This is a genomic window from Clostridium sp. LIBA-8841 (genome assembly GCF_057782475.1).
In genome coordinates, this window is the sequence record NZ_CM173488.1 from 242,844 (window position 1) to 300,514 (window position 57,671).

General features: G+C 29.2%; 53 protein-coding genes, 1 riboswitch and 1 other annotated feature (2 of these 55 cut by a window edge). Of the genes, 43 read left to right on the forward strand and 10 right to left on the reverse strand.

Annotation, left to right across the window (positions count from 1 at the left end; translation table 11 throughout):
- The 12 genes from AC2A4K_RS01065 to AC2A4K_RS01120 all read left to right on the forward strand — a co-directional run.
- On the forward strand, nucleotides 1-207 hold the 3' end of the coding sequence (locus tag AC2A4K_RS01065; protein ID WP_322505227.1) for a YbhB/YbcL family Raf kinase inhibitor-like protein. 294 nt of this gene lie to the left of the window's left edge; the window shows 207 of its 501 coding nt (coding positions 295-501); the start codon falls outside the window, past its left edge; the stop codon is at nucleotides 205-207.
- 78 nt (nucleotides 208-285) lie between these two features.
- Entirely contained in the window at nucleotides 286-744 is a 459-nt protein-coding gene (locus AC2A4K_RS01070) for a DIP1984 family protein (protein ID WP_322505228.1), read from the forward strand.
- Nucleotides 745-1,217: 473 nt separating this feature from the next.
- Nucleotides 1,218-1,673: a hypothetical protein gene (locus tag AC2A4K_RS01075; RefSeq protein WP_322505229.1), complete on the forward strand. Its 456-nt coding sequence runs from the start codon at nucleotides 1,218-1,220 to the stop codon at nucleotides 1,671-1,673.
- A 455-nt stretch (nucleotides 1,674-2,128) separates the two neighbouring features.
- A complete protein-coding gene (locus AC2A4K_RS01080; protein WP_322505230.1) occupies nucleotides 2,129-2,911 on the forward strand; it encodes a helix-turn-helix domain-containing protein in 783 nt (260 codons plus the stop codon).
- Between the two features lie 48 nt (nucleotides 2,912-2,959).
- Nucleotides 2,960-3,100 carry a DUF6019 family protein gene (locus AC2A4K_RS01085; protein ID WP_322505231.1) on the forward strand — a complete coding sequence of 47 codons (141 nt, stop codon included), beginning with the start codon at nucleotides 2,960-2,962 and terminating at the stop codon, nucleotides 3,098-3,100.
- Between the two features lie 627 nt (nucleotides 3,101-3,727).
- Nucleotides 3,728-4,969, forward strand: a complete 1,242-nt coding sequence (gene arcA, locus AC2A4K_RS01090; RefSeq protein ID WP_322505232.1) for an arginine deiminase — start codon at nucleotides 3,728-3,730, stop codon at nucleotides 4,967-4,969.
- Nucleotides 4,970-5,076: 107 nt separating this feature from the next.
- Nucleotides 5,077-6,072 carry an ornithine carbamoyltransferase gene (argF, locus tag AC2A4K_RS01095; protein WP_322505233.1) on the forward strand — a complete coding sequence of 332 codons (996 nt, stop codon included), beginning with the start codon at nucleotides 5,077-5,079 and terminating at the stop codon, nucleotides 6,070-6,072.
- A 145-nt stretch (nucleotides 6,073-6,217) separates the two neighbouring features.
- The gene (arcD, locus tag AC2A4K_RS01100; protein WP_322505234.1) at nucleotides 6,218-7,651 is read left to right on the forward strand and encodes an arginine-ornithine antiporter; all 1,434 of its coding nucleotides are present in this window, start codon (nucleotides 6,218-6,220) and stop codon (nucleotides 7,649-7,651) included.
- Nucleotides 7,652-7,781: 130 nt separating this feature from the next.
- Complete coding sequence (arcC, locus tag AC2A4K_RS01105; RefSeq protein ID WP_322505235.1) at nucleotides 7,782-8,726, forward strand: carbamate kinase; 945 nt, start codon at nucleotides 7,782-7,784, stop codon at nucleotides 8,724-8,726.
- Between the two features lie 72 nt (nucleotides 8,727-8,798).
- Nucleotides 8,799-9,254 (forward strand): arginine repressor, encoded by a 456-nt coding sequence (locus AC2A4K_RS01110; RefSeq protein ID WP_322505236.1) that lies wholly within the window; start codon nucleotides 8,799-8,801, stop codon nucleotides 9,252-9,254.
- A gap of 360 nt (nucleotides 9,255-9,614) precedes the next feature.
- Nucleotides 9,615-9,800 (forward strand): hypothetical protein, encoded by a 186-nt coding sequence (locus AC2A4K_RS01115; RefSeq protein WP_322505237.1) that lies wholly within the window; start codon nucleotides 9,615-9,617, stop codon nucleotides 9,798-9,800.
- Between the two features lie 178 nt (nucleotides 9,801-9,978).
- Nucleotides 9,979-10,533: a metallophosphoesterase gene (locus AC2A4K_RS01120; protein WP_322505238.1), complete on the forward strand. Its 555-nt coding sequence runs from the start codon at nucleotides 9,979-9,981 to the stop codon at nucleotides 10,531-10,533.
- 47 nt (nucleotides 10,534-10,580) lie between these two features.
- Here AC2A4K_RS01120 and AC2A4K_RS01125 read toward each other — a convergent pair whose 3' ends face one another.
- From AC2A4K_RS01125 to mscL, 3 genes are all read right to left on the reverse strand, one after another.
- Nucleotides 10,581-12,650: a beta-galactosidase gene (locus AC2A4K_RS01125; RefSeq protein ID WP_322505239.1), complete on the reverse strand. Its 2,070-nt coding sequence runs from the start codon at nucleotides 12,648-12,650 to the stop codon at nucleotides 10,581-10,583.
- 154 nt (nucleotides 12,651-12,804) lie between these two features.
- On the reverse strand, nucleotides 12,805-14,295 hold the full coding sequence (locus AC2A4K_RS01130; RefSeq protein ID WP_322505240.1) for an amino acid permease: 1,491 nt from the start codon (nucleotides 14,293-14,295) through the stop codon (nucleotides 12,805-12,807).
- A gap of 584 nt (nucleotides 14,296-14,879) precedes the next feature.
- Entirely contained in the window at nucleotides 14,880-15,338 is a 459-nt protein-coding gene (gene mscL / locus AC2A4K_RS01135; protein WP_322505241.1) for a large conductance mechanosensitive channel protein MscL, read from the reverse strand.
- A 436-nt stretch (nucleotides 15,339-15,774) separates the two neighbouring features.
- Nucleotides 15,775-16,016: a binding site (T-box leader), on the forward strand.
- Between the two features lie 56 nt (nucleotides 16,017-16,072).
- Here mscL and AC2A4K_RS01140 point away from each other — a divergent pair.
- The 5 genes from AC2A4K_RS01140 (at nucleotide 16,073) to AC2A4K_RS01160 (ending at nucleotide 21,029) form a co-directional block, all read left to right on the forward strand.
- The gene (locus tag AC2A4K_RS01140) at nucleotides 16,073-16,696 is read left to right on the forward strand and encodes a class I SAM-dependent methyltransferase (RefSeq protein WP_322505242.1); all 624 of its coding nucleotides are present in this window, start codon (nucleotides 16,073-16,075) and stop codon (nucleotides 16,694-16,696) included.
- A 100-nt stretch (nucleotides 16,697-16,796) separates the two neighbouring features.
- Nucleotides 16,797-17,951 (forward strand): trans-sulfuration enzyme family protein, encoded by a 1,155-nt coding sequence (locus AC2A4K_RS01145; RefSeq protein ID WP_322505243.1) that lies wholly within the window; start codon nucleotides 16,797-16,799, stop codon nucleotides 17,949-17,951.
- Nucleotides 17,938-18,846 carry a PLP-dependent cysteine synthase family protein gene (locus AC2A4K_RS01150; protein ID WP_322505244.1) on the forward strand — a complete coding sequence of 303 codons (909 nt, stop codon included), beginning with the start codon at nucleotides 17,938-17,940 and terminating at the stop codon, nucleotides 18,844-18,846. Before AC2A4K_RS01145 ends, AC2A4K_RS01150 begins: the two co-directional genes overlap by 14 nt.
- A gap of 55 nt (nucleotides 18,847-18,901) precedes the next feature.
- Nucleotides 18,902-19,357 (forward strand): S-ribosylhomocysteine lyase, encoded by a 456-nt coding sequence (locus AC2A4K_RS01155; protein WP_322505245.1) that lies wholly within the window; start codon nucleotides 18,902-18,904, stop codon nucleotides 19,355-19,357.
- 703 nt (nucleotides 19,358-20,060) lie between these two features.
- Complete coding sequence (locus AC2A4K_RS01160) at nucleotides 20,061-21,029, forward strand: alpha/beta hydrolase (protein WP_322505246.1); 969 nt, start codon at nucleotides 20,061-20,063, stop codon at nucleotides 21,027-21,029.
- A 212-nt stretch (nucleotides 21,030-21,241) separates the two neighbouring features.
- Here the strand turns inward: AC2A4K_RS01160 and AC2A4K_RS01165 are convergent, their stop codons facing one another.
- From AC2A4K_RS01165 to AC2A4K_RS01175, 3 genes are read right to left on the reverse strand one after another with little or no spacing between them, the layout of a single operon-like run.
- Nucleotides 21,242-22,033, reverse strand: coding sequence for an ABC transporter permease (locus AC2A4K_RS01165; RefSeq protein ID WP_322505247.1), 792 nt, complete (start codon nucleotides 22,031-22,033; stop codon nucleotides 21,242-21,244).
- 4 nt (nucleotides 22,034-22,037) lie between these two features.
- Nucleotides 22,038-22,856: an ABC transporter permease gene (locus AC2A4K_RS01170; protein WP_322505248.1), complete on the reverse strand. Its 819-nt coding sequence runs from the start codon at nucleotides 22,854-22,856 to the stop codon at nucleotides 22,038-22,040.
- Between the two features lie 2 nt (nucleotides 22,857-22,858).
- Nucleotides 22,859-23,884, reverse strand: a complete 1,026-nt coding sequence (locus AC2A4K_RS01175; RefSeq protein ID WP_322505249.1) for an ABC transporter ATP-binding protein — start codon at nucleotides 23,882-23,884, stop codon at nucleotides 22,859-22,861.
- 298 nt (nucleotides 23,885-24,182) lie between these two features.
- Here AC2A4K_RS01175 and AC2A4K_RS01180 point away from each other — a divergent pair, with 298 nt between their 5' ends.
- From AC2A4K_RS01180 to AC2A4K_RS01215, 8 genes are all read left to right on the forward strand, one after another.
- A complete protein-coding gene (locus AC2A4K_RS01180; protein ID WP_322505250.1) occupies nucleotides 24,183-24,563 on the forward strand; it encodes an SHOCT domain-containing protein in 381 nt (126 codons plus the stop codon).
- A 252-nt stretch (nucleotides 24,564-24,815) separates the two neighbouring features.
- Nucleotides 24,816-25,481, forward strand: a complete 666-nt coding sequence (locus AC2A4K_RS01185; RefSeq protein ID WP_322505251.1) for an N-acetylmannosamine-6-phosphate 2-epimerase — start codon at nucleotides 24,816-24,818, stop codon at nucleotides 25,479-25,481.
- A gap of 36 nt (nucleotides 25,482-25,517) precedes the next feature.
- Nucleotides 25,518-26,384 carry an N-acetylneuraminate lyase gene (locus AC2A4K_RS01190; RefSeq protein WP_322505252.1) on the forward strand — a complete coding sequence of 289 codons (867 nt, stop codon included), beginning with the start codon at nucleotides 25,518-25,520 and terminating at the stop codon, nucleotides 26,382-26,384.
- Between the two features lie 67 nt (nucleotides 26,385-26,451).
- Entirely contained in the window at nucleotides 26,452-27,969 is a 1,518-nt protein-coding gene (locus AC2A4K_RS01195) for a sodium:solute symporter family protein (RefSeq protein WP_322505253.1), read from the forward strand.
- A gap of 144 nt (nucleotides 27,970-28,113) precedes the next feature.
- Nucleotides 28,114-28,911 carry a sialate O-acetylesterase gene (locus AC2A4K_RS01200; protein WP_322505254.1) on the forward strand — a complete coding sequence of 266 codons (798 nt, stop codon included), beginning with the start codon at nucleotides 28,114-28,116 and terminating at the stop codon, nucleotides 28,909-28,911.
- A 93-nt stretch (nucleotides 28,912-29,004) separates the two neighbouring features.
- Nucleotides 29,005-29,457 carry a NanQ anomerase/TabA/YiaL family protein gene (locus tag AC2A4K_RS01205; protein WP_322505255.1) on the forward strand — a complete coding sequence of 151 codons (453 nt, stop codon included), beginning with the start codon at nucleotides 29,005-29,007 and terminating at the stop codon, nucleotides 29,455-29,457.
- A gap of 172 nt (nucleotides 29,458-29,629) precedes the next feature.
- Entirely contained in the window at nucleotides 29,630-30,514 is an 885-nt protein-coding gene (locus AC2A4K_RS01210; RefSeq protein ID WP_322505256.1) for an ROK family protein, read from the forward strand.
- A gap of 164 nt (nucleotides 30,515-30,678) precedes the next feature.
- Nucleotides 30,679-31,530: a MurR/RpiR family transcriptional regulator gene (locus tag AC2A4K_RS01215; protein WP_322505257.1), complete on the forward strand. Its 852-nt coding sequence runs from the start codon at nucleotides 30,679-30,681 to the stop codon at nucleotides 31,528-31,530.
- Nucleotides 31,531-31,615: 85 nt separating this feature from the next.
- Here AC2A4K_RS01215 and AC2A4K_RS01220 read toward each other — a convergent pair whose 3' ends face one another.
- The gene (locus AC2A4K_RS01220; protein WP_322505258.1) at nucleotides 31,616-32,005 is read right to left on the reverse strand and encodes a hypothetical protein; all 390 of its coding nucleotides are present in this window, start codon (nucleotides 32,003-32,005) and stop codon (nucleotides 31,616-31,618) included.
- Between the two features lie 271 nt (nucleotides 32,006-32,276).
- On the opposite strand from AC2A4K_RS01220, the gene AC2A4K_RS01225 reads away from it, so the two are divergent.
- The 7 genes from AC2A4K_RS01225 to AC2A4K_RS01255 all read left to right on the forward strand — a co-directional run bounded on the left by AC2A4K_RS01225 (nucleotide 32,277) and on the right by AC2A4K_RS01255 (nucleotide 41,675).
- Complete coding sequence (locus AC2A4K_RS01225) at nucleotides 32,277-32,726, forward strand: LytTR family DNA-binding domain-containing protein (RefSeq protein WP_322505259.1); 450 nt, start codon at nucleotides 32,277-32,279, stop codon at nucleotides 32,724-32,726.
- Between the two features lies 1 nt (nucleotide 32,727).
- Complete coding sequence (locus tag AC2A4K_RS01230; RefSeq protein ID WP_322505260.1) at nucleotides 32,728-33,144, forward strand: DUF3021 family protein; 417 nt, start codon at nucleotides 32,728-32,730, stop codon at nucleotides 33,142-33,144.
- Nucleotides 33,145-33,363: 219 nt separating this feature from the next.
- Nucleotides 33,364-38,247, forward strand: a complete 4,884-nt coding sequence (gene nagH / locus AC2A4K_RS01235) for a hyaluronoglucosaminidase (RefSeq protein WP_322505261.1) — start codon at nucleotides 33,364-33,366, stop codon at nucleotides 38,245-38,247.
- A 258-nt stretch (nucleotides 38,248-38,505) separates the two neighbouring features.
- Nucleotides 38,506-38,707, forward strand: a riboswitch (cobalamin riboswitch).
- A 287-nt stretch (nucleotides 38,708-38,994) separates the two neighbouring features.
- The gene (locus AC2A4K_RS01240) at nucleotides 38,995-39,738 is read left to right on the forward strand and encodes an energy-coupling factor ABC transporter permease (RefSeq protein WP_322505262.1); all 744 of its coding nucleotides are present in this window, start codon (nucleotides 38,995-38,997) and stop codon (nucleotides 39,736-39,738) included.
- A complete protein-coding gene (locus AC2A4K_RS01245; protein ID WP_322505263.1) occupies nucleotides 39,738-40,046 on the forward strand; it encodes an energy-coupling factor ABC transporter substrate-binding protein in 309 nt (102 codons plus the stop codon). Before AC2A4K_RS01240 ends, AC2A4K_RS01245 begins: the two co-directional genes overlap by 1 nt.
- Nucleotides 40,033-40,803, forward strand: coding sequence for a cobalt ECF transporter T component CbiQ (gene cbiQ, locus AC2A4K_RS01250; protein WP_322505264.1), 771 nt, complete (start codon nucleotides 40,033-40,035; stop codon nucleotides 40,801-40,803). Before AC2A4K_RS01245 ends, cbiQ begins: the two co-directional genes overlap by 14 nt.
- A gap of 14 nt (nucleotides 40,804-40,817) precedes the next feature.
- Nucleotides 40,818-41,675 carry an ATP-binding cassette domain-containing protein gene (locus AC2A4K_RS01255; RefSeq protein ID WP_322505265.1) on the forward strand — a complete coding sequence of 286 codons (858 nt, stop codon included), beginning with the start codon at nucleotides 40,818-40,820 and terminating at the stop codon, nucleotides 41,673-41,675.
- A gap of 215 nt (nucleotides 41,676-41,890) precedes the next feature.
- On the opposite strand, the gene AC2A4K_RS01260 is transcribed toward AC2A4K_RS01255, so the two are convergent.
- On the reverse strand, nucleotides 41,891-42,160 hold the full coding sequence (locus AC2A4K_RS01260) for a SemiSWEET transporter (protein WP_322505266.1): 270 nt from the start codon (nucleotides 42,158-42,160) through the stop codon (nucleotides 41,891-41,893).
- Nucleotides 42,161-42,490: 330 nt separating this feature from the next.
- On the opposite strand from AC2A4K_RS01260, the gene AC2A4K_RS01265 reads away from it, so the two are divergent.
- From AC2A4K_RS01265 to AC2A4K_RS01310, 10 genes are all read left to right on the forward strand, one after another.
- A complete protein-coding gene (locus AC2A4K_RS01265; RefSeq protein WP_322505267.1) occupies nucleotides 42,491-44,074 on the forward strand; it encodes an alpha-glucoside-specific PTS transporter subunit IIBC in 1,584 nt (527 codons plus the stop codon).
- A 383-nt stretch (nucleotides 44,075-44,457) separates the two neighbouring features.
- Nucleotides 44,458-45,228: a MurR/RpiR family transcriptional regulator gene (locus AC2A4K_RS01270; protein WP_322505268.1), complete on the forward strand. Its 771-nt coding sequence runs from the start codon at nucleotides 44,458-44,460 to the stop codon at nucleotides 45,226-45,228.
- Between the two features lie 499 nt (nucleotides 45,229-45,727).
- Nucleotides 45,728-47,299, forward strand: coding sequence for an alpha-glucoside-specific PTS transporter subunit IIBC (locus AC2A4K_RS01275; RefSeq protein ID WP_322505269.1), 1,572 nt, complete (start codon nucleotides 45,728-45,730; stop codon nucleotides 47,297-47,299).
- 94 nt (nucleotides 47,300-47,393) lie between these two features.
- A complete protein-coding gene (locus AC2A4K_RS01280; protein WP_322505270.1) occupies nucleotides 47,394-47,894 on the forward strand; it encodes an SIS domain-containing protein in 501 nt (166 codons plus the stop codon).
- Nucleotides 47,895-48,155: 261 nt separating this feature from the next.
- Nucleotides 48,156-49,481, forward strand: a complete 1,326-nt coding sequence (locus tag AC2A4K_RS01285) for a 6-phospho-alpha-glucosidase (protein ID WP_322505271.1) — start codon at nucleotides 48,156-48,158, stop codon at nucleotides 49,479-49,481.
- A 190-nt stretch (nucleotides 49,482-49,671) separates the two neighbouring features.
- Nucleotides 49,672-50,202 carry a hypothetical protein gene (locus tag AC2A4K_RS01290; RefSeq protein WP_322505272.1) on the forward strand — a complete coding sequence of 177 codons (531 nt, stop codon included), beginning with the start codon at nucleotides 49,672-49,674 and terminating at the stop codon, nucleotides 50,200-50,202.
- Nucleotides 50,203-50,291: 89 nt separating this feature from the next.
- Complete coding sequence (locus AC2A4K_RS01295; protein WP_322505273.1) at nucleotides 50,292-51,044, forward strand: MurR/RpiR family transcriptional regulator; 753 nt, start codon at nucleotides 50,292-50,294, stop codon at nucleotides 51,042-51,044.
- 109 nt (nucleotides 51,045-51,153) lie between these two features.
- A complete protein-coding gene (locus AC2A4K_RS01300) occupies nucleotides 51,154-52,596 on the forward strand; it encodes a glycoside hydrolase family 1 protein (RefSeq protein ID WP_322505274.1) in 1,443 nt (480 codons plus the stop codon).
- Nucleotides 52,597-53,028: 432 nt separating this feature from the next.
- The gene (locus tag AC2A4K_RS01305; RefSeq protein ID WP_322505275.1) at nucleotides 53,029-53,946 is read left to right on the forward strand and encodes an aldo/keto reductase; all 918 of its coding nucleotides are present in this window, start codon (nucleotides 53,029-53,031) and stop codon (nucleotides 53,944-53,946) included.
- 663 nt (nucleotides 53,947-54,609) lie between these two features.
- Entirely contained in the window at nucleotides 54,610-54,801 is a 192-nt protein-coding gene (locus AC2A4K_RS01310) for a hypothetical protein (RefSeq protein ID WP_322505276.1), read from the forward strand.
- A gap of 246 nt (nucleotides 54,802-55,047) precedes the next feature.
- On the opposite strand, the gene AC2A4K_RS01315 is transcribed toward AC2A4K_RS01310, so the two are convergent.
- Complete coding sequence (locus AC2A4K_RS01315; protein WP_322505277.1) at nucleotides 55,048-55,911, reverse strand: 5'-nucleotidase, lipoprotein e(P4) family; 864 nt, start codon at nucleotides 55,909-55,911, stop codon at nucleotides 55,048-55,050.
- A gap of 235 nt (nucleotides 55,912-56,146) precedes the next feature.
- Between AC2A4K_RS01315 and galU the strand changes: the two genes are divergently transcribed.
- Nucleotides 56,147-57,022 (forward strand): UTP--glucose-1-phosphate uridylyltransferase GalU, encoded by an 876-nt coding sequence (galU, locus tag AC2A4K_RS01320; protein ID WP_322505278.1) that lies wholly within the window; start codon nucleotides 56,147-56,149, stop codon nucleotides 57,020-57,022.
- A 94-nt stretch (nucleotides 57,023-57,116) separates the two neighbouring features.
- Here the strand turns inward: galU and AC2A4K_RS01325 are convergent, their stop codons facing one another.
- Nucleotides 57,117-57,671: the final stretch of a murein hydrolase activator EnvC family protein gene (locus tag AC2A4K_RS01325; RefSeq protein WP_322505279.1), read on the reverse strand. The gene runs 675 nt beyond the window's last position; the window shows 555 of its 1,230 coding nt (coding positions 676-1,230); its start codon lies beyond the right edge, outside the window; its stop codon occupies nucleotides 57,117-57,119.

Genomic DNA, 57,671 nt, shown 5'->3' on the forward strand with positions numbered 1-57,671 from the left:
ATTCAAGGAGGACAAAAACCAAAAGAAGCATGTATGTACTATGGGGGAATGGCACCACCAGATAAGGCTCATATTTATGAAATTCATGTATATGCATTAGATTGTATGGTGGATTTAGAGAATGGCTTCTATGCAAATGAATTATTTAGGAAAATGGATGGACATATATTAGACGAATACACATTAAAAGGAATTTATGAAGCTTAATATTAGGCTTTATTTTAGTTGAGTGTTGCTTTAAAACAGAGACTAATATTAACAGGCTTTTTTATTGGAGGAATTAAGATGAAGTTAGCTGAGGCATTAATTTTAAGAGCAGACTTACAAAAGCAATTAATGAACTTAAAAAACAGAATAAATCAGAATCTATTAGTTCAAGAAGGAGAAGAAACATCAGAAAATCCCTATATTTTATATGATGAAATATTTTTGAAATTAAATGAATTGGAAGATTTAATATTAAGGATTAACAAGACTAATAGTGACTATATTACAAGTAGTAATGAAAGTATTTCAGACTTAATTGTTAAAAGAGATATGATTGGAAAGAAAATAAATATTTTAAAAGAAATAGCGGAAGAGGCTACAGTAAAGGTCAATAGATATTCTCAAACTGAAATAAAAATATTTTCCACAATGAAAGTTGATGAGATACAAAGAGAGATTAATAAATACTCTAAGGAGTATAGAGAACTTGATACAAAGTTACAAGGATTAAATTGGACAATAGACTTAATAGAGTAAGTTTTAAATAATACAAGTATTTTTAGTTGGTAGCTTTTATTAAAGAGGTCATAAATCCTAACCTAGGAAAAAGGTAATTAAATGTACATATGTATCTAGGAGCAGATACTCTTTTTATAATTTATGCTCAAACAATTTACATGAGTACGATTTACAACTTACAATTTACAACCATATGACTGTTAATAATAAGTGAGGATGGGTAAGGGGATTAGAGTAAAGTTAGGCTAATATTCTATATTTATATAGAATATTGGTCTTTTTTTTTAGGCTATGCTTTAGATAAGTGTTGATTTTTACCTAGCCTGTTAAAATTAATGGTTTATTAAGATGGTCTTACAGTTATATCTAAAAAGCAATACTAATTTAAAAAGATCATTTTTTATAATAATTATTAAATTAAAGTTTGTTTGTATAATATTATGTAAGTGGGTATAATTAATAGATATAAATGGGAGAAAATGGAGGGAAATATGGTTCATGTAGTTTATTGTGATGATAAAGAAAAGGTGTTAGAAAAGATAATTGAGGGTACAAAAACAATGATCATTAGAGGAGCCGCAGGCAGAAAAATTCCTCATAGTAGGGTATTTAAAGGTGAAGACTTATATTTTATGAAAAAAGGATCTAAAAAAATTTGTGCCAAAGCAAGTATAATTAATGTAAAAAATTACGTCAAACTTTCTCAGGATGATTCTTTAAATGTTATTCAAGAAAATCAAGATAAATTAAATCTATCTGAAAAGCAAATGAAAAGATGGAATAAAAAATGTTTGTGTTTAGTGGAGTTTAATAACTTAGAGAAAATAGAGCCTTTAGATTTTGAACATCAAAACAATATGGATGATTGGCTTATAGTAGAGAAAATTGAAGATGTGCTTCTTGGAAGTAGTGTGGATTATAATTATGAAAGTACTAAATTAAAATAGAATATATTTATATGGTAAAGGAGAGGATATATTCCTCTTCTTTTTATTTAAGCAACAATAAAAATGGTTAAGTAGTAATTAAAAAAAATCCTATATAAATAATTAAGCTATATGAATATTAATTTAGAATCAAGTTTTTTTAAACTTTTATTGAAATTAATAAGTTATAAGGTAAAAAATGTTAAAATCTATAAAACAGTATTTTTGCTAAATATAAAAAGTTTAATATATTAATACCAATAGGCAAAAAAAGGAGGAAAATAAGTATTAGAGAATCTAAAAAATAAAAGCTGAGGAATACAAACTTAAGTGAAAGCTTTGATATATATAAATGGCTATTTTACAGGAGTTGCGCAAGTGCAACCTGAAGTTGACAAAGTGCATTTTAAAAGTGATAGTAGTAAAAAGCTTGTTTTGATAAGATACATGTACAAAGTTAAATAGGAGGAATGTATATGGTATTTGGTGAGAAATTATTAAAGCTACGAAAAGAGAAAGGAATGTCTCAAGAGGCATTAGCTGAAAGGTTAAATACAAGCAGACAAGCGATAAGTAAATGGGAAAATGGACAGGGGTTCCCTGAAACTGAAAAACTACTTATGATTAGTAATTTTTTTAATGTGTCTATTGATTATTTACTTAAAGAAACTAAGGAAGAGAATATTGAAACTCAAAAAGGTTATTATGTGAGCAAAGAAATGATTGAAGGCTTTTTAATAAATGCCAATAAGATTTCAAAATATACTTCTTTAGGAATCAGTACTATTATAGCAGCATATATCCCTTATGCGCTTTTAAAGGATTCTTTTGCAATTATAATCATAGCAATAATGGTCGCTCTAGGATTTGGATTAATCATAGCAGCTAGTTTTAGAGAGGAAGATTATAAGATTTTAAAAAGGGAAACCCTTATCTTTGATGAAAATGTTTTGAAAGAATTAAAAAGTAAATATAACATTTTAAGAAAAAAATATATTGCTTTAATAATAACTGGTTTAGGATTTATCATTGCAAGTGGAACAGTTATTTTCTTATTAGAAAGTGGATTTAACTTAGATGGAAAACCAAGTGACTATTATGTTATTTGTGCATTTATGATTTCAATTGGAGCGTATATGGTTGCATATTTTGCCTCTATGATGGAGGCTTATGAGTTAATAGTTAAGAATGATGAATATGTTAATAAATTTAGCTTTAAGGTACTAAAGAAGATGAGAGAAAAGCATGGCGATTTTTAGAGTTATCTAGATAACAATAATATTTACTTAAAATAAGGGAGTGATTTTATGTGGGAAGAATTAGGCATTAGCGGTGGGACTGCAATAATAGTACTAATTGCTATTTATTTTGTAATAAAATTGGCTGTGAAAAATGGTATTAATGAATCAAATTTAGGAAGAAATTATAAAAATAAAGATGAATTTTAATATGGTTAGAAATAATTATTTTGGAGTTATGTGTGTTTAGTCTATAATTAAAAACATATAATAGTTCATTTAGTTTTAGGATACTAAAAAAGATGAGAAAGAAAAGTAGAGAGTTCTAAGTTTTAGTACTTTAGTAAATAATATTTTAAGTTAAATATAAGGAATATTTTTTAAAAAAGGGCAAGTGTAGACTTGTCTTTTTTTATTTTATTAATAACTATTTAAAATGGAAACTTAATCAAATAGATGCAAATATATTTCGATTATTTTTAAAGTAAAATGATAAAAATATGTGTAAGATTTTATTTAGAATTTCTAAGTTTAACCCTAATTTCAAGATAAAAATAAAAAAACATTAAATTTTTTAAAAATATTATTCAATAAATATACATAATATATTCAAAAAATTTAAAATATTCACGGTAATTGAAATATCTGACTTTTACAAAAATTTCTTGATTAACCGGTTTATTTAGTAATTTTTATTTTGAATAAAAATGAAAACTTATATACAATAATTTCAAATATATGGGTTTGAAATCGTTTTTAAGAGGGTGTATAACATAGGTGTGGGGAGGACAACGACCTACAAAAAAAACTAAAAGATAAAGGGAGGAAGTGTATATTATGAGAGATGACAGAGCATTAAACGTTACTTCTGAAATTGGAAGATTAAAAACAGTTCTACTACATAGACCTGGAGAAGAAATTGAAAATTTAACACCAGATTTATTAGATAGATTATTATTCGATGACATTCCATACTTAAAAGTTGCAAGGGAAGAACATGACGCCTTTGCACAAACTTTAAGAGATGCGGGAGTAGAGGTGCTTTATCTAGAAGTTCTTGCTGCTGAAGCAATAGGAACTAGTGAAGAAGTTAAGGAACAATTTATAAATGAGTTTATAGATGAAGCTGGAGTTGAAAGTGAAAAATTAAAAGAAGCATTAATAGAATACTTTACTTCATTTAGTGATAATAAAAGAATGATTGATGTAATGATGGCTGGAGTAAGAAAAGAAGAACTTAAGGGTTATCACAGAGAATCATTATATGATCAAGTAAATGATGTATATCCATTTGTATGTGATCCAATGCCAAATCTTTATTTTACTAGAGATCCATTTGCAACAATTGGAAATGGTATTACATTAAACCATATGAGAACAGCTACAAGAAACAGAGAAACAATATTTGCAAAATACATATTCAAATATCATCCAAGATTTGAAGGAAAAGATATTCCATTCTGGTTTAACAGAGATGACAAAACTTCTCTTGAAGGTGGAGATGAATTAATACTTTCAAAAGAAATATTAGCAGTTGGTATATCTCAAAGAACTGATTCAAAATCAGTTGAAAAACTAGCTAAAAAGTTACTTTACTATCCAGATACAACTTTCAAAACTGTATTAGCATTTAAAATACCAGTATCAAGAGCATTTATGCACTTAGATACAGTATTTACTCAAGTAGATTATGATAAATTTACAGTTCATCCTGGTATCGTAGGACCTTTAGAAGTTTATGCATTAACTAAGGATCCTGATAATGATGGACAATTACTTGCAACTGAAGAATCAGATACTTTAGAAAATATATTAAAGAAATATCTAGATAGAGATATTAAATTAATAAAATGTGGTGGCGGAGATGAAATAATAGCTGCTAGAGAACAATGGAATGATGGTTCAAATACGCTTGCTATTGCACCAGGTGAAGTTGTAGTTTACTCAAGAAACTACGTAACTAATGCAATATTAGAAAAAGAAGGAATCAAATTACATGTTATCCCTTCATCTGAGTTATCAAGAGGTAGAGGGGGCCCAAGATGTATGTCAATGCCTCTAATTAGAGAAGATTTATAGAATATACTTAACATAATATATTAGAGAATTTAAGAGAATACAAAACTTTCGGATTTTTTGTAAACGTATATAAATTAAGAGATATTGAATATTAGGAGGAATTAACAATGGCAGTTAACTTAAAAGGAAGAAGCTTCTTAACATTAAAAGACTTTACACCAGCAGAAATTAGATACTTATTAGATCTTTCTCATGATCTAAAAGCTAAAAAAAGAGCAGGAATATTAGGAGATAACTTAAAAGGTAAAAATGTAGTTTTATTATTCGAAAAAACTTCAACTAGAACAAGATGTGCTTTTGAATGCGGAGCTGCTGAAGAAGGTGCTCATGTAACATTCTTAACTAACTCACAAATGGGTAAAAAAGAATCAATAGAAGATACTGCAAAAGTTCTTGGAAGAATGTACGATGGTATTGAATTTAGAGGATTCAAACAATCTACTGTTGAAGAATTAGCTAAATATGCAGGAGTTCCAGTATGGAATGGATTAACTGATGCTGACCACCCAACTCAAATATTAGCAGATTTCTTAACAATAGAAGAACATGCACATAAACCATTAAGTGAAATAAAATTAGTATTCACTGGAGATACAAGAAATAACATGAGTTATGCATTAATGTATGGTGCAGCTAAAATGGGAATGCACTTCGTAGCTCTTGGACCAGAAAGCTTAAAACCAGATGAAGATATTCTTAAAGAAATGCAAGAATACTCAAAACAAACTGGAGCAACAATAGAATTTAGTTCAAATGTTGATGAAGCAGTTAAAGATGCAGACGTTATATACACTGATATCTGGGTATCAATGGGAGAAGATGAAAGCTTATATCCAGAAAGAGTTAAATTATTAACTCCATACAAAGTAACTAAAGAAATGATGAATAAAACAGGTAATAAACATACATTATTCATGCACTGTTTACCATCATTCCATGATGAAGATACAGAAGTATGCAGAGATATGCTTGATAGATTAGGCCTTGATATAAGAGAAGTTGAGGATGAAGTATTCAAAAGCAAAAATTCAGTTGTATTTGATGAAGCTGAAAACAGAATGCATACAATTAAGGCAGTAATGGTAGCAACTGCTGGTAAATAATAAATTTTCTTAAGGGGCTGTATTTATAATATTATCTAAGGAAAATAATTAGCATTTAAATTATTTAAATTTAATAACTGAGTTTTCCTTTCATCATATTATAAATGCCGCCCTGTTTTTACTAATGTGAAAGTGGGTGAGTTATATGGCAGATCAACAAAATGAACCAAAAAAATTAGGGTTTGCTCAGTTAGCAGCATTAATAGTTGGTTCTATGATTGGAGGAGGAGCTTTCAATCTTCCATCAGATATGGCAAGAGGAGCTGGAACTGGAGCAATTATAATAGGATGGGTTATAACAGGTATTGGAATGATAGCATTAGCATTTGTATACCAATCATTAGCTAATAGAAAACCTGAACTTACTGGTGGGGTTTATAGTTATGCAAAAGCTGGTTTTGGAGAATATATAGGATTTAACTCAGCTTGGGGATATTGGTTAAGTGCATGGATTGGAAACGTATCTTATTCAGTACTTCTATTTGGAGCTATTGGTTATTTCTTTCCAGTCTTTGGAGAAGGGAATAATGTAGCAGCTATTATTGGTGCATCAATATTACTTTGGGCATTTACATTACTAATATTAAATGGTGTAAGTGGAGCGGCACTTATAAATCTTATAACTACTATAGCTAAATTAGTTCCAATATTTTTATTTATAGTTATTTCATTATTTGTGTTTAATTTTCATAACTTTACATTCCAATTCTGGGGTACAACTGACTTAGGTGGAATTGTACAACAAGCTAAAAGCACAATGCTAGTAACATTATGGTGCTTTATAGGTATTGAAGGTGCCGTAGTTGTTTCTGGAAGAGCTAAGAAGCAAAGTGATGTAGGTAAGGCAACAGTAATTGGTCTTGTAGGTACACTTGTAATATACATGTTAATATCATTAATGGCACTTGGCGTTATGGACAGAGTTAAACTTTCAGGTCTTGAAAATCCTTCAATGGCATATGTTTTAGAGTTTGCTGTGGGTAAATGGGGTGCAGTTCTTATAAATTTAGGATTAATAATATCATTATTTGGATCACTTCTTGGTTGGTCATTACTTGCAGCCGAAATTCCTTATGTAGCAGCAAAAGATGGGGTATTACCTAAGGTTTTTGCTAAATTAAATAAAAAAGGTACACCAAGTGGTTCTTTAATAATAACTAACTTATTAGTACAAGCATTCTTAATATTAACTTTAGTAGCAAGTAGTACTTATCAAGCTTTATATTCAGTAGCTAGTACAGCTATTTTAGTTCCATATCTTTTAAGTGCAATGTATGGATTAAAATTAGCTTTAACAGGTGAAACTTACGATAAAGATCCTACAGGTAGAACAAAAGATAAAATTTTTGGTGTAATAGCAACCGTTTATGCTATATGGCTTTGCTATGCTGCAGGAATTAAGTACTTATTATTATGTTTTATATTATATGCAGTAGGTATTATATTCTTCTACATTGGTAAGAAACAAAATAATAAAGATAAAGTCTTTGAAGGAAAAGAAAAAGTCCTAGCTTTAATAGTTTTAGTTATAGCAATCATAGCAGTAGTAATGCTAGCTAATGGAACAATTACTATTTAAATAGTGGCTTTAAAAGAAGGCTATATTTTATGCAAACGTTGATTTAAGACAAAGAATAAAATTAAAAACAAGTATAAATATAAAGGGTTACTTAAAGATTAAATTGTGAGAAATAAAGGAGGAAAAGACAATGAAAATTGTTTTAGCATTAGGCGGAAACGCATTACAAAAAGACTCAACAGATAAAAGTGCAGAAGGACAATTACAAGCATGTAGACAAACAGCTGCTTCAGTAGCTGATTTAATAGAAGATGGACATGAAGTATCAATAGTACATGGAAATGGACCACAAGTTGGACAAATATTAGCTAGTCTTGAGTTAGCTCATCAAATTGATGATAAAAATCCATTATTCCCATTTGATGTAGTTGATGCATTTTCAGAAGGTTATATAGGCTATCATCTTCAAAACACAATAAGAGAAGAACTTTTAAAAAGAGGAATTAAAAAATCAGTGGATACAATTACAACTCAAGTAATTGTTAATAAAGATGATCCTGGATTTAAAAATCCAACTAAACCAATAGGTTCTTTTTACTCAAAAGAAGAAGCTGAAAGATTAGAAAAAGAAAATGGTTATGTTATGAAAGAAGATGCTGGTAGAGGGTATAGAAGAGTGGTAGCTTCTCCAAAACCACTGGATATAGTAGAAAAAGATGCTATAAAAACTATGGTAGAGAATGATTTTATTGTAATCGCTTGCGGAGGCGGTGGAATTCCTGTAATAGAAGAAGGAGATAGTCTTATAGGAGTGCCAGCTGTTATAGATAAAGACTTTGCCGCTGAAAAATTAGCTGAAATATTAGATGCAGATGCATTATTAATATTAACAGCAGTAGATAGAGTTTGTGTAAATTTCAACAAGCCAAATCAAGAAGCTTTAAAAGAAATTAATTTACAAAAAGTAGATAGATACATAGAAGAAGGACAATTTGCTCCAGGAAGCATGCTTCCAAAAGTAGAAGCTTGTAAAAAATTCGTATTAAGTGGCGATGATAAAGTGGCTATAATTGCTTCTTTAAGCAATGCTAGAGATGCTCTTAGAGGAGAATCTGGAACTAAAATAGTTAAATAATTACCTAAAAATATTAATTTCATTGTTTATATTAGCATACATAAAGGGTTAGATGGTAGAAAAGGAGAAACTATGAGTAATTTAGAGAAATCTTTAAGACAACAGGCAATATTAGATATAATAGAAAAGAAATGTATCGGTAAACAAGAAGAATTAATAATTGAACTAAAAGCATGTGGAATAATTGTAACACAGGCTACACTATCAAGAGATTTACATGAAATGAATATAATTAGAAAAAAACTTGATAATAAAGAACATAAATATGTAGTTACAAAAGAAGGAGCTTTTGTGAAAAAATATAAAAACATATTTAAAAGCTCAGTTGTAGATATAGCTATTCAAGAGTATTTTATATTAGTTAATACATTAAATGGTATGGCTAGTTTAGTTGGAGAATTTATAGATAGGCTTGGAGATAATAGAATAGCTGGAACTGTAGCTAGAAAAAATCATATATTAGTGTTGTGTAGAAGCCTTAATGCTACACAACAAATATTTAAAGAATTAGATTCTTTAAGACTATAATTAAAATCTTACCACCTTAAAAATGTTGCATTTTATACTTAAAAATTATACAAGAAACCATAAAGAAATTAACAATTTTTATTATTAAGAATTAAGAATATTAAAAAATAAAAAATGTTTTAATTGAGTAATTAAAATCCTAAACAATTACCTAAATATAAAATTAAAATGTCACAGTCAAAGTTTGTAATTTATAAACTTTGACTGTGACATTTTTTATATCTGAAAAGTAAACATTTTAACCTTGTTTAATATTTAAATTACTATATTTAAAACTAATAATAATTTAAATATAATAAACTGTATTTGGATAATTTTTTTATAATTAATTTAATATGATTAGAATAAGAGGAGATTAAGATGCAAGAAAAAATATCTAGGTTAACAAAAATAACTAAAATACTTTTGATTTTAACTTTAATTTTAAATACGATAACTTTAATAACAAATTTTAAGAATGGATTTACAATTTCTAGTTTAATATCCTGTGTAATTGATTATATAGTTATTGGATTAATTTACTATGTAATTAAAGAAAATAAGTAATTCTGAAAACATAACTTTCTTATGAATTTATAGTTTTGATTATATATAAAGTTTAAAAATAATAAGTATAATATGAGTAAGATTTATAATAAATTTTATGGTGAATTTATTAATATAATTAATAATAAAGTTAAGAATGCTTTGATTTAATTAATAGAAATGAATAGGAGAGGTTACTATGGGAAAAAAAATTTATATTAGTGATACTCATTTTGGTCATAAAAACATTATAAAATACTCAAAGAGACCATTTAAATCTATAGAAGATATGACAGAAGGATTAATAAAACGTTGGAATAATAAAGTGAGCCATGAGGATACGGTCTATGTTCTAGGAGATATGTTTTATGGAATAAAGTTAGATTATGAAAAGATAATAAATAGATTAAATGGTAAAAAGATATTAATTAAGGGAAATCATGATCAATGGATAGAGAATAATGAAAATTTAAAAAAGCTATTTTTAGAAGTAGTAGATTATAAAATAATTAAGGATTGTGGGAAACAAATTGTATTATTTCATTATCCAATAATTGAGTGGGCGTATAAAAATAATGGTTCACTACATCTGTATGGACATGTACATGATATTTGCAATACGGAAACTAAAATAATGTATAATATGGATAATGTTTATAACGTTGGAGCTGACGTTAATAATTTAGAACCTTGTACTTTGGAAGAGATAATAAGAAATAAAAAGAACTTTGGATATGATATATATGAAAAATAAATTAAAAAGATACTAGGTAAAATTTTACCTAGTATCTTTTATTTAAATTATCTTCTAACTATTCTTATTCCATAAGGTTCCATTTCAAATACTTTTTCTACTTTTTCACCTGTTAACATATCTGTTAAATTAAGATCTTTAGTATCGATAGACTTAGATTCATCTGAGAAGTTCATAAAGAATACAAACTCATTATTTTCATCCATACGGACTTGAGCGTTAACTCCAGCAGGTAAATCAAGCTCTATAGCTTTCTTTAAGTTGATTTTCTTAGCTAAGTTTCCATAGAAATCAGCAAGGAATTCATCATTGTTTCTAAATGCTATATAGTAAGCTTCTCCTTGTCCAAATTTATTACAAGTTAGAGCTGGCATGCCTTTATAGAAGTCAGTTTTGTATGTTGCAAGAACTTCAGCACCTTCAGAGTGGATTAGGTCACAGAATATTCTAGCTTCATATTCACCGTTCATTCCAAGGCTATTTCCTTCTTCAATAGCTACGTAGTTTACATCGCTATCATAAAGAGCATCTAACTCTTCAGCCCATATTCCTGTAACTTTTTTTAGTGGACCAGGGAATCCTCCTAAGAAGCATAGGTCATTTTCATCAACAATTCCGCTCCAGTAAGTTGTAACTAGAGTACCACCATTATTAACGAACTCTTCAAGTCTTTCACCTACACCAGGTCTTAATAAGTAAAGCATTGGTGCAACAACTACTTTATATTTTGAGAAATCACAATCCATGTTTATAACGTCAACTGGAATTGACATATCCCAGAATGCTTTATAGTGTTTTTGACAAGTATCGTGATAATCTTTCTTTTCTATTCTTGGACCTTGAGCATCATTAATTGCCCAGTAGTTTTCCCAGTCATAAATAACTGCTACTTCAGGTTCTACAGATGTTCCAATTACATCATTAAGCTTAGATAAAATTTCTCCAACCTTAGTTACATCTCTAAATACTCTTGTATTTTCATGTCCACAATGGTCAACTACAGCACCATGGAATTTCTCAGATGATCCTCTACTTTTTCTCCATTGGAAGTACTGAACAGTATCTGATCCATGAGCAACAGCTTGAAGAGAAGATAGAACGTGCATGTTAGGACGTCTAAGCTTTGCAACTGATTGCCAGTTTGTTGAACTTGGAGAACTCTCCATCATCATAAATGGTTTACCATTTAAAATAGCTCTGTTTAAATCATGAACAAAGCCAATTCTACTTCCTTCATGGGCATCATTTCTGTCATCACCATGCCAGTAAGGATAGTTATCCCATGATACAACATCTAAATAAGGTGCAAATTTCCAGTAATCTATACCTCTGTAAAGTGATATATAGTCATGGAAATTAGTAGTTACAGGAATATCAGGTGTGATTTCCTTTAATATACTTCTTTCATGCTTGTAGTAATCTAATGTTTGGTGAGTAACAAACCTCATCCAATCTAGGTTTAATCCATGAAGAGCAGGCTCCCCATGAGGTGCTGGTGCTTCTATTTCATCAAAGCTCGCATATGTGTGGCTCCAGAATTTAGCCCACCAAGCATTGTTTAATTTATTTATATCATTATCATATTTTTCTCTTAAAAATTCTCTAAATGCTTCTTCACATAGAGGGCAGTAACATTGTCCTTCAAATTCATTTGAAATGTGCCACATGATTAGAGCAGGATGGTCTTTATATCTCTCTGCTAATAGTCTATCTATTATAGCGATTTTTTCTCTATATATAGAAGAAGTGTAGCAGTGATTATGACGCTCACCATATAAATTTCTTACTCTGTTTGGCATAACTCTTAAAGTTTCAGGATATTTATGAGCCATCCAAACTGGTTTAGCTCCACTTGGTGTAGCAAGTATAACTTGGTTACCATTCTTGTGCATTAAATCCATGATTTCGTCTAACCATTCAAAGTTGAATTTTCCTTCTTCAGGCTCTAACATTGTCCATGAGAAAATTCCTACAGCAACAACATTTGTATGTGAAAGTTTCATTAATCTTACATCTTCACCCCATATATTAGGCATATCAATCCATTGTTCTGGGTTATAATCTGCTCCGTGAAGCATTCTTGTTATTTTAGAACTTATTGGTCCAAAGTTTTTCAAAATAATCTCCTCCATATACCATATTAATTAAATTATTTTTATTTAAGTTTGTTTAAGTTTTAAAATTTTAAGTATTTATTTATTAATTTAAGTTGAGAGAAAATAAGGATGTATTAAATCCTTACGTCTCAACTTAAAAGATTACCAGATTTAATTAAGCAATTTTTTCTGAGTTAGATTCATCAACCCATTCATTAGCAATAGCTTTTCCAACTTTTTTCTCATATTTTCTCCAGCATATTTCAGCAAATCCTAGGAATACTATTAAGCCTATTACGTTATATGCAAGTATGAATACAGGATTTGTTGCTCCAGCTTCTAATGTTCCATTGAAGTAAGCCATAAAGTCTTGTGGTGCTGGAACTGAAGATATTACAAATACTAATGAGAATAGTGCAAGTAATAATACACCAATTGCTATACCAAAACCTCTTGGTCCAACTTTAAAGCTTCTTTCCATATCATCTTTCTTAGCTCTTAAAACAATATATCCAACTAAGAAGAATAATACTGGGATTAGAGAAGTTGATGCTGTCATGTTTATTAACATTTCAAGTAAGCTATCTACTGATCCAATTCCTAAAGCAGGTATTAATAATAATACTGTTACAACTGCTGCTTGAACATATAAAGCATTTACAGGAGTACCTTTTTTATCTGTTTGAGAAATCCACTTACCAAATATTCCTTCTGGAATTTCAGAGAATAATACTTTTACTGGTGCTGCTGTCCATAAAACTAATGAGCCTAAAGAAGCAAGCATCATTATAAATCCAACTATGTTTGTTACTATATTTCCTATTCCATAGTGAGAACCTAATATTGCGAAAGCGTCAAATAATCCATTAGAGAAGTTACCGCTTAATGTTTCAGATGGTACAACTAAACCTACTGATACAGCTCCAAGAGCATATAAGCCACCAACTATTCCAGTTGAGATTAACATTGTTCTTATGAAAGTTTTATTTCCACCTTTTACGTCTTTAATATATACTCCAATACTTTCAGCTCCACCTACTGCTTGTAATATCCAAGCTAAAACCATGAAGAATTTCCAATCAAACTTTGGAGCAAGAGTTTCTGCAGTGAATTCCTGAGCAGGAGCTTCCCCTAAGAATAAGATTACTCCAAAAGATAATGCTATAAATCCTAATCCAAGAACTATTCTAGCTACACCAGATACATTTGTTACTTTAGCAACCCAAGATACCCCTTTTGTAGATAAGAATGTTACTATCCAGAATAATGCTATTGATATAACAGATATTAAAACAGTTCTTCCATCAAAGACATTTCTACCAACTACTGTGTAAGATGCGTAAATTAATATCTTTGGTAATAGTGATGTAAAGAAAAATAAATTAACAAAGAAATAAGACCAAGATCCTAAGAATGCCCATCTTGCACCTAAGGATTTTTTTATCCAACTGTTGATTCCAGATTCAGAATCGGAACTAGCTGTTGCAAATTCACCTATCATCAATGCAAATGGTAAGAAATAAAATATTGTACCAAAAATGTAAGATGGTACTGTAGCAAGTCCGATGTTTACACTACTATCAATTATGTTTCCAAATGAAAATACTGCCGTAAATGTCATAAGCATTAAAGCTCCTGAACTAAGCGACCTTTTTCTTTCACTCATTTTAAATTTCCCCCTTATATTCCATAGTTTTTTAATTTGATTTTTTATCAAGGAAACGTTTTCCGTGAGTATATAATACCATTTTTGACTTGGATATTAATGTATAAAGTTTGAATTTTTAGTAAAAAAATAATAATTTTACTAAAAAGTTTTACTAAATAATTATGGTAATAAAATTTGTTTTAATATTAAATTTAAAGAAAATTATACTCGTAAACATAGATTTAATACATATATTTCAATAAAAGTATTTATTTTGAAATTAAATTTCGTGAAAATAAAATATATGATTTAAGAAGATAGTTATGAAATGACTATATAAAGTAAGTGTTTTTCTAGTAAAAATATTGGTAAAAATTTACTGAGTAAATTCATGCTTTAGTTAATATGATTTTTGCCATATTAAGCTAGATTTGGAGAAGTCGCTAAAAATCAATATTTACCTAAAACAATAATAAAAAAATGGCAGGATTTTATTTTGAAATTCTGCCATTCATAATCTTGATTTTTATGTGAGAGTGTTAAAATATAGTTTTAAAGCTTTTATGTTTTATGCGATATTTAAGATAAAGTCAATATGTATATTAACTATTTGATTTCTCTAAAGTAGAAGTACAGTTAGGACATCTAGTAGCTTTTATATCCATTTTTGTAAAGCAATAAGGACAATCTTTTTCTGTAGCTTTAACTTCAACTTCTTCTTTTTTCATAGAGAAGTCTTTAATTTTATTAATTTGCTTTATTACTATAAATATAGAAAATGAAATAATTAAGAAATTAAGTAAATTATTTAAAAATAGTCCGTAATTTATAGTAGCTGCGCCAGCCGCTTGAGCTTCTTGTAAAGAGTTGAAGGGCTGACCGCTTAAGTTTATATATAGATTAGAAAAATCCACTTTACCTATTAAACCTCCTACTAAAGGCATTATAATATCATTTACTAATGAAGTTACAATTTTACCAAAAGCACCACCAATAACAACACCGACAGCTAAATCTACTACATTTCCTTTCATGGCAAATTCTTTGAATTCTTTCCACATGTTAATTTCTCCTTTCAAAATATAATTACAAGCTATAATTTATATTTTTTATTATTAGGCTATATTTTAAACCTATATTTGTTTTAGATAAGTGTAAAATAATATAAATATTATCATTCCCTTAGAGCCTATTATTAAAACAATAAACTTTTATAACTTAAAAAACTGTGAAATTAATAGTTAAAGGATTGTTTTATACTATATTATTTTTGCATAAAAGACAAAGCTAATTGAAGCAGATAAGGAATACTGGAGTCAAAAAGGATGGTTAGGAAAAGAAACACCTTGGTGAGTGAATATGTATGTTTATTTTGTAATAGATAAATCTAAATTATAAATTTTATTTTCATTTTATTCAAAAAAAGTATTGATTTTTAAAAAGAATTGTATTAGAATTTAATAAAAATTGCTAGTTTTCAGATAAGATTACTAGGGTATAAATGCGTTGAAAAAGTAAAGTAGCATTTTGGAAAATCACAGAGAGGAAAATGATGGTGAGAATTTTCTATTTAGAAAAAATGTGAAGTGCACTTTGGAGCAGAAATCCGAAATTATTAGTAGGGTTCTCCGGGTTCGCCCGTTATAGTGATTAGGCATATTAGTGCTGATTTTTTTGAGTGCAGATATATTTTATTTTATCTGAATTAGAGTGGAACCGCGAATTACCTCGTCTCTATATTTTTATAGAGGCGAGTTTTTTTTATTGTAAATTTTATAATTAGGGGGCTAAAAACATGAATTCAGTAAACTATTTTAATTCCATAGCTAAGGAGTGGAACAGAATAAGAGTAGAGTATTTCAAAGATGAATTAAGAGAAAAGGCTATAAACTCTGTAGATATTAAAAATAAAGTTATTGCAGATTTAGGAGCTGGAACAGGATTTATAAGTCTTGAAATAGCTAAAGAGGCTAATATAGTTTTTTCAGTAGATTCATCTAAGAATATGCTAAGTGAGCTTTATAGAACAGCTAAGGATAATGAGTTAAATAATATCTATCCAATAAATGGGGAAGTAGAAAATCTTCCAATTTTTGATGATTCCATTGACTTAATTTTTATGAATATGGCATTACACCATGTGGAAAATCCAGACATGGCCATAAAGGAAATGTATAGGATATTAAAACCAGGTGGAAAGGTCATTATAACTGATGTATTAGAGCATAATGGACAATGGGCAAGAGAGGAGATGTTTGATATTTGGCTAGGATTTAATTATGAGCAATTAATAAATTGGTTTGAAAAAGCATATTTTAAAAATATTCATGTAGAAAATACAGGATTAATTGCTAGAGGAGAGTCTTTACTTGGGGAAGTAATAGAACCAGGTATTTTTATGGCAATAGCAAAAAAATAGAACTTTTTTTAGGGGTATGTTGATTTTAAGCTAATTATTCAAAGCTAGCTTAAAATTGATGTTAATTAAAGCAAAGCAAAAATAAAAAGGAGAGATAATTATGAAAAAGAATTCTTTATTAATACATGGGGGCATAAGTATAGATGAAAAAACTGGGGCAGTAAATATACCTATATATCAAACATCTACATATAAGCAAAAGGATTTTGAGGAAAATAGTGGTTATGAGTATTCAAGAACAGGTAATCCAACAAGGGAAGCCTTAGAAAAGTTGATTGCAGATATAGAATATGGAAAAAGAGGATTTGCCTTTGCCTCTGGTCTTACAGCCATTACAGCAGTTTTAAGCTTATTTAAGAGTGGAGACAAAATATTAATTACTAACAATGTTTATGGAGGAACTTTTAGAGTAATAGACAAAGTATTCTCTAACTTTGGAATAAAATATGAAGTTGTTGATGACTTCACAAAACTTGAAGAAAAGGTAGATGAAGATGTTAAGGCTGTTTATATAGAATCGCCAACAAATCCTTTATTAGATGTTATGGATATAAAAATGATAGCAAACAAAGCTAAAAAATATGGATTATTAACAATTGTAGATAACACATTTATGAGTCCATATTTCCAAAATCCATTAAATCTTGGAGCTGATATTGTACTTCATTCAGCTACTAAGTATCTTGGAGGACATAGTGATTTAGTTGCAGGATTAGTTGTAGTTAATGGTGAAGAACTTGGAGAAAGAATACATTTTATTCAAAACTCTACTGGAGGAATACTTCAACCTTTTGATAGTTTCTTATTGATTAGAGGAATTAAGACTTTATCAGTAAGAATGGATAGACACGAATTAAATGCTGAGTTTATATCTAAAGAATTAAGTAAATTATCCGGGATAGAAAAGATATATTATCCAGGTTTAGACAGTCATAAAGGACATGAGATACAAAAGAAACAAGCTTCTGGGTTTGGAGGAGTAATTTCATTTACGTTAGATAGCAAAATTGATTATAAGAAATTTTTAAATAATCTAAAACTTATTACCTTTGGGGAAAGCTTAGGCGGTGTTGAATCTTTAGCATGCCATCCAGCATCAATGACTCATGCTGCTATGCCTATAGAACTTAGAGAACGTATAGGTATAACAGATAGATTAATAAGAATTTCTGTAGGTATAGAAGATAGGGAAGATATATTGGAAGATATAAAACAAGCTTTAGTTAAGGCTGGTGATGAAAATGAAGTACTATAACGATATAAGAGAATTAATAGGAAATACTCCAATATTAAAATTAAATAATATAAAAGTTAAAGATGGAGTAAATATATATGCAAAAATAGAGGGGAATAGTCCAGGAGGAAGTTGCAAAGATAGAGTAGGAATGTATATGGTAGCTAAAGCAGAAAAAGAAGGCAAACTTAAAGAGGGAGATACTATTATAGAGGCAACAGCAGGTAATACTGGTATTGGCATTGCCTTAGCTGCTATTAATAAAGGCTATAAAATAATATTTGTGGTTCCAGATAAATTTTCTATAGAAAAACAGAAAATAATGAAGGCTTTGGGGGCTGCTATAATAAATACTCCTAAAGAAGATGGAATGGAAGGTGCCATAAAGGTAGCCAATTCATTATTAAGTGAAATTCCTAATTCCTTATCCTTAAATCAATTCTCAAATGAAGCAAATCCATTGGCTCACTATGAGACTACTGGAAAAGAGATATATGAGGGGCTAGATGGGGAAATTGATTATTTCGTTGCTGGAGCAGGAAGTGGTGGAACATTCTCAGGGGTATTGAAATATTTAAAAGAGAATATACGAGAAGTAAAAGGTGTATTAGCAGATCCTGTAGGTTCCATTATAGGAGGGGGAACTTGTGGATGCTACAAAATAGAGGGAATAGGTAATAACTTTATTCCTGAAACTATGGAAATGGGCTTAGTAGATGATGTTATAAAAGTAGATGATGAAGAAGCCTTTGAGGCAGTGAAACTACTAGCACAAAAAGAAGGATTAATAGTAGGCTCATCATCGGGGGCAGCACTTTCAGCTACATTGAAACTAGCTGAAAGGATAAAAAAAGGTAATATAATAACAATATTTCCTGACAGAGGAGATAGATATTTTAGTACAGAATTATTCTAAAAAAATATATATAAAATAATATATTAATAGAACATATTAAAAGGAGATGGGTTAAATGGTTAAAGTTGAAAGTTTTGAATTAGATCACACAAAGGTTAAAGCACCTTATGTCAGAAAAGCTGGGATAAAGGTTGGACCTAAAGGAGACATTGTTTCAAAGTTTGATTTAAGATTTGTACAACCTAATAAGGAACTTTTAAGTGATAAGGGAATGCACACATTAGAACATTTTCTAGCAGGGTTTATGAGAGAAAAATTAGAAGATGTTATAGATATATCACCTATGGGATGTAAAACAGGTTTTTATTTAACAAGCTTTGGAGATGTTGAAGTTAAAGCGGTTATAGAAGCATTAGAATATTCACTAGATAAGGTTTTAGTACAAGAAGAAATTCCTGCTGCCAATGAATTACAATGTGGAAGTGCAAAGTTACATTCATTAGAATTGGCTAAAAATCATGCAAGACAAGTTTTAGAAAATGGAATAAGTGATAAATTTTATGTAGAGTAAAAAGAAAATAGTGTTATAAAAAGTATTTTGAATAGAGATTGTAAATATATTAAAGCCATGAATAGAAATAAATCTATTCATGGCTTTAGGAGTATATGATGCTTTTTATATAAAAAAGCACATTGGAGTGATGATTATTTATATTTTAAAATTTGATGGAAAGCTATTTAAATTTAGTTTATTAGGGCAGCTATAAGGACTATTACATAATATTATTCTTGGTATATAGGAGTAACATCCGTATAGTTTAATACTATAAAATATTTATATAAATCATAAATTTCATTGAAGTAAATTCTAAGATGTCATATAACAGATGGAATCTATAATTAAAAATCAAGTTAATTATTAGCTTTGAGAGGTTAGTTTAGTTTATTTTTAAACGTTTTAATCAATGAAATTATTATAACATAAATAAATTTTAAGGATATTTTTTAAATTTATTATTATTTAGATTAAAGATAATTTTTTATGATTAAGTTGAAGATAATTAAAGAGTTTGATATATAAGTTAAAGCTATTTTATGGATAAAATGACAAAAGATAAAAAATAAAACAAGCTTAAATAAGCTAATAAAATAAATATTGGGTATGTAGGAAAAAATAAATTTAAATGAATAATATACCTTATTAAAATAGAAGTATATAATAATACTTGGGATATACTTATTTGGATGAAAAGCAACTTAAGAAGGTGAGTAAAATGAGTTTTAAAAGTTTATATATAGATGCCATAAATTTATCATCTAGTGTTGTAGAGAAAGTTACTAAATATACTTTAGCAGCTAAAATTTATAAGGTTATTTTCCAATTGGGAGCTTATCCAAAGCCTAAGAATTTTAGTGAGATATATAATAACTTAAATATTAAAGATGATATTACTTATAAATCATCAATTTTAAATAATAATAAATTAGATATATATTATCCAAAGAGCATTAATGAAAAGATGCCAGTTATAATGTGGATTCATGGTGGAGGATACATAGCTAATAGTAAGGAGACAGTTAAAAGTTATATGATGGCTCTAGCTAATGAAGGCTTTGTTGTAGTTAATATAGATTATGCTTTAGCACCAACATATAAATATCCAAGTCAGATTACTCAATGTAATGAAGCTTTAAAATATGTTTGGAATAACATAGAAAACTTTAATGGAGATAGAGAGAGTATATTCATTGGAGGAGATTCAGCAGGAGCTCAAATAGCGAGCCAGTTAGGGGCTATTATAAGTAATAAAAAATTAGCTGAAGGAATGAATTTAAAACCAAGTATATGTAATAGTGTATTAAGGGGAGTTATATTATTTTGTGGACTATATGATATGGATTCTGTTAGAGCAACAAAATTCCCTGGGATTCAAACATATATGCAATGTTTAACTGGAGTTAAAGATTTTGAGCATTATAAAAGAATAGACGAGCTATCTACAATTAAAAACATAACCCTTAATTATCCTAATACCTTTATAACTGTTGGAGATATAGATCCTTTTGTAAATCAAGGAAAAGAGTTAGCAGCTTTATTAAGAGATTCGGGAGTTAAAGTTACTTCAAAATTCTTTGAAAATAAGGATTTATGGCATGAATATCAATTTAAGTTTTCTCTTCAAGAAGCTCAAGAAACATTTAAGAGTGTGATTGACTTCTTAAAAGAAAATAGTAAAGCATAAAAAATAAGGCCATGTATTAGAGTTAAATTTAACTCTAATACATGGTCTCATTTTATTTAGTAGCGAGAAACTCTAAGGTTATAGCTTGTAAAGATAAGGGTCTTAGAGTTGCTAACTATTAGAGAATGTAATATTAACTGCTAATTAAGATGTTCTTATGGTTCACTATAAGAACAAACATTTGATAAAAATACATTCTATTTATTATAAGTTTAGTTTCCGGCACTTTCATAAGAGGAAACCCCTTTAAGCCATATCATATAAGCTACAAGAATAGTAGCAACACCTACTACTAAGGTTAATATAACTCCCATAAAAAAGCCTTCCTTTCCAAGAAGATAGGTTCCGGGATAATATCCTGTAAAAGCAAATGGTATTAAAAAAGTTAATAAAAACTTTATTGCACTTGGATAAATATTTATAGGATATTTAGCAAAATCACTTAATCCATAAGCAATTTGAACATGTCTAAAGCTTGTTTTAGTCCAAAAGGATATTGATGTTGCAGCAAGTTTTACTCCTGTGTATATGAAAGTACCTCCTATAACAGCAATTATGAATCCTATAATCCAAAGAGGGGTAACTTTTACTCCAAGTTTTATTCCTGAATAAATAACAAGTATAATTCCAACTATAAGTTCTCCAAAGCCGTCAGGTTGAAACCTTTCTGCTATTACTTGAAATAATGGATTTAAAGGTCTTAATAGATATCTGTCAAACTCTCCATGAACTATACTTTTCCAACAAAAAATCCAAAGATAGTCAGTAAATATGTGGTCAATTCCTCTTGGAATTTGGGAAAAGCCATATATGAATATTATTTCGTAAAAACTCCATCCAGCTAGAGTAGGGATGTTGCTGAATATAAGAGAAATAAATATTAAGGAAGTAGCTTGTACTAACAAAAATCCAAAGATTCCATAAATAAAGTCTTCTTTATATTCCATTAAGGTTTTTAAGTATTGCTTTAAAAATTGTATATAAATTTTATAATATCTTTTCATGCTCTTAACCCCCTTGAATAGTTAATTTATCAATTATTCTATTCCACATAACCTTAGATAAGCCCATAAGTATAATAACCCAAAGAAGTTGTAATCCAAGTGATTTAGCTATTTCAATAGAGCTTAATTTATTAAGATAAATCATAGCAGGAGTATATATTATTGAGCTAAATGGTAAAAAGTTAAATAGCTTTTGTACTATTTCAGGGAAGAATGTAAGTGGAATCATAGCTCCTGAAACAAGCATTATAATAGCACGAGCAATTTGAGATATTCCCCATATGTTGTAAAATTTAAAAGCTAATAATCCAAACATATAAGAATAATAAATATTGATTAAAAAACCTAAAATAATACTAATCAAAAATATTAAAAGTGAAATTAGGTTAATATTTATTCCATTATATAATGCATAAATACTAACTAAAATTGCACCAGGTAAAAACAAGGTCAAAAAGGAAAATATGAAGTTTCCTATTCCAATAAAAATTATTCTTAGTCTATAATTTATGGGCTTAATTAGATTCATAGCAATAGAACCATCTCTAACCTCAAAGGATATATCACGGCTTACATCAGTACTGGTAACGATTCCGATTAAAAGCGTAATCATAATATAAGTAAGCATTTCCTTTAGAGTGAAACCTTTCATAACTCCTTCTTGTGAACTGCTATAAATAGCTATCCAAAGAAAATAAGTAACACTTATCATAATTAATTGACCTATTAATCCCATGAATAGGTTGGCTTTGTAAGCTGAGAGTTTTTTAAAGTCACCTTTAGCAAAGGAACTATAAACTCGTATTGTTTTAAAGAAATCCATAGTTACACCTCATTTCTATAGATTTTCTTGATTATATCTTCAATGCTACTTTCTCTTAATAAGAAGTCTAAAACATCAACCTTTTCCATAACCTTTGAAAGGATTTTAGATGAGCTTATTTTGTTTTTATTGAAGTTTATAATAAGCATACCATTTTCAATATATTCATTTAAATCTTCATCTTTCAAATTTCGTAGAGTTTCATTATTATCTGAGGTAAATAAATCTTTTAGATTTAAAGTGTTTTTAAAATCATTTTTGCTTTGGATTTCTAATGTAGTCATATAGCCATATTTCTTTTTAATGTCATCTAAACTACCATCATATATTTTGGTTCCTTTGTCTATAATGATTATTCTTTTACAAAGTTCCTCAATATCGCTTAAGTCATGAGTTGTAAGTATAATGGTTGTCCCGAATTCTTTGTTTATCTCTTTTATGGCTGTCCTAACCTTTTCCTTTACAACTACATCTAATCCAATAGTTGGCTCATCTAGATATAATATTTTAGGACTATGTATTAATGAGGCAGCTAAATCTCCTCTCATTCTTTGTCCTAGGGAAAGGGTTCTAACAGGTCGAGTCATAAACTCATCTAAATCTAGAGTTTCATTTAAGAATTTCATGTTTTTTTCGAACACTTCATCTGGAATAGAGTATATATCCTTTAAGATAGTAAAGGTCTCCGATAGAGCTAAATCCCACCAAAGTTGAGTTCTTTGTCCAAAAACAACTCCAATATCTTTAGCATTCTTTTCTCTTTCTTTGTAAGGAATTCTTCCATTAACTAAGACTTCTCCAGAAGAAGGGGTTAGTATCCCTGTCATCATCTTAATTGTAGTAGATTTACCAGCACCATTTGAGCCAATGTAACCAACAATTTCTCCACTTCCTATTTCAAATGAAACATTGGAAACTGCAGTTTTTAAATCGAACTCATTTGAAAACAATGACTTAAAAGCACCTTTAAGACCACTTTCTTTCTTTTGAATCTTAAATTCCTTTGTTAAGTTTTCAACTTTTATCATAAAATCACCTCCTAAAAATTTCTCAATAATATCCCTTAGCATATTGGTTAAAATAATAATTTTTGAATACGATTAACCCATGATGCCTATTATATTTTAGTTCTTTTCAAGTAAAATTACAAATGAAATTTAATTAGTTTTAGAAAATAAAAATATCTTATTAAAATGAATATTTAAAACATTATTGTATATGTAGATTAAGTGCATAACAATTTGAATTAAATGGCATAATCAAAGTGATTTGAGATTAAATTTATAGTAAATATTTAAGATATATTTAGGTTCTATAGGAGGATTTATGAAGAAAAAGATTAGAGTAAAACCTAGTAAAAGTCAGTCTGTACTTGGATTAATAGTTGGTTTAATATTTGTGTTTATAGGTATTACCACTATATCTCAAATGGGAGCTTTTGGTATAGTATGGACTGTTATTGCAATAGTAATAACTGTTACTCATGGAATGAATGTATTTAGTGACAAAGGAGTAGCAACAGAGGTTATTGAGTTTAACTCAGAAAATGATTTAGACAGTATTAATGGCTTTAAAGCGGAAAAAATCGAAGAAAAATATAACTTTGATGAAAAGCTTAGAAAATTAAAAAAGCTAAGAGATGATGGAGTGTTAAGTGAGTTAGAGTATCAAATAAAAAAGCAAGAGATATTAGAAGAAAAGTGGTAAATTCCATTCAAAGTTAGGAACTAAGCGAAAGTTTAGTTCTTTTTATTTTGAAATTAATTTTCAAAAATAAATTAAAGGGTATAAAAATGAAAAAAATATGAATTAGAATGGCTAAAAATAAGGGTTTTCCACAAGAAAAGAAAAATAAACAACCATAAAATAGAAAAATATTTTCAAAAAGTATTGAATTTTTATTAGAAAAGGATTACAATAAAAACATAAAGAAAATAATTTTCAGAAAAAGGTGATAGAATGTTAGATGGGGTAAAAGGGAATTTAATAGTTTCTTGCCAAGCTTTAGCAGATGAACCTTTGCATAGTTCTTTTATTATGGGAAGAATGGCAATCGCGGCTAAGGAAGGTGGAGCAGTAGCAATAAGGTCACAAGGTGTTAGTGATATCAATGAAATAAAAGAGGTTACAAAGCTTCCTATCATTGGAATAATAAAGAGAAATTACGATGATTCAGAAATTTATATAACGCCAACTAGAAAAGAAGTGGACGAGCTTCTAGAAACAGGTTGTGAAATGATAGCATTAGATGCTACAAAGAGAAGAAGACCTAATAACGAAAATGTAAAGGATTTAGTTGATGCTATCCATGCAAAAGGAAAGTTGGCTATGGCTGATGTATCAACTTTAGAAGAAGGTATTGAGGCAGAAAAGATAGGATTTGATTGTATATCAACAACACTTTCAGGATATACACCATATTCTAAGCAAAGCAACAGTGTTGACTTTGAACTTTTAGAAGAGTTAGTAAAAACGGTAAAAATCCCAGTTATTTGCGAGGGAAGGATAAACACTCCAGAAGAACTAAAGAAGGCATTTGATTTAGGTGCATATTCAGCGGTGGTTGGAGGAGCAATAACAAGACCACAACAAATAACTAAGAGATTTACTGATATTTTAAAATAAATTAAATATTTAAAGGATTTTGGGAGGAGAAGAACAATGAAAGGTATTTATTCAGCATTATTAGTTTCATTTGATAAGGATGGAAACATCAATGAAAAGGGATTAAGAGAAATAATTAGACACAATATTGATGTATGTAAAGTAGATGGTCTTTATGTAGGAGGAAGTACTGGAGAGAACTTCATGCTTGCAACTGATGAAAAGAAAAGAATATTTGAAATTGCTATGGATGAAGCAAAAGGACAAGTTAAATTAATAGCTCAAGTTGGATCAGTTAATTTAAAAGAAGCTGTAGAGTTAGCTAAGTTTACTACAGATTTAGGATATGATGCAATATCAGCAGTTACACCATTCTACTATAAATTCGATTTTAATGAAATAAAACACTATTATGAAACAATAATAAATTCTGTTGATAATAAACTTATAATTTATTCAATTCCATTCTTAACAGGAGTAAATATGTCAATAGATCAATTTGCTGAGCTTTTTGAAAACGATAAGATTATAGGAGTTAAGTTCACAGCAGCAGACTTCTACTTATTAGAACGTATGAGAAAAGCATTCCCAGACAAATTAATCTTTGCTGGATTTGATGAAATGATGTTACCAGCTACAGTACTTGGAGTTGATGGAGCTATAGGATCAACATTCAACGTAAATGGTGTTAGAGCAAGACAAATATTTGAGGCTGCTCAAAAGGGTGATATTCAAACAGCTTTAGAAGTTCAACATGTAACTAATGATTTAATAACTGATATCTTAAACAATGGTCTTTACCAAACAATTAAGTTAATGCTTCAAGAACAAGGTGTTGACGCTGGATATTGTAGACAACCTATGAAAGAAGCTACTGAAGAAATGATTCAAAAAGCTAAAGAAATTAATAAAAAATATTTTTAAGGATATTAAATGTAGACTAACTTTTTAAAGTTAGTCTACACAAAAAAATTAGAAGGGGAGAATTGGTATGCAAGGATTTACGAAATTTGATTTGGTTGTTCTAGTTCTTTACTTAGGAGCTGTGCTTTACGCAGGATTAAAGTTTTCTAAGAAAGAAATGAAAGGAAAAGAGTTCTTCAGAGGTGACGGAACTATTCCTTGGTGGGTTACTTCAGTTTCTATATTTGCAACTTTATTAAGTCCAATTTCATTCTTATCATTAGCTGGTAACTCTTACAAAGGAACTTGGATAATGTGGTTTGCTCAACTTGGTATGTTCATAGCAGTACCTCTTACAATAAGATATTTCTTACCAGTTTATAGTAGACTAGATATAGATACAGCTTATGAATATCTAGAAATAAGATATAAAGATAAAGGACTTAGAATTCTTGGAGCTATAATGTTCATCATTTATCAAATAGGACGTATGGCAATCATAATGTATTTACCATCAATGGTATTAGCAAATCTTACAGGCATAAATGTTTATTTACTTATCGTAGCAATGGGCGTAATAGCAATAATTTATTCATATACAGGTGGATTAAAGTCAGTATTATGGACAGACTTTATTCAAGGATGTGTACTTATAGCAGGTATTATTTTCTCATTAATATTCTTAATTTCAACAATAAATGGTGGATTTGGAGCTATCATGGGTGAGTTAACTGAGGGCGGAAAATTCCTAGCTTCAACAGAGCCGATATTTAATGCGAATATATTTAAGACAAGTGTATTCTTATTAATAGTTGGAGGAGGATTAAATACTTTCTCATCATATATTTCAAGTCAGGATATAGTGCAAAGGTTTACTACAACTACAGATATAAAACAATTAAAGAAAATGACTTATGGTAACTTAGTTTTATCATTATTTGTAGCAACTATATTCTATTTAATAGGAACAGCTTTATATGTTTTCTATAATCAAAATCCACAATTATTACAAACTGCTCAACAAGACCAAATTTTTGCATCATATATAGCATTCCAATTACCAGTAGGTATAACAGGTATAGTTCTTGCAGCTATATATGCAGCAGCACAATCAACACTTTCAACTGGATTAAACTCAGTTGCAACAAGCTGGACTTTAGATATTCAAAACTTTATAACAAAAGATATGTCAATGGAAAAACAAACAAAAGTTGCTCAATATATATCTTTAGGAGTTGGTATAGCTTCAATCGTAATGGCTGTAATACTTGCAAATGGTGGAGTAAACTCAGCTTATGAGTGGTTTAATGGATTTATGGGACTTGTTCTTGGAGTTTTAGCTGGAATATTCGTATTAGGAATATTCTTCAAGAAGGCTACAAAAGCAGGTGCATATGCTGGTTTTATAGCATCAGCAATAGCTGTTGTAGTATGTAAATACGGCGGATTCGACGTAAGCATATGGTCATATTCAATCATATCAATAGGTGTTTCAGTTATAGTTGGAATGATAGTTTCAATGATGACTCAATCACAATTAGTTGATCAAAAGACTATAGATGAAGCAACAATATACTATGATAAAAATGAAGTTGCAAATGGATAGTGTAAAATAAAGAATATGAATGGTTAATTAAGGTAAGTGTTGACTTTAAAATGTTTTTATAAACTATTTAAAGTTCAGCACTACTTTAAAATTATATGTTTTTATAAACTATGCATTAATAAGGTTAAAAGGAGCGAGTTTAAAATGAATAAGCCTTTAATTGATGTGTTTTTATTAATAGGACAAAGCAATGCTCTCGGAATTGGAAATACAGAATATGCAGTAACTCCAAATAGTAAATGTTTTGAATACATTGAACTAGATGAAATTATACCTATGAGAAAATTTTTAGAAGTATCTAGAGGAAATGGAACTATAGCACAAAGTTTCTCAGTAAAGTGGAATGAATTAACTAATAGATATGTGTGTTTTATACACAGTGCAGTAGATGGATCTATGATAAAAAACTGGGGGCATGACAGATATAATTATTTAGAAAATACTTTGAAGAAATATAAAAGAGGTATTGAAAAAATAAGTAAAATATATTCAATAAATAGTCAAAATGCTATTTGGATTCAAGGGGAAAGTGATGCTAAGTACGGAACAGACCCCGTATATTATAGAGAAAAGTTAAAACAGTTAGTAAATGATTTAAAGAATATAGGAGTTGAAAATGTGTTTTTGAGTCTTACGGGTTACTGGGATGGTGTAGATGATAAGAGGGTTCACAATATTGCAAGTACACAAATAATCACATCTGAAGAATGTGAAAACTTAATTGTAGCTTCAAATCTAGGATTATCATTTAGAGAAAGAGAACTTTTAATTGATGAAGTGCATTATTCACAGGACGCTTTAAATGAATTAGGAGAAGATTTAGCTAATAATATTTATAAGTTTTATTTTAAAAAAGAAACTCCTAAATTAAAATATGAAATAGATTTAGAAGACAATAAAAAATATGTAAGCAAATTAATTGATTTATATGAAAATTTATAATATGAATTTAGAAATATTAAATATAGTTTTTTATTTAAGTATGGTATGATTTGAAAGTTATATTTATAAAAGATTAATTTAGAGGTGAATGAAATGATATTCGGCAATTTAATAAATTTAGAAAGTTATGATTATCTACCAAAGCTTGTTAAAGAAGCTTTATTACATGCGAAAAATAATAATGTAATAGAATTTGATCCAGGTACTCATGAAATAAAAGGTGAAGAGCTGTTCTTTAATAGAGTTAATTACACTACAAAAAATAAAGAGGATCGTTTTTGGGAAGGTCATAAAAAATATATAGATGTTCATGTGGTTTTCAGTGGAAAGGAAAGAATAAATCTTAACTTTAAAGAAAATTTAGAGTTTAAAGAGTTTGTTGAAAAGGATGATTTCTTATCCTTTGAAGGGGATGCAGATGCATCAGTTATTTTAGAAGAGGGAGATTTCCTTATTTGTTATCCAGAGGATATACACATGACTTGCTTAAAGGCTGATAATGAGCCTTCAGATGTTAAAAAGGCTATTTATAAAGTAATTTTATAGTATGTTTATTTTATGAGGTTGTATCGAAACTTAAAATAATAAATCTTATAAGTCTTAATAAAAAAGTTATTATAGAAAGAGATTTATAAGTTTTATTTTAAGTTAATCTTGATGCAACCTTGTTGTTTATAATAATTTCTAGAAGGTATAAATTTTTGTAGAGGTGATAAGTATGAAGTTATTTGTAGCTATAGATATAGGTGGAACTAGCATAAAGTATGGAATTATAAATGAAGAAGGAACATTATTAGAAACAAATAGTAGAGATACAGAAGCGTATAAAGGAGGATTAAGTATAATAGATAAGGTTAAGGACATAGTTAAAAGCCTTCAAATCAATAATGATTTAAAAGGAATATGTATTTCAACCGCAGGGATGGTATGTCCAAAGGAAGGAAAGATTGTTTATGCTGGTCCAACAATACCTAATTATACTGGAGTTGAGATTAAGAGGATTCTAGAAGAGGAATTTAACTTACCTTGCTCAGTAGAAAATGATGTAAACTGTGCAGCATTAGGAGAATTCTTTGGTGGAGCGGCTAAAGGTACTAATTCAATGGCTTGTTTAACAATAGGAACTGGAATTGGAGGAGCTTTAATCATAGATGGAAAAATACTTCATGGATTTAGTAATTCTGCTGGGGAAATAGGTTATATGATGGTTAATGGAGATCATATCCAAAATATCGCATCAGCAAGCGCTTTGGTTAAGAATGTAGCTTTGAGAAAGGAGATTGATGTTAGTAGTATAGATGGAAGATATGTATTAGATAGCTATGGAAATGGAGATTTAATATGTAAGGAGGAGGTTGAGAAATTAGCTGATAATCTAGCTTTAGGAATTTCAAATATTGTTTATTTAATAAATCCTGAGGTTGTTGTTTTAGGTGGAGGAATAATGGCTAGAGAAGAAATTTTCAGACCATTAATTGAGAATAGTTTAAGAAAGTATTTAATAGAATCAGTTTATAAGAATACTAATATAGCTTTTGCACAACTTAAAAATACCGCTGGAATGAAAGGAGCTTTTTATAATTTTAAATCAAAATTTAATTAAATAGGCTTTCTTTGTAATTTTATTGGTAGGAATGATATACTTAAAATATAAGATATTAGCTCTGTTTTAAGTTAGTGATGATTTTTAGATAGCTCTTAACAACTAGCTAAAATCAACATTAGTTTAAAACATAGCCAAAATATTAAAGTATTAAGAGGTATTTTATGGGGATATTAGAACAATTAGAAAATCCAAAATTTAAAGCAACTAAATCCGAAAAGACATTAATTGAATATATAGAATCAGACTTAGATAATATTATATATAAATCAATATCCGTAATAGCAAAAGAGTCTGGAGTTGGAGAGGCTACCATAACAAGATTTACAAAAAAGCTTGGATTTAATGGTTTCCAAGATTTTAAGGTTACTTTAGCTAAGGAACTTTCAAATAAGAAGAACACAAGTATTATAAACTTACATGTTCACAGAGATGAAGGGGTAACAGAGACCGCCAATAAAATGTTAAAGTCATCTATAAATATATTAGAACAAACTGTTAAACATATAGATGTAGACTTAATGTGCAAGTGTAGAAATATAATAATGAATGCTAAAAGAGTTTACTTTATAGGAATCGGATATTCAGGTATAGCAGCTATGGATATAAACTATAAGTTTATGAGAATAGGTTTTACTACAGTACCTATAACCGATAGTCATACAATGGTTATTATGTCACCTATAATGAATAATGATGATGTAATAGTTGCCATATCAAACTCAGGTACAACTAAAGAGGTAATAAAAACAGTTAAGCAGGCTAAAGAGAATGGAGTTAACATAATAACATTAACTGAAGATAGTGATAATCCATTAAGAAAATTAGCTGATTATGAACTTACATATACATCAGCTGAAACAATTTTTGAAACTGGATCTATTTCTTCAAAAATACCTCAAATATTTTTACTAGATTTATTGTACACAGAGGTAATTAAAGAGATGTTTAGCGAAGCTGTTGAAAAGAAAATTAAGACTACTAGTGCTATTGAGGGATTAAACGTTTATAGTTAGATAAAATAAATGAGAAGTATATTTAAATTAATAGTTAAAGAAAATTGGTTAACAAAAAAGAGTTAGGTAAATTGCCTAACTCTTTTTACTTTGTTCTTTTTGAAAATGCTATATCAAAGCATGTTATTCCAAAAGCAAAAGCAAGTGATGAAGGTAATATTTTGCTAAGTCTTAAATCAGGTAATGGTAGAATAAAATTACCTATTAATCCAAGCATCATAATACATATAAAGAATATTACAAATTTAAACCCTTCTTTTTTTACTTCTTCGAAAGTAAATTGCTTTACTGTAAATAACACTCTTATTAATATATAAAAAGGAATTAGTATTGCAAGTATAGCATAAGCAGTAACAAATGTAAGAGCACTTCTACTTGGAACATCTTTATATATTATGAATAGTGTAACCATAGTCATTAAAACAAATAAGAAGTAAACCAAAGCATCTAAAGTACGGATGTTTCTTTTTTTCACTACAATCCCCCCTAAAATCTTACTATAATATTGATTATACACAAAATTTTAACAATTAAATAGAGGAAGAGAGTGACATCGTAGTTACAAAGACCTTAAATTTCCTATAAATATTTCTAAAGAAAAAGAAAAGATTCTTTAGAAATATTTAAGTTATGCATATATGCCACTTAGACATGAAAAGTAACCACATAGTCAAAATCTGTTTAAGGGAATATTGGAAGACTATATACTGTTAGTAGAAAAGAAAAATAAAAGGGGCTGAGAAGTAATGAAGATAAGCTTAGACATAGATAGTAAATTAAAAGAGATATTTGTAACAATAAGAGCACCTAAGCTTGATAGAAAGGTTTCTGAAGTTATGAACATTTTAGAAGAAGATAAATTAGAGAAGATAACAGCTTATAATAATTCAAAGATATATCTTATTGACATAAAGGATGTTTATTGTTTTTATACAGAATCAAGAAAGGTCTTATTACTTACAGAAAAGGAATCCTTTTTTGTTAAACATACACTTTTAGAATTGGAAGAAAGATTAAAAGGAACATCAATGATAAGAGCGTCTAAAGGAGTAATTATAAATATGGATAAGGTATTAAATTTTGAACAGATGTTCAATGGAAATTTAGTCGTTAATTTTAATAATGGAAAAAAAGAATATGTCTCTAGAAGATATTTAAAAAATATAAAAAATTATTTAAATATAGGAGGAAAGTAGTATGAAGAATTTTATATGTCAATTTATAAAGAGATTTTTTGTTGGAGCAGCCTTTGGAGTTTTAGTAAACCAAATCATATTTCTCATAATTTTAAAGCATATAGGAACTATTAGTGTTGATTTCGATATTCTATTTAAACAATTTTTAGCTTCATGCCTAGCAGGAGGAGTTCCAGTTGGATTATCTGCAATTTATGTTTTAGATAATCTTAGTATGCTTGGGAAAATATCAATACATTTTATTATAGGAATAGTAGTATATTTATTTGTTGGTTCTTATGCTGGATGGTTTTCAATAAACTTAGGTACAGTGATAATGAGTATAGTTATATTTATTGCCATTTGGAGTATCTTTTATTTTATTGAAAAAAAAAAGATAGAGAAAATAAATAAAGCTTTAAGTAAGAAAAATAAATAGATTTATATTTTAAATTAAGTGAAAACAAACTTAATTTAAATTGGGTTGTATTATTGAGTTTTGATACAGCCCTATTTTTTTGTAAATAAATCAGTAATAGACATAAGAAGTAAATAAAATACATGTACTCTTTTAGTGAAATCAATTACAATATGAGTATAAAATGGGAAATTATGAAACAAAATGATTAATTTGTAATAAGTATAAGGGGGAAGATTTATGAAGAAAAGCATTCGAAAAATTGTTGCATCTACAGCTTTAGCTGCTATGACAATTAGTGTTTTACCATCTAACTTAGTAGTTTTTGCAACGGATGGTACAAGCAAAAATTTTTATGAAATTTATCCAAAGCCGCAAGAAATTAATTATAGTGGGGGAGAATTTCAATTAAGTGATGAAGTAAATATCGTATATGATGAAGGAATTGATATTTACACTAAAAATCGTGTTAATGAGGTTTTAGAATCTAGCAATTTAGAAGCTACTATTTCAGGTGAAATAGTACCAGGAAAGACAAACTTATTAGTAGGTATTAATGAATCTGGAGGATTTGTTGATAATTATTTTAACGAGAATGTGCCTCATGAAGAAAGCTTTTTTGATGAGAAAATGGATTCACATATAGTAAGTGTTGATGATGGAGTAATTAGTGTAATTGGGGAAGATCCAGACAGTGCTTTCTATGGAGTTACTACTTTAAAACACGTATTTAATCAAATAGAAGACGATAAAATGATTCAAAATTTCAGAGCAGATGACTATGCAGAAGTTGCTCATAGAGGTTTTATAGAAGGTTATTATGGAAACCCTTGGTCAAATGAGGATAGAGCAGAGCTTATGAAGTTTGGAGGAGATTATAAGTTAAACCAATATGTGTTTGCTCCTAAAGATGATCCTTATCATAACAGTAAATGGAGAGAATTATATCCAGAAGAAAAGTTATCAGAAATTAAAAAGTTAGCTCAGGTTGGTAATGAAACTAAAAATAGATATGTATATGCTTTACACCCATTTATGAGTAATCCAGTTAGATTTGATACAGAGGAAAACTATCAAACTGACTTAGGAGTAATAAAGGAAAAATTTACTCAGCTTTTAGAAAACGATGTTAGACAATTTGCTATATTGGCTGATGATGCTGCAGCACCAGCTCAAGGAGCTAGTATGTATGTTAAACTTCTTACGGATTTAACAAGATGGTTAGAAGAGCAACAGGCTGATTATCCAGATTTAAAAACTGATTTAATGTTCTGTCCTTCAGATTATTATGGTAATGGAAGTTCAACTCAATTAAAGGAATTAAATAAGGCTGAAGATAATGTAAGTATTGTTATGACTGGAGGTAAAATTTGGGGAGAAGTAGATGAGAACTTTGCAAATAACTTCATGAATAACATAGCTACAGAGGGGAACCCTGGAAGAGCACCTTTCTTCTGGATTAACTGGCCTTGTTCAGATAACTCAAAGCAACACTTAATAATGGGAGGAAATGATACATTCTTACACCCAGGCGTTGACCCAAGTAAGATTGATGGTATAGTTTTAAATCCAATGCAACAGGCAGAGGCTAATAAATCAGCTTTATTTGCAGTAGCAGATTATGCTTGGAATATATGGGACAATAAAGATGAGGCAGATCAAAATTGGCATGATTCATTTAAGTATATGGACCATGGAACTGCTGAGGAGACAAACTCTTCACTGGCTTTAAGAGAAATTAGTAAGCACATGATAAATCAAAATATGGATGGAAGAGTTAAGCCACTACAAGAGTCTGTTGAGTTAGCACCTAAACTAGAGGCATTCAAAGAAAAATATGATAGTGGATTAAGTATTAAAGAAGAGGCATTAGATTTAATAGAAGAGTTTACAAACCTTCAAAAGGCTGCAGATTACTATAAGAATAATCCGGGTAATGAGAGAACAAGAGATCAAATAATACATTGGTTAAATTGTTGGGAAGATACTATGGATGCAGCTATTGGATATTTAAAATCAGCAATTGCAGTAGAAGATGGTGATGATGAGGCTGCTTGGGTTAATTATTCAGAAGCTCAGACTGCCTTTGAAAAATCAAAAACATATGGGTTCCATTATGTAGACCATACTGAATATGCAGAGGTTGGAGTTCAACATATTGTTCCATTTATAAAGCATATGGGACAGAACCTATCAGCTGTTATAGGCTCAATTGTTGATCCAAATAAGATAATAGCAACTTATATAAGTAATAGACAGGATGCACCAGCAGGAAATCCAGATAATATTTTTGATAATAATGCTAGTACAGAAATAGTATATAAGAATCCGAACAGAGTAGATGTTGGAACTTATGTAGGGGTTAAGTATAGTAATCCTATAACTTTAAATAATGTTGAGTTCTTAATGGGAGCTAATTCAAACCCAAATGATACAATGCAAAAAGCTAAAATTCAATACACTATTGATGGAAAAGAGTGGATTGATTTAGAAGAGGGTGTTGAATATACAATGCCTAAAGCTGTAAAGGTAGAAAACCTAGACTTAAAAGTTAGAGGAGTTCGTTTAATAGCTACAGAGGCAAGAAGTAATACTTGGTTAGGTATTAGAGATATTAACGTAAATAAAAAAGAAGATTCAGACTCAGGTGTAGAGTTTAATCCAAGTCTCATAAGAAGTGAATCTTGGAAAGTCTATGAGGGAAATGAATCAAGTCTTTTAGATGGTGATGATAATACTGGTGTTTGGTATAAAACAGCTAATGGAGATACATCTTTAGCAGGAGAGTTTATAGGTCTAGATTTAGGAAAAGAACTTAAGCTTGATGGAATCAGATTCGTAATAGGAAAAAATGGTGGAGGAAGTGCCGATAAGTGGAATAAGTTTAAACTTGAATATTCACTAGACAATGAAAATTGGACAACTATTAAGGAGTATAATAAGACTGGTGCTCCAGCTGGTAAGGATGTCATAGAAGAATCCTTTGAAGCTCCTATTTCAGCTAGATATGTAAGACTTACTAATATGGAAAACATCAATAAGTGGCTTACTTTCTCAGAGTTCGGAATAAAGAGTGAAGAATTAGAAAGTACAGGAAACAGAGAGAATGTTTATACCAATACAGAGCTAGATTTATTATCTTTAGCTAAGGAAGATGTAACTAAGTTAATGCCAGTAGATAATATAAGCTTAAATTCAGGGGAATATATTGGTGTTAAATTAGATCGTATTAAGGATTTAAGTAATATTAACCTTGAGGTTTCAAATGATACAGGCTTAAAACTTCAAAGCTCTATGAATGGTGTTGAATGGACAGAGATAACAGATACTAACACTTTAGAGGATGGAAGATATGTAAGATTAATAAATACAGGAAATGAAACTGCTAGCTTTAATTTAACTAAATTTGAGGTTAATTCAACTGAGGTTTATGAGCCATCATTAGTTGAGGCTTATGTTGGTGATACTGGAGCTAAAAAAGCTGTAGATGGAGACTTGAAAACTAGCGTTAAGTTTAATGGAGCTCCTAAATTTGGCGATACTATAGTTTATGATTTAGGACAAGAAATCCAAGTAGACAATTTAAAATATGTTGTATTAGATACTGAAGTTGACCACGTAAGAGATGGTAAAATTCAATTATCTTTAGACGGTGAAACTTGGACAGATGCTATTACTATTGGGGATGGAATAGAAAATGGTGTAGATGACATATATGCTAAACCATTAGAAAATGGTTATAAGCATGGAAATCAATCTGGTGGAATTATTCCAATAGATAGTGCATATGTTGAAGGATCTAATTTAAATCAAAAAGCTAGATATGTAAGAATATTATTTACTGCTCCATACAAACATCGTTGGACTGTTATAAACGAGCTTATGATAAATAATGGGGAGTATATTCCTACAGTAAATGACCCAACTTATGTTTCAAATCCAATTGAAGAAAGAGGATTTACTCCAAATAATTTAAGAGATGGAGATTTAACTAGCTCATATAAACCTAATACTAATAATGGAGAGATAACTGAAGGTAGCATAACTTATCGTCTATCAGAAAAAACTGATGTTAGAAAGGTTACTATAGTTCAAGATGGAAGCTCAATTTCAAATGCTAAGGTTATGGCTAGAGTTGGTGATGGAAGCGAATCTGTAACTGATGAGTGGGTTCAATTAGGCACATTAGGTAATAGCTTAAATGAATTTATAAATCGTGATTATAGTAACATTTATGAAATAAAGATTGAGTGGACAGATGTGGCACCAAATATTTATGAAATAATAACTTTAAATCAAGAGTTTGAATTCCCAGTTAATGATGCATTAAAAGTGAAGTATGATGAGCTTATTGATTTAAGTGGAGATGAATATACTTTAAGCAGTTATGAAGCCTTAAAAGAAGCTTTAGACAATGCAAAAGTTATTTTAGATAATTCTAATTCTTCTCAAAAGAAAATAGATAAGGCTTTAGATAATTTAAATAAGGCAGAAGAAGGGTTAGTTCTTAGAGCAACTGATTTTGAAGCCTTTGATGAAGTATTAGCTTTAGGAAATTCTTTAGTAGAAGATGAGTATACAGCAGAGTCTTGGGCTGTATTCAGTGAAAAACTAGCCCTTGCTAATGAAGCTAATGAAAATAGAGCAGATTATACTCAAGAGCAAATAAATCAAATAGTATCTGATTTAGATGCTTCAATAAAAGCTTTAGTTAAAGAGACTCCAGAAGTTGATAAAGCAGATTTAGAAGCTTTAATTAACCAAGGTAAAGCTTTAGTAGAAGAGGCTGTAGAAGGTTTTGAAGTTGGTGAATATCATAAAGGGGCTAAAGATACTTTAGTAAGTGAAATAAATAAGGCTGAAGAGATATTCAATAATGAAGAAGTCACTCAAGAAGAAATCAATTCAGCTAAAGAAGCTTTAAATAATGCAATAGAAAGATTCAACTCTTTAATAATTGAGGAAAGTACAGGAGACTTCAATAGTAATGGAAAGATTGACATAGGTGACTTAGCAATAGTTTCTAAAAACTATGGAAGTGAGAATGCTTCTTTTGATTTAAACAAAGATGGAGTCGTTGATGAATATGAAATAAGCTTCATAAATCATAGAATATTAAATTAAGGTAATTTATTAGAATAAAATTAAATTTTTAAGTTTAAGGGACTATGAAGATATATTAAACTAATTTTGTAATATTAATCATTAAAAAGATTAATATTGAGATTAGAGTAATGTATCGTCAAAGATAGTCCCTTTTTATTTTTATATCCTTTTTATATTAAGTTAAAAAGCTTATTGTTTAGCTTTAATAATGATTTATTAAATATAGTTTAATTGTAAATCAATTCTAGATAATATATAATGTTAATAGAATGTAAAATTAAATATTTAAAAATAGGTTAAATAGTTATTTAAGTAAATTTATTTATTAAAAGGGAAGTTGGGTTTGAATCCCACGCGGTCCCGCCGCTGTAATAGAGGAGCTTTTTGTATTGTAAGCCACTGAAACATAAGATTTTGGGAAGGTTACAAAAGGTGCTGATACTTGAGCCAGAAGACCTGCCTGTTTTTAAAACATCAGATCCTACGGGAAATAGGAGGTGTTGTGCTTTGGTAAGTTATATTTTTTTAGAATTTTTATAACCTCTTGACTCAATGTCTAGAGGTTTTTATTTTTAGGATTAAAGTTAGCTTAGAGTCAACCTAAATTTAAGCAAAATGCATTTGATTTTAATTTGGACAATCTCAGAGGGAAAATAGGAAAGACTAACAGATTTAAAAGAGACTTTAAGACCTAAGAAATAAAGAAAATCTATTTTATGAAGTGGATATACAAAATAAAAATATAATTTAAGGAGTAGAATTATTATGTCAAAAAAGAATCAAGTATTTATAGGATTTTTGTTAATGTTCTTATTAATACCAAAAAGTGTTTCAGCTATGCATATTATGGAGGGATTTTTGCAACCCAAATGGTGTATAGCATGGGGTGTTATAACAATACCTTTTGTGGTTTTAGGTGTATTTTCTATTAAGAAAAAAGTAGGGAATAATCCAAGATTAAAAATACTATTAGCTATGGCAGGAGCTTATGCCTTTGTTCTTTCAGCTTTGAAACTTCCATCAGTTACTGGTAGTTGTTCACACCCTACGGGGGTTGGTCTTGCGGCAATATTATTCGGACCTACAGCAGCATCAGTCTTAGGACTTATTGTTCTTTTATTCCAAGCTTTACTTTTAGCACATGGGGGACTTACAACTCTTGGAGCTAATACTTTTTCAATGGCTGTTGTTGGACCTTTAGTATCATATGGACTTTATAAATTAGTAAAAAAACTTAATGGACCAACATGGTTAGGAGTATTTTTGGCAGCTGCCCTTGGTGACTTAGCAACATACATGGTAACTTCAATTCAATTAGGACTAGCTTTCCCAGCAGAAGTTGGTGGAATTATGGCATCGGTTATGAAATTCATGGGTATATTTGCTATTACTCAAATTCCTTTAGCTATAAGTGAGGGAATATTAACAGTTATAATATTTAATACTATAGAAAATTATGCAAAAGATGATTTAATGGAACTTAACATTCTTTCAGAGGAGGTAAAATAATGAAAAATAAGAGAGCATTAACTAATGTGATATTAATTTTATTAGTTGTATTTATTACAATCATACCTTTCTTTGTGGCTAAGAATGGTGAGTTCGGTGGATCTGATGATCAAGCAGAAGAAGCAATAACACAAATAGATGAAAATTACGAGCCTTGGTTCTCACCAATATTTGAACCTGCAAGTGGAGAGATAGAAAGTCTATTATTTGCTCTTCAAGCAGCTATAGGTGCAGGAGTAATTGGGTTTGGACTAGGATATCTAAAGGGGAAAAAGAAAGTGAATGAAGAAGTAAATGATAAATATTGATAAATATGCTTATTCATCAAAACTAAAAAATATCAATCCTGCAGAAAAGATATTTTTTGCTCTAATTACTTTATGTGTTTGCTTATGGGCAAATAATTTTATTGTTTCTATGCTTGTAATAGGTCTTATGACTTTTTTAATAACTAAATTAGGAAAGACCAAAATAAATGTTTTTATTAAGTTAATGATGATACCAATAGCTTTTTTAATAATTAGCATTCTAACAATAGTTATAAATTATTCTATGAATAAGGAAAATCTTTTAATATCCTTTAGGTTCTTTAATGGATGGATCGGAGTTTCTAAAGAGGGGATTTTTCAAGGTGTTAATATGTTCCTAAAAGTAATGGGATCTTTAAGTTGCTTATATTTTATATCTTTAACTACACCAATGATAGATGTGATATCAGTATTATCAAAGCTTAAAATACCAAGCTTTTTAATAGAATTAATAAGCTTAGTATATAGGTTTATATTTATAATCTTAGAAACTTCAGAAATGATGTTTATATCTCAAAAATCTAGGTTAGGGTATAGAGACATAAGGACATCATATAAATCTTTAGGAGCTCTTGCATCAACACTGTTTATACGCTCATTTAAGAGAGCTAATGATTTATATACTGCATTAGAATCTAGAGGATATAATGGAGAGCTTAAGGTATTAGAAGAAGAAGTTCAAAGAAGAAACTATATTTATATTTTAGCTATAATTATTAATATGATTTTTATAGGAATAACTATATTTACAAAGTAGAGTAGGAGGATTTTATGGAAGACTATATATTAAAAGTAGAGGATCTTAATTATAATTATTCAGATGGAACTCATGCTCTAAAGGGTATAGATATGAATATAAAAAGAGGGGAAGTAACGGCTATATTAGGAGGAAATGGTGTAGGAAAATCAACATTATTCCAAAATCTTAATGGTATATTAAAGCCTTCTTCAGGAAGGATACTTTTTGAGAATAAACCTATTGATTATTCTAGGAAGGGAATCATGAAGCTTAGAGAATCTATAGGAATTGTTTTTCAGGACCCTGATAATCAGCTTTTTTCAGCTAGTGTGTATCAGGATGTTTCTTTCGGAGCTGTTAATATGAAGCTTCCAACTGAAGCGGTAAGAGAAAGAGTTAATAAGGCATTAAAAAGAACAGGAATAGAGCATTTAAAGGAGAAACCAACTCACTGTTTAAGCTTTGGGCAAAAGAAAAGAGTAGCAATTGCAGGAGTACTAGTTATGGAACCTAAGGTTTTAATACTAGATGAACCAACAGCTGGTTTGGATCCAATGGGTGTTTCAGAGATAATGAAGTTATTAATTGAAATGCAAAAGGAACTTGGCATAACCATAATAATAGCAACTCATGATATAGATATTGTTCCATTATACTGTGATAATGTCTTTGTAATGAAAGAGGGAAAAGTGATATTAAAGGGAAGTCCTAAGGAAGTGTTTGATCAAAAAGATACTATAAGAAAAGTAAATTTAAGATTACCGCGTATCGGACATCTCATGGAGATATTGAAAGAAAAAGATGGCTTTGTATTTGACGAATTATCATTAACTATCGGACAGGCTAGAAAGACAATAAACTCTTGGAAATTTAAATTATTTAAAGATTAGAGCAAAATTAAATATGGGAAATTAACTTAAAAAGGTTTGTATTAAAGTAAGATTTCAAAATAATCATACTTTATACAAACCTTTTATATTAATATTTAAATTGGTATAAATATTAATGTATTCTGAGCGCGTTTTAAGTGGTTAAAGAATTAATTAAAAAACTGGGTAAGTTAAATATTATATTAAAAATGCTATTTTAAACTTATTACAGTAAATTAATTGACTATATTTTCTTTAGTAACACCATCTTTATATTTAATCTTAAAGAATAATATTATTACGGCAAATATAAAAGTACAAGAATTAGCTAATATAACAGCTAAATCATTTATTATAAAGCCATGTATAATCCAAAGAAAAACACCTATTGTGAACATTGAATACATTATAAGAGATATACCTGAGGTATCTTTAGTTTTTATTACCTTTATTGCTTGAGGAATAAAGGATGCTGTTGTTAAAATTGCAGCTAATGAACCTATCATAAAATTTTCTCCTTACCTTTTAAAATTACACCATATAGTAATAATCTATAGATAAGAGCTAGTTTCGTCAATATAATATAGCTGTGAAATTTCACGGCTTTTGGGAAAAAGTTACATGATGATGAAACTAGGAACAGAGTGAGTGAATATTATTGTAAATGTTATCATTGATTGCTATTATTTAATTAACAAATCGTACAAGAAAAGTTCATTTCAATAAATAAATTATGAACTGTACTTGGACTTATAAATATAACTTAAGTATTATGGGTTTCTTAGAATATTTAAGTTAAGGGTAATAATAGGATTTATAAAATGAGGTGGTAAAGGATGATGCAAAAAATTCAACGTTTTGGAGCTGCAATGTTTACACCAGTTTTACTATTTGCTTTTGCAGGTATAACAGTAGGACTATGTATTCTATTCAAAAATCCGGACATAGTAGGACCAATTGCAAACCAAGGTACTTTATGGTATCAAATTTGGACACTTATTGAAGAAGGTGGATGGACAGTATTTAGACAACTTCCATTACTATTCGTTGTTGGTTTACCAATAGCATTAGCTAAAAAGGCTCAAGCAAGAGCATGTATGGAAGCTTTAGTTACATATTTAACTTTTAACTACTTTGTTAATTCAATGCTAACTCAATGGGGTGGATTCTTCGGAGTTGACTTCTCACAAGAGGTTGGTGGAGTAAGTGGATTAACAACCATAGCTGGTATTAAAACATTTGATACTGGTATGATAGGAGCAATCCTAATAGCTGGTATAGCTGTTTGGCTACATAATCGTTTCTTTGATACAGAATTACCAGAGTACTTAGGAATATTCAGAGGATCATCTTTCGTAGTTATGATAGGATTCTTCGTAATGATTCCAACAGCATTTATTATTTGTTTAGTATGGCCAGCAGTTCAAAATGGAATTAATTCATTACAAGGGTTCCTAGCTTCATCAGGAATAGTAGGAGTTTGGATATACACATTCCTAGAACGTATATTAATACCAACAGGATTACATCATTTTATATATGGACCATTTATATTTGGACCAGCCGTTGTAGAAGGTGGAATAGCCACTTATTGGCCTCAACATTTAGCTCAATATGCTATGTCATCTCAAAGTTTAACAGAATTATTCCCAGCTGGTGGATTTGCTTTACATGGTCATTCTAAAATATTTGGTTCTGTAGGTATAGCCTTAGCATTATATGTAACAGCTAAGCCTAATAAAAAGAAAATCGTTGCAGGTTTATTAATACCAGCCACATTAACAGCCATATTAGCTGGTATCACAGAGCCACTAGAGTTTACTTTCTTATTCGTTGCACCAATATTATTCGTTATTCACTCAATATTAGCAGCTACTTTAGCAGCTACAGAATATGCTTTTGGAGTATCAGGTAACTTTGGTGGAGGAATAATTGAATGGGCAGCTCAAAACTGGATACCTCTAGCTCATAACCATTGGCAAACATATTTAATTCAAATAGCTATAGGCTTAAGTTTCACAGCAATATACTTCTTTGTATTTAAATTCTTCATACTTAAATTAAATCTTAAGACTCCAGGTAGAGAAGATGATGATGAAGAAACTAAATTATACACTAAGGCTGATTACAAGGCTAAAAAAGGCGAAGAATCAGGAAATGAAAACAAATCAGGAAAAAGTAAAACAGCTCAAAAAGCTGAAGCGATTTTAGAAGCTTTAGGAGGAAAAGATAACATAGTAGATGTTACAAACTGTGCAACTCGTTTACGTTTAAGTGTAAAAGATGAAAGTAAATTAGCCTCAGATGCAGCATTTAAAGCTGCTGGGGCTCTTGGAGTTGTTAGAAATGGAAAGGCTATTCAAGTAATAATAGGATTATCTGTTTCTCAAGTAAGAGAAGAGTTTGAACAACTTCTATAACACAAGCATACAATTAACTCAAATACCTAAAAACATCATGGGGAGAAGGTTCCCATGGTGTTTTTTTATTAAATAATAATTAAGATGGCCATGCAGTTCTATCTAAAAATTAATACTGATTTAAAATATGGTATTATTAAAAAATCAACAGGTATTTAAAAGAATTTTATAGAATAAAATGTTTGGTTAAATAATTTTATTTTAGTTAATGAAATAAGTAATGCATTAATGTAGAGTAGTTCAAAAATAGTAAATCTATGGTATTATTAAAACAAGAAGTAATTTTATTGTAAATTAATTAAAAAAAGCTAAAATTTATTCATATATAAACGGATTTTATAAAGTATGACATTTAAGTTATTCGTATTATTTGGAGGGCTGGTATGAGATTAGAAGAGCTTGTAAATAAACATTATGATAAATTAAATCATAGTGATTTGCATATTTGGAAATATGTGTTCAATCATAAAAAGGATTGTTGTAATCTAACCATTGATGAGTTAGCAAATAGATGTAATGTGTCTAGAACAACAGTTTTAAGATTTGCGCAGAAACTTTCATTAAAAGGATATAGTGAACTTAAAATATATTTAAAATGGGAAAGTGAAGATAAAGAAGTTGAAGAGCAAGATTATTTAAAGGTTGTTTGTAACGATATAACAAAATTTATAAATGATATGCAAGAAAAAGATTTTTCTAGTGTCTGTAGTCTTATGTACAATGCTAAAAGAATATTTGTTTATGGAACTGGGGCCGTACAGTCAGCAGTTGCAGCTGAATTAAAAAGAATATTTTTATCAGGCCAAGAGTGTATATATAATATACAAGGAGAAGCAGAGGCCGATATGATTTTAAATACAATAAGTGATGAAGATTTAATAATTTTAATATCATTAACTGGAGAATCAAATCATATAAAAGCTTTAGCTAAGCAATTTAAGTTAAGAAATGTTCCTATAATATCTATAACAAAATTGAAGAATAATGCCTTAGCTAGATTAAGTGATGAGAATTTATACATAAATACATCAATGCATGATTTAGGGGGAGGAAAGGAATATGAATCAACAGCATTATTCTTTACTCTTGCAGAGATGATATTCTTGAAATATTCAATGTATAAAAATGATCTAGAAAAGGAAGATACAAATTAATAAATATAGAACATAAGCATATCAAATAAAATATTAGATTAAATAAAAGAAGGGAAGTTTTTATGTTTGAGATCATAATAGATTTTTTAGTTGCAGTAGCGCCTATTATAGCATCAATTTCTTTTGGATATATGTACTTAAATAGAAAAGAGGTTTAGTTTTATTTAAGTTGTGCTCTAATATTTGATATGCTTTATGAGGTTATATCATATGGATAAAAACGTATTATTTATGTTTTTAGTATGTTATAACCTCATTTATTTTTATTGAATTAATATTTTAAAATTATGATTTGATTAAAAGAAGACTAGAATCCTATACCTTTTTAACAAATTTAATAGTGGGAAAATTCACAGTAAATGTTACTAATAACAATAAAGGTAGAAAAGTCCCTAAAGAACCTAATTTCATTGAAAACGTTTTTGGAAATTGATATTATTCTCTTACAGAAATATTTAAGGGAAAAAATGTATATATGAAATTGGGGGTATAAGGGTTTATGATGCAAAAAATTCAAAGATTTGGTGGCGCAATGTTTACGCCAGTACTGTTGTTTGCTTTCTCAGGTATAATGGTTGGATTAGCAATCTTGTTTAAGAATCCAGAAATTATGGGAAGCATAGCAGCTGAGGGAAGTACTTGGGTTCAGGTTTGGACATTGTTAGAAGAGGGAGCATGGACTGTTTTTAGACAGTTACCACTATTGTTTGTTATTGGGTTACCTATTGGTCTTGCTAAGAAACAACAGGCACGTGCATGTATGGAGGCTTTGGTTGTTTACTTAACTTTTAATTATTTTCTAAATGCCATTCTTACAATGTGGGGACCAACTTTCGGGGTCGATTTTTTACAAGAAGTAGGAGGCGGTTCTGGTTTAACTTTAATAGCTGGAATAAAGACTTTAGATACTGGTATGGTTGGTTCAATATTAATAGCAGGTATAGTTGTTTATTTACATGATAAGTTCTTTGATGTTAAACTACCTGAATTCCTAGGAACTTTTAAAGGGTCTTCCTTTGTAGTTATGATAGCATTTTTCGTTATGATACCTGTTGCATTCTTAATGGCATTTATTTGGCCAAAAATACAGGGAATAATTGCTTCAATGCAAGGATTCTTGACTTCATCAGGAGTTATAGGGGTATGGGTTTATACATTCCTTGAAAGATTTTTAATACCAACAGGATTACATCATTTTATTTATTCACCTTTTATATTTGACTCAGCTGTAGTTAACGGTGGAATAAATGTTTATTGGGCAACACATTTAGGTGAGTTTGCTACTTCTGCACAAAGCTTAAAAGAAATGTTCCCGGCAGGAGGATTTGCACTTCATGGTTTATCAAAGGTATTTGGATCTTTAGGGATAGCATTAGCACTTTATTTTACTGCTAAGCCAAGTAAGAAAAAGCTTGTTGCAGGGCTTTTAATACCAGCCACACTTACAGCGGTCGTTGCAGGAATTACAGAACCTTTAGAATTTACATTCTTATTTATAGCACCGGCTTTATTTTTAGTACATTCATTATTGGCAGCAACGCTTTCAGCGGTTTCTTATGCCTTTGGGGTTGTTGGAAACTTTGGAAGTGGGCTTATAGAATGGGTAGCATTAAACTGGATACCATTATTTAAATATCATGCTGATACTTATATAACTCAAATAATTATTGGGCTTATATTTACAGGAATATATTTCTTTGTATTTAGATTCCTAATAATTAAGTTTAACTTTAAAACTCCAGGTAGAGAAGATGATAATGAAGAAACTAAGTTATATACCAAGGCTGATTATAAGAATAAGAAATCTGATGAAGTAAAGGAATCAAGCAAAGCAGCATTATTCTTAGAAGCTTTAGGTGGTAGTGAAAATATAGTTGATGTTACTAACTGTGCTACTAGATTAAGAATTTCTGTTAAAGATCCAGATAAAGTTCAGGATCAATCAGTGTTTAAAGCTGCTGGAGCACATGGCTTGGTTAAAAAAGGAAAGGCTATTCAGGTTATAGTTGGACTTTCTGTTCCAAGTGTTAGAGAGGAGTTTGAAGGTCTATTAACTCAAACTAATAAGTAATTAAAAATATTTATATTAAGTAAGGGTTGTACATTAAACGGTACAGCCCTGAAATTTTTTATAGATAAAATTATAAGATATGGAGATGATTTGTATGGAAAATATAACTTTACTAAGAAAAACAATAGAAGATAATAGGATTAAAAATGCATTAATACTTGAACTTATAGAAGAGGGAGCTTGTGGAGATTTCATTGAAAAAATAAATAGAAGTAATAGGATATTTATCTATGGAAAAGGAATAAGTTCAACAATACTAGGACAAGAGTTAAAAAGAGCTTTTACAGCCTTAGGAAAATATGTTTTTGATTTCTACAAAGGCGATGAAATTAATGCTGTTTTAAGCTTAATAAGGGATGATGATTGTATGATAATAATTTCTTTAGAGAATTCAGAGGAGTATTTATATAAAATTAAAGAGAGACTAGAAAAAGAAGAAGTTAGTAAATTTTTTATAGGTTTAGATAAAGAGAAAAAGGTTCCAGTTTGTAGTGGTGATTTAGAGAGAATAGATAAAAATTATGATGAGGTTTATGAGGGGTTAGAATTATATTGTATGCTTATTAAGTTTTTATATGAATTATGCGACATGTGAAAATAAAATATGTAAATTTATAAAAGAGGAGTTTTCATTATATAAAACACTAGCTAAAGCCAGAATATAAGCTAATTGCGAGAGTTATTAATTGACCTGTGAAATTTCACATCAAATGAGAGGATGTTCGTATATGTGATACTATTCCCTAAAGGGTGTGAAAACGTTGTATATAGAAAAAAGCTTTGTTATCATTAACTCATAGAAACGAACTAACAAATTTTGAAATAAATAAAGGGTATAGTTTAGGAGGAGATTTTTATGAAGAAATTTTCAATAGTTATAGCAGGTGGCGGAAGTACATTTACTCCAGGAATAGTTTTAATGTTATTAGATAACTTAGACAAATTCCCAATAAGAAAGATTAAATTCTATGATAATGATGCTGCAAGACAAGAAACAATAGCAAAAGCTTGTGAAATATTATTAAGAGAAAGAGCTCCAGAAATTGAGTTCTTAGCAACAATAGATCCAGAAGAAGCATTTACTGATATAGATTTCGTAATGGCCCACATAAGAGTTGGTAAATACGCTATGAGAGAATTAGATGAAAAAATTCCACTAAGACATGGTGTAGTTGGACAAGAAACTTGTGGACCAGGAGGAATAGCTTATGGTATGAGATCAATAGGTGGAATATTAGAAATAATTGATTACATGGAAAAATATTCACCAAATGCATGGATGCTTAACTATTCAAATCCAGCAGCTATAGTTGCTGAAGCTACAAGAAAATTAAAACCAAATTCAAAAGTTTTAAATATATGTGATATGCCAATAGGTATAGAAACTCATATGGCTCAAATCTTAGGATTAGAATCAAGAAAAGATATGATAGTTAAATACTATGGATTAAATCACTTCGGATGGTGGTCAAGCATCAGAGATAAAGAAGGTAATGATTTAATGCCAAGATTAAAAGAACATGTGGCTAAACATGGTTATATTGTTGATATAGATGAAAACCAACATTCAGAAGCAAGTTGGAATGATACTTTTGCTAAGGCTAAAGATATCCTAGCAGTAGATCCAACTCACTTACCAAATACTTATTTAAAATACTACTTATTCCAAGACTATGTAGTAAACCATTCAGACAAAGAATATACTAGAGCAAATGAAGTTATGGATGGAAGAGAAAAATTTGTATTTGGAGAATGTAGAAAAGTTGCTGAAAATGGTACTGCTGAAGGATCAGGATTACACATTGATGAACATGCTTCATACATTGTTGATTTAGCAAGAGCTATAGCATTTAACACTCAAGAAAGAATGTTATTAATAGTTGAAAATAACGGAGCTATAGAAAACTTTGATAAAACTGCAATGGTTGAAATACCATGTATAGTTGGATCAAATGGACCAGAACCATTAGTTATTGGAGATATTCCAAGATTCCAAAAGGGATTAATGGAACAACAAGTAGCTGTTGAAAAGTTAGTTGTAGAAGCTTGGGCTGAACATTCATATCAAAAATTATGGCAAGCTTTAACTTTATCAAAAACTGTACCAAGTGCGACAGTTGCTAAAGAAATATTAGATGATTTAATAGAAGCTAATAAAGGTTTCTGGCCAGAATTAAAATAGTTAAATGATTTCTTTAAAATATATATAAAGTCCACAATAGAAAAACACTTGTTTTACAAAAAACGAGTGTTTTTTTATATTTTACGTATTATTTTACAAAGAAAAACAATGAAAATTGATGATATATATGTAAAATATTACATTATATGGTACAATGTTTATTATAGGAATTTTTTTGGGGGAAGGGAATATGCGTTTTAGAATTGTTGAAAGTGTAGATGATTATTATTGGGGCGATGTTTGGAAAATCTATAAAAATAGCTTTCCAATTTATAAACAAAGAAGCTTAAAGATGCAAGAGGAAGCTATGAAAAACAAAGATTTTAAGTGTTTGGCAGCTATACTAAAAAAGAGAGTTATTGGTATGATTTTTTATTGGGATTTAGATAACTTTCGATATGTGGAACATTTAGGTTGGGATAAGGAATTAAAGTGTTCAGGATATGAATGTGAAATTCTTTCAAAGCTTTGTGAAGATAATAGACCAACTATAATAGAGTTAGATAAAGTTGTTGATGATGAAACTATTATGAGAATTATATCTTATGAGGAACTTGGATTTAAGAGGAATATATACTTGCATAAGCATCCAGCATATAAGAGTATATCAGAAGATATAAATTCTGTTGTTCTTAGTTATCCTAATAAATTAACTTTTGAAGATTACTTGTATTTTGATAATATTTTAGTAAATGAAGTTATGATTTATAAAGATAATTAAATTATTTACAATCAAAAGAGAAAATGGCTCATATAATATGTTTAGTTTATAATTATAATGTGGATTAAAACTATACAATGTGCTTAGAGGTGAGAAAAATATTTAATATTAACATATCAGATTTAAACGATTTAGAATTAGATGTTTATAAGTATATATTAGAAAATAAAGAAAAGGTAGTTTATATGACAATAAGGGAGTTGGCAGATGAAGTTCATGTTTCTACAGCCACTATATTAAGATTCTGTAAGAAAAATAATTTTAGTGGCTTTAGTGAATTCAAATCTTTTCTTAAAAGCAATTTAAAAGAAGAAAAAGTTTCTACTGCCTTTGAAAAAATAGATTATTTTGATGAGTTTTCTAAGAATATGGAAAGTATAAATGAACAAGTTGATGAATTAAAGGAAGTAATTAAAAATAAAGACACCATATTATTTATTGGAATAGGAAGCTCAGGAGCTATGGCATCTTATGCAGCTAAATATATGTCTTATTTTGGTAAGTTCTCAATATATATTGATGATCCTTTTTATCCTATAAATACAAAGTCATTAAATAATAGCATGGCTATAATTTTATCTGTTTCTGGAGAAAATTCTTCAATAATAGGAATGGTTGAAAAGCTTAAGTCATTAGGGGTAGAGACCTTAAGCATAACAAATAAGAGAAGTAATACCTTAGCTAAGTTAACTGATTATACAATAAATTATTACATAAGCCAGGAAAGATATTATTATGAAGCGGGAAGTTCTCTTGAGTATAATGATGTAACATCACATATTCCAACAGTTTATATAATTGAAAGGTTGGCTAGAAACTGCAGAAGTAACAAGGTGTTTTAAAAGTGTTACAAGTAACTTTCTTATGTTACTTGTAACACTTATTTTTATATTAAACATTTTGAATTTTCTTTATGTTATGATTTCCTTAAGAGATGAAGGGAGTGTTTTTATGAAGTATTTAAACCTTGATAAATTTAATGAGAATTTTTTATGGGGATCTGCATCAGCAGCTTATCAAGTAGAAGGTGCTTGGGATAAAGATGGGAAAGGGCCTTCAGTTTGGGATATTTACACTAAAATACCTGGAACGACTTTTAAAGGAACTAACGGTGATGTTGCAGTTGACCATTACGATAGATATAAAGAAGATGTAGCCTTAATGAAAGAGATGGGCTTAAAAGCATATAGATTTTCTGTAAGTTGGCCAAGAATATATCCAAAGGGAAAAGGTGAGGTAAACCAAAAAGGATTAGAATTCTACGGGAACTTAATAGATGAGTTAATTAAAAATGATATAGAACCAATAGTGACTTTATACCATTGGGATTTACCTCAAGCTCTTATGGATGAGTACAATGGATGGGAATCTAGGGAGATAATTGAAGACTTCAATAACTATGCAGTTACTTTATTTAAGGCTTTTGGAGATAGAGTAAAGTATTGGGTTACACTGAATGAACAAAACATATTTATAAAATTAGGATATGCTATAGCTCTTCACCCTCCAGGAGTTAAAGACTTAAAGAGAATGTATGAAGCCAACCATATAGCTAATTTAGCTAATGCTAAGGTAATAGATTCATTTAGAAAGCTTAACTTAAAAGGTATGATAGGACCTAGTTTTGCTTATTCACCTTCATATTATAATTCACCAAAACCAGAAGATATATTAGCTGGTGAAAATGCAGAACTTTTAAATAATGATTGGTGGTTAGAAGTCTATTGTAATGGAGAATATCCTATTAGAGCATGGAAATACTTAGCTAGTGAAGGATTAGCACCTACTATAGAAGATGGTGATATTGAACTATTAAAGAAGGGTAGACCTGACTTCATGGGAGTTAACTACTATCAAACAACAACTTATGAAGAAAATCCACTAGAAGGTGGAGTTGGTGAAGGAACATTTAATAACAGTGGTAAGAAAGGAACTACACAAGATAGTGGGATTCCAGGAGTATATAAAACTGTTAAAAATAAGTATTTAGAAGCGACAGATTGGGATTGGACTATAGATCCAGAAGGATTAAGAATAGGGTTAAGAAGAATAACAGATAGATATAATTTACCTATACTTATTACTGAAAATGGATTAGGTGCTTTTGATACTTTAGAAAATGGTGATGAAATACATGACCAATATAGAATTGATTATTTACAAGCTCATGTAAAAGCATGTAGAGAAGCTATAAGTGATGGGGTAGACTTAATAGGATATTGTACATGGTCATTTACAGATCTTTTAAGTTGGTTAAATGGATATCAAAAGAGATATGGTTTTGTATATATTGATAGAGATGAGACTGATAATGGAACTTTAAATAGATATAAGAAGGATAGCTTCTATTGGTATAAAGATGTTATAAAAACAAATGGAGAAAATATAAAATAGACTGATTTTTAAATAGGTACAGAAGGACTGTTTTTAACTAAAAGAATGATTTAAATTCTTTAATGGAGTGGCTTAAAGGTTGTTAATATTAACTACTTAAATAAGCTGCTCCTTTTTAATGACTTTAAATTATAAATAGATTTAAATATTAGATTTTTAAATAATTTGGCATTAAAAATTTTCATAGTTTGCATTAAAATTAACATAATAAATTCATATTTTTTTGTATAATAGAGTTAAACCTTTACTTAAGTAAAGAAAGGTTAAGTAGAGAAAATGTTTTATGTAAATGTTGATTTTTAGACATAAAGTATTGCTATCATCAACTTTAGACTAACTGCTCATTAAGATGGCATTACAGTTCTATCTAAAAATCAACATTGGTTTAAGACATAGACTTTAAAAAGATTTGGTATTAGGAGGAGTTTTTTTATGAAGAATATAAACATAGGGAATAGTGGGATAATAGCTTCTGAAATTTCTTTAGGATGTATGAGAATTGCTGATATGTCTAAGAAAGAGGCTAATTTACTTATAAATACTGCATTAGATGAGGGGATAACCCTTTTTGATCATGCAGATATATATGGACAAGGAAAATCAGAAGAAGTTTTTGCAGATGCAATTGATATGAATCCAAGCATTAGAGAAAAAATTATAATTCAAAGTAAGTGTGGAATAAGACCTGGATTTTTTGATTTTTCTAAAGAGCATATATTAAATTCTGTAGATGGTATCTTAAAAAGACTAAAAACTGACTATTTAGATATTTTGCTTTTACACAGACCGGATACATTGATGAAACCTGAGGAGGTTGCTGAAGCTTTTGAAATTTTAAGTAATAGTGGTAAGGTTAAAAAATTTGGAGTTAGTAATCAAAACCCCATGCAAATACAATTACTTAATAAGTTTTTAAAAGATAAGATAATAGCTAATCAACTTCAACTTAGCTTAACTAACACTGGAATGATAGATTCAGGGTTGAATGTTAACATGGAAATAGCTCCTTCAATAGATAGGGATGGAAGTGTATTAGAGTTTTGTCGTTTAAATGATATAACAATACAACCATGGTCTCCTTTCCAATATGGATTCTTTGAAGGTGTATTCTTAAATAATCCTAAGTTTAAGGAGCTTAATGATAAAATAGATGAATTTGCAAAAAAATATAATGTTACCAAAGAAGCTATTGCTATTGCTTGGATATTAAGACATCCAGCTAAGATGCAACCTATTGTTGGAACTACTAATAAGGATAGAATTAAAGCTATATGTAAAGCTTCAGAGGTAGTATTAAGTAGAGAAGAATGGTACGAACTTTATAGAGCAGCAGGAAATAAACTACCTTAGAACATAAAAATATATTAAAAGGAGTTTATTAATTATAAGTTTAGAAAATAGTTTTTAATTTTAAATTTATGCAAGTTAAGATATGAAATCTAGATGAGATGCTTTATATATTTAAGCATCTTTTCTCATTTAAAGTATAATATTGAGTTGTTTTTACTTATATAACAGTATTTAAGTAGGAAAAATCTTAATTTATCAAAATTATTTAAAAAATAATTATTAAACTTTTATACGAAGTTTAATAATTATAAAAATAATAGATTTAATTTAAAATAAAAATGTAATTTACTTACATTATAGTGTTTTATTTTTAATTTAAATATTTTATTAAAAATAAAATATGGATGAAAATTATAAAAATAGATAATATAAATAAATAGAATTAGGTTAATTTAATATTTTATTAATAAGTTACTGTTATAAAAGAATAAATATTATAAAAAGTAATACTAAATTGATAAATAAACATGGTCGAATTTTGTAATTTGAATGTTATTTACTAATTTATTAAATGATTTTAAAATATAATTAATGATAATTTATTACATACAGTAATAATAAATTACAAATTCAGTTTAATTATGGATTCTTAACATAAGTAACTTTAATTATTTATTATGGTTTATTGAGATTTCTATAATCAAAGAAATTGGAGAGTTTTAATTGGGGGATGATATTAAAATAAAAAAGGGAGAGTATGATAATATGTTTACAAAGGAGTTAAAGGATTTATTAGCAGGTTTATATCAAAAATATGGCTGTACTCAAGAAGTTCTTAAGCTAAGCAATATAATAGACAGAATTATAGTTGAAGAACAAAGTGCAAGATTAAAAGAATATAAAGAAAGAAAATAGAATATTAATCTTAAAGGCAATAAACCAAGATAATACTTATTAACTCTAATGTTTAAGGATAATTTTCTTAGACTATGGACACTGCAATTAATTTTAAAGAAGTTGATATTTAGATTTTATATTATATATAATGATTATAAAAAGAAAATCTATTCCACTTTAGAGTAGTATAGATTTTCTTTTGTTATTTGTAAATTATGTAACTTAAAGGTTTAAAACTACATATTATAAATGATTAGTGAAATTTTATTTAAATGATTTAATGCTATTTAATCTATCTTGTTGTTTTTGTTCAGGAGATTTCTTAAAGTCATATCCATAAACTGCGTTTTCAAAGTCACCATAAGTTGGGTTTGGAAGTACAATATACTTTGTTCCGAAGAATTGAGCTTCTTTATCTACAATTTCTCTTCTTTCTTCATTTGATTTATTATCATATCCATTAGGGAAATCACCTAAGTTATCTCCACAATAAATTGCAAGATTATAATTTTCTTTAATTTTATCCCATCTAGCATCTTTGCTATTTGTATCTGTTTTTAAAAGCACATGATCTTTATCAGCATTTACAAAGCCTAGTTTTTCCATGTTTTTTATTGTAGCATCAAGCTCTTTTTCTTCACTTCTATTAGACACATAGAAAACTTCAAGGCCTTTACTTTTGGCATAATCAGTAAAGTCTTTAGCTCCATCTATTGCAGCGGCATCAGCCATTTGAACCCATTCACCAAAGTTTTCTTTAGAATATAGTTCATTGTTTTTTATTTCATATCCTGCATGAGGAGAGTTATCGATTATTGTTTCATCGATATCTAAAGTAACTGCATATGGTTTAGCAGCAGGTTCTTTTACTAATTCATCAATATATCTTTTTCCAGAGTTATATGCTTCATATCTTAAAGCTTTTACCTCACCTGAATTTTGTTGCCATAAAGTGGCTAAAACATTTCCTTGAACAAGTTGCTTTGTTGCATTGGTTCCAGTAATTTGTTCTATTTGAGCTACTTCCTTTGCTGTCTGGTGATTTTCATAGACTAGAGTTCCACCAGTTCCAACACCAATACCTATTATTGCTGATAATATAATCGAAGTGATTTTTGAGTTTTTCATAAGATCTTCCTTTCAATTGTTTCTTAAGTATGTATAAATAATTAAATTAGTTCTTATTATGTTAACGCTTTCATTATATTTTATGTCATTGTTAAAATCAAGTATTAAAGGAAAAATAATATAAAAAAATTTTATTATGGATATTTTATCAATTAAAAAAAGAAGTGTATAATAGGAAATATATTTATTTTTAATTGTATTATTTGAAAAATATGGAGTATTATAGGAGGATGAAATGAGAAGAGAAACAATAAAAAAGGCAATTATTCCTGCAGCTGGGCTAGGAACAAGATTTTTACCAGCTACTAAAGCACAGCCTAAAGAGATGCTACCAATAGTAGATAAACCAACAATTCAATATATAATTGAGGAAGCTGTAGAGTCAGGAATAGAAGAGATATTAATAGTAACTGGAAGAAATAAAAAGTGTATAGAAGATCACTTTGATAAATCAGTTGAACTTGAATATGAACTTGAAAAAGCAGGGAAAAGTGAACTGTTAGATTTAGTTAAAGATATTACTGATATGGTTGATATACATTATATAAGACAGAAAGAGCCAAGGGGATTAGGACATGCTATAAATTGTGCTAGAACTTTTGTTGGAGATGAACCTTTTGCTGTTCTCCTAGGAGATGATGTTGTTTATAATGATGAGTATCCTTGTTTAAAACAGTTAATTGATTGTTATAACGAATATCATACAAGTATATTAGGCGTGCAAGCGGTTCCTGAAAAGGATGTTAATAAGTATGGAATAGTTAATGGAATCCATATTGAAGGAGATGTATATAAAGTAACTGATTTGGTTGAAAAACCAGATATAGATAAAGCGCCTTCAAATATAGCCATTTTAGGAAGATATATATTAACTCCAAAAATATTTGAAATACTTGATGAAACAAAACCTGGAAAGGGTGGAGAGATACAACTTACAGATGCTCTTTTAAAGCTATTAGAGTATGAGGCCATATACGCTTATAACTTTAAGGGAAAAAGATATGATGTAGGAGATAAGCTTGGTTTTTTGAAAGCGACAGTTGAATATGCCTTAAGAAAACCAGAGTTAAAGGATGGATTTATTGAGTATCTAAGAGAAATAGTAGAATAAAAATTCAAATACAGATTAATAAGTTGAAAAGATATATTTATAATAAGTTTTGGAGAAGTTAAAAAAGGATAGTCCTATGACTATCCTTTTTGTTTTAGATATAATTCATTGGATTTACATGTTGTCCATTAATTCTAATTTCAAAGTGAGCATGAGGACCAGTACTATATCCTGTAGACCCAACTAGAGATACAACTTGTCCTTGTTTTACTCTTTGTCCAGCAGAAACTTTTAACTGAGATGCATGAGCATAAAGTGTACTAACTCCACCACCATGATCTATAATAACCATGTTTCCATAAGCCGGATGATATTCAGCAGCTGTTACTACACCATCTTTTGCGGCAACAAATGGTGTTCCAGTTGAGGCTGCAAAGTCTACACCAGTGTGAACTTTGTATTGTCCAGTAACAGGGTGTACTCTTGGACCATATGAGCTTGTTATTGATGAAGAAGATACTGGTCTTATAAATCCACCTGAAGATCCTTCTATTATAGTACTTGAACCCCCTGATGAAGAATTATCATTATCAGCAGCTGGAGCAGGTGTGAAATAAGACTGTATTTCTTTTTCTATTTCGTCTTCTTTTTCAGCTAGAGCCTTTAATTCGGCATTCTTTTCATCTTCTAGATTTTCTAACTCACTTAA

What these genes read in the sequence shown, in the direction of transcription:
- AC2A4K_RS01290 (WP_322505272.1), top strand. Translation starts at nt 49,672, where the DNA reads ATGCGTTTTAGAATTGTTGAAAGTGTAGATGATTATTATTGGGGCGAT.
- AC2A4K_RS01145 (WP_322505243.1), top strand. Translation starts at nt 16,797, where the DNA reads ATGAAAAAGAATTCTTTATTAATACATGGGGGCATAAGTATAGATGAA.
- AC2A4K_RS01205 (WP_322505255.1), top strand. Translation starts at nt 29,005, where the DNA reads ATGATATTCGGCAATTTAATAAATTTAGAAAGTTATGATTATCTACCA.
- AC2A4K_RS01240 (WP_322505262.1), top strand. Translation starts at nt 38,995, where the DNA reads ATGTCAAAAAAGAATCAAGTATTTATAGGATTTTTGTTAATGTTCTTA.
- AC2A4K_RS01110 (WP_322505236.1), top strand. Translation starts at nt 8,799, where the DNA reads ATGAGTAATTTAGAGAAATCTTTAAGACAACAGGCAATATTAGATATA.
- AC2A4K_RS01285 (WP_322505271.1), top strand. Translation starts at nt 48,156, where the DNA reads ATGAAGAAATTTTCAATAGTTATAGCAGGTGGCGGAAGTACATTTACT.
- AC2A4K_RS01275 (WP_322505269.1), top strand. Translation starts at nt 45,728, where the DNA reads ATGATGCAAAAAATTCAAAGATTTGGTGGCGCAATGTTTACGCCAGTA.
- AC2A4K_RS01130 (WP_322505240.1), bottom strand. Translation starts at nt 14,295, where the DNA reads ATGAGTGAAAGAAAAAGGTCGCTTAGTTCAGGAGCTTTAATGCTTATG.
- AC2A4K_RS01300 (WP_322505274.1), top strand. Translation starts at nt 51,154, where the DNA reads ATGAAGTATTTAAACCTTGATAAATTTAATGAGAATTTTTTATGGGGA.
- AC2A4K_RS01195 (WP_322505253.1), top strand. Translation starts at nt 26,452, where the DNA reads ATGCAAGGATTTACGAAATTTGATTTGGTTGTTCTAGTTCTTTACTTA.
- AC2A4K_RS01210 (WP_322505256.1), top strand. Translation starts at nt 29,630, where the DNA reads ATGAAGTTATTTGTAGCTATAGATATAGGTGGAACTAGCATAAAGTAT.
- AC2A4K_RS01260 (WP_322505266.1), bottom strand. Translation starts at nt 42,160, where the DNA reads ATGATAGGTTCATTAGCTGCAATTTTAACAACAGCATCCTTTATTCCT.
- arcC (WP_322505235.1), top strand. Translation starts at nt 7,782, where the DNA reads ATGAAAATTGTTTTAGCATTAGGCGGAAACGCATTACAAAAAGACTCA.
- AC2A4K_RS01270 (WP_322505268.1), top strand. Translation starts at nt 44,458, where the DNA reads ATGAGATTAGAAGAGCTTGTAAATAAACATTATGATAAATTAAATCAT.
- AC2A4K_RS01265 (WP_322505267.1), top strand. Translation starts at nt 42,491, where the DNA reads ATGATGCAAAAAATTCAACGTTTTGGAGCTGCAATGTTTACACCAGTT.
- AC2A4K_RS01140 (WP_322505242.1), top strand. Translation starts at nt 16,073, where the DNA reads ATGAATTCAGTAAACTATTTTAATTCCATAGCTAAGGAGTGGAACAGA.
- AC2A4K_RS01200 (WP_322505254.1), top strand. Translation starts at nt 28,114, where the DNA reads ATGAATAAGCCTTTAATTGATGTGTTTTTATTAATAGGACAAAGCAAT.
- argF (WP_322505233.1), top strand. Translation starts at nt 5,077, where the DNA reads ATGGCAGTTAACTTAAAAGGAAGAAGCTTCTTAACATTAAAAGACTTT.
- mscL (WP_322505241.1), bottom strand. Translation starts at nt 15,338, where the DNA reads ATGTGGAAAGAATTCAAAGAATTTGCCATGAAAGGAAATGTAGTAGAT.
- AC2A4K_RS01150 (WP_322505244.1), top strand. Translation starts at nt 17,938, where the DNA reads ATGAAGTACTATAACGATATAAGAGAATTAATAGGAAATACTCCAATA.
- AC2A4K_RS01165 (WP_322505247.1), bottom strand. Translation starts at nt 22,033, where the DNA reads ATGAAAAGATATTATAAAATTTATATACAATTTTTAAAGCAATACTTA.
- AC2A4K_RS01185 (WP_322505251.1), top strand. Translation starts at nt 24,816, where the DNA reads ATGTTAGATGGGGTAAAAGGGAATTTAATAGTTTCTTGCCAAGCTTTA.
- AC2A4K_RS01155 (WP_322505245.1), top strand. Translation starts at nt 18,902, where the DNA reads ATGGTTAAAGTTGAAAGTTTTGAATTAGATCACACAAAGGTTAAAGCA.
- AC2A4K_RS01280 (WP_322505270.1), top strand. Translation starts at nt 47,394, where the DNA reads ATGGAAAATATAACTTTACTAAGAAAAACAATAGAAGATAATAGGATT.
- AC2A4K_RS01230 (WP_322505260.1), top strand. Translation starts at nt 32,728, where the DNA reads ATGAAGAATTTTATATGTCAATTTATAAAGAGATTTTTTGTTGGAGCA.
- AC2A4K_RS01255 (WP_322505265.1), top strand. Translation starts at nt 40,818, where the DNA reads ATGGAAGACTATATATTAAAAGTAGAGGATCTTAATTATAATTATTCA.
- galU (WP_322505278.1), top strand. Translation starts at nt 56,147, where the DNA reads ATGAGAAGAGAAACAATAAAAAAGGCAATTATTCCTGCAGCTGGGCTA.
- AC2A4K_RS01085 (WP_322505231.1), top strand. Translation starts at nt 2,960, where the DNA reads ATGTGGGAAGAATTAGGCATTAGCGGTGGGACTGCAATAATAGTACTA.
- AC2A4K_RS01070 (WP_322505228.1), top strand. Translation starts at nt 286, where the DNA reads ATGAAGTTAGCTGAGGCATTAATTTTAAGAGCAGACTTACAAAAGCAA.
- arcA (WP_322505232.1), top strand. Translation starts at nt 3,728, where the DNA reads ATGAGAGATGACAGAGCATTAAACGTTACTTCTGAAATTGGAAGATTA.
- AC2A4K_RS01180 (WP_322505250.1), top strand. Translation starts at nt 24,183, where the DNA reads ATGAAGAAAAAGATTAGAGTAAAACCTAGTAAAAGTCAGTCTGTACTT.
- AC2A4K_RS01305 (WP_322505275.1), top strand. Translation starts at nt 53,029, where the DNA reads ATGAAGAATATAAACATAGGGAATAGTGGGATAATAGCTTCTGAAATT.
- AC2A4K_RS01315 (WP_322505277.1), bottom strand. Translation starts at nt 55,911, where the DNA reads ATGAAAAACTCAAAAATCACTTCGATTATATTATCAGCAATAATAGGT.
- AC2A4K_RS01215 (WP_322505257.1), top strand. Translation starts at nt 30,679, where the DNA reads ATGGGGATATTAGAACAATTAGAAAATCCAAAATTTAAAGCAACTAAA.
- AC2A4K_RS01170 (WP_322505248.1), bottom strand. Translation starts at nt 22,856, where the DNA reads ATGGATTTCTTTAAAACAATACGAGTTTATAGTTCCTTTGCTAAAGGT.
- arcD (WP_322505234.1), top strand. Translation starts at nt 6,218, where the DNA reads ATGGCAGATCAACAAAATGAACCAAAAAAATTAGGGTTTGCTCAGTTA.
- AC2A4K_RS01190 (WP_322505252.1), top strand. Translation starts at nt 25,518, where the DNA reads ATGAAAGGTATTTATTCAGCATTATTAGTTTCATTTGATAAGGATGGA.
- AC2A4K_RS01120 (WP_322505238.1), top strand. Translation starts at nt 9,979, where the DNA reads ATGGGAAAAAAAATTTATATTAGTGATACTCATTTTGGTCATAAAAAC.
- AC2A4K_RS01225 (WP_322505259.1), top strand. Translation starts at nt 32,277, where the DNA reads ATGAAGATAAGCTTAGACATAGATAGTAAATTAAAAGAGATATTTGTA.
- AC2A4K_RS01080 (WP_322505230.1), top strand. Translation starts at nt 2,129, where the DNA reads ATGGTATTTGGTGAGAAATTATTAAAGCTACGAAAAGAGAAAGGAATG.
- AC2A4K_RS01115 (WP_322505237.1), top strand. Translation starts at nt 9,615, where the DNA reads ATGCAAGAAAAAATATCTAGGTTAACAAAAATAACTAAAATACTTTTG.
- nagH (WP_322505261.1), top strand. Translation starts at nt 33,364, where the DNA reads ATGAAGAAAAGCATTCGAAAAATTGTTGCATCTACAGCTTTAGCTGCT.
- cbiQ (WP_322505264.1), top strand. Translation starts at nt 40,033, where the DNA reads ATGATAAATATTGATAAATATGCTTATTCATCAAAACTAAAAAATATC.
- AC2A4K_RS01245 (WP_322505263.1), top strand. Translation starts at nt 39,738, where the DNA reads ATGAAAAATAAGAGAGCATTAACTAATGTGATATTAATTTTATTAGTT.
- AC2A4K_RS01075 (WP_322505229.1), top strand. Translation starts at nt 1,218, where the DNA reads ATGGTTCATGTAGTTTATTGTGATGATAAAGAAAAGGTGTTAGAAAAG.
- AC2A4K_RS01175 (WP_322505249.1), bottom strand. Translation starts at nt 23,884, where the DNA reads ATGATAAAAGTTGAAAACTTAACAAAGGAATTTAAGATTCAAAAGAAA.
- AC2A4K_RS01160 (WP_322505246.1), top strand. Translation starts at nt 20,061, where the DNA reads ATGAGTTTTAAAAGTTTATATATAGATGCCATAAATTTATCATCTAGT.